This window comes from Alsobacter sp. P4_H11 (assembly GCF_056400925.1).
Map to the genome: position 1 here is coordinate 562,049 of NZ_JBFUKI010000001.1, position 55,772 is coordinate 617,820.

Below are 55,772 nucleotides of genomic sequence, written 5' to 3' on the forward strand. Positions count from 1 at the left end.
TGGAGTCGGATCGAGGTCTTCCGGTCGCCGGAGGATGCCGAATCGGCCTGGCGCGCGCTTGAAGCGAACGGCGTCGCGACGCCTTACCAACGCTTCGACTGGCTTTCGCCCTGGTACGCGTTCGTGGCTGCCGGCAAGGGCCAGACGCCCGCGATCGTGCTCGTCTCGGATGGGGCCGGCGCTCCGCTGGCGCTCTTCCCGCTCGTCGTGCTGCGCGCCGGGCCCGCTCGGCTGGCGCGGTTCGCGGGCGGCAAGCACTGCAACGCGAATATGGGGCTGTTCGACGCCCGCTTCCTGGCCGGGCTCGGCCCCGAGGACGCCAGCGCGCTGCTCTTTGCAATTCGCGAGTCCCTGCCGCGCGTGGACCTGCTCGACCTGCGCTCGCAGCCGCTCTCGTGGGACGGCTTCGCCAACCCTTTCGCGCTGCTGTCCGGCGCCCGCCCGGGCGAGGATGCGCACGCCCTCGCCTTCCAGCCGGGCGAAACGGCCGACATGCTGGTCCGCCGCCTCGTCAGCAAGGATAGCCGCAAGAAGCTGGCCAAGAAGCTGCGCTGGCTGGAGGCGATAGGCCCCGTGTCACTGCGCAGGGCGCAAAACGCGGCCGAAGTCGACGACGTGCTGGAGGCGTTCTTTCGGCAGCGCGCCGCGCGCTTCAAGGCGCAGCACATCGCCAACCCGTTCGCCTGCGAGACCGTGCAGCAGTTCCTCCGCAGCGCCGCCCTGGCAGGCCTGGACCACGGCCGTCCCGCGCTGGAGCTCTGGGCGCTCCGGTGCGGCGACCGGATCGCGGCCGCGTTCGGCGGAGTGAGCGACGGCCGCCGGCTGAGCGGAGCCTTCATCTCGTTCGAGAACGACGAGGCGCTCATGCGCTCCAGCCCGGGCGAAGTGCTCACGATGGAGCTCGCCAAGGCGGCGCTCGCGAACGGGCTGTCGAGCTTCGACCTCGGCATGGGCGAGGACGGCTACAAGCGGCACGTTTGCCCCACGCGGGAGAAGCGCGTCGACGTCTCCCTGCCGATCACCCCGATGGGTCACGCCATGGCGCTGGGCCTGCGCGGCGCTGACCGGGTCCGGGAAATCGTGAAGCGTGACGTCCGGCTGTTGAAGACGGTCCGGCGGGTCGCGCTGCGGTTCGGCGCGCCTACCTGACCCTTAGGGCGCCGCCATCAGGCCGCCGCCACGTCCTGCGCCCTGTCGGCGGACAGCCGGACCACGCGCAAGCCCCAGGCCGACAGGCTCGCCGCCGCATCCGCGACATCTTCGGCTGACGCGTGGGGGCCCACGGCCAGCACGGCCATGTCGGCGCATTGCGCCAGCACACGGAGGATCGCGCGCTCTTCGGCAGGCGGGGTCGCCACTATCACGGCGTCGTAGGTCTGCGAAAGCGCGCCCAGCGCGAGCTCCACCCCCGCCGCCTGGCTGGTGATCGCCTCCGCGCTCAGGGCGCCGGACGACACCAGATGAAGCCGCGACGCGGGATCGCGGTGGATGACCTGGATGAATGAGGCGTGCCCGCTGATCAGCTCGGCGAAGCCGGCGGTCGATTCGCGGCCGGATGTGTCGGCGTCGATCAGCGCGAGACGACGCGCGCTGGCGAGGCGGCGGCCGAGCGTCAGAGCAAGGTCGCGCGCCGGCGCTCCGCCGATCGGCGTCACCAGGCAGCGCCGCACCGTGCCGGACCCGATCGCGACATCGAAGGCGCTCGCCGCATCCGCAAGGCTGACCGAGCCGTCAGGCGTCTCGCGCCGCGGCTCGGCCGGCATGCGCTGCGCCGCGTCGGCGGCGAGCCGCGCCAAGGCGTGCTCGGCCGGCGCAATGTCGTCAGGCTCGGCCGGGCGAAGCCGCGGCCGCCAGCTCGCCTCCGGCTCGGCCGCCAAGGCCGGCGAAGCGGACGCGACCGGGGCCGCCCCCGCGCCCAGCGGAAAGGCCGGCGCATAGGCCGCCGGAACCGGCCCGAAGGCGCGGCCGGACAGGAGCTCCGCGCAGATCACCCAGATGGTCATCACCAGGAGCGTCGCCAAAGTCGCGATAATGATCATCGGGCCCTTCTTGGGGAAGGACGGCGCCACGGGCGGATCGGCGCGCTGCACGATGCGGGCGTCGGGCGGGGACGCATCCTTCACGTCGCGGGCGGTGGCCTCGCGGTAGCGCGTCATCATGGCCTCGAGCTGCTCGCGCTGCGACCGCGCCTCCCGCTCCAGCGCCCGCAACTCCACGTCCTTCTCGCCGGCGGCGATGCTTTGTTGTTTGGTGGCGTCGAGCGCGCCCGCGAGCGCGTCCACGCGCGCCTGCGCGACCCGCGCGTCGTTCTCGAGCGTGCGCACGGCCTTGAGCGCGGCCGCGGAGATCTGCGCGTCGATGTCCGCGAGCTGCGCCTGCAGCTCCTTCATGCGCGGGTGCCCGGGCCCGAGCGAGCGCGACTCGAGCGCGATCTGCGCCTTCGCGGTCGTGCGGTCGGTCACGAGCTTGCGCACGAGATCGTTGTTCGCCACATCCGACACGTCCAGCGTGCGGCCGCCAGCGAGGGCTTCGCGCAGCAGCTTGGCCTTGGCCTGCGAATCGGCCTGGGCGCCGCGCACCTGGTTCAGCTGCGTGTTCAGCTCGGCCAGTTGCTGCTGCTGCAGGGTGGCGTTGTTGGTGGCGACCAGGAGCCCGGCGCTCGATCGGAACGCCTCGACCTTCGCCTCGGCGTCGGCGAGCTTCTGGCGCAGCGGCTCGATCGCGCCGTTGAGCCAGGAGCTGGCGTTTCGCGCCACCCTGAGCTTGGCCTCTTCCTGCAGCTCCAGGTAGATTTCCGCGATCGCGTTGGCGCCGCGCGCCGCAAGGTCCGGGTCGGACGACGTGAACTCGATCGCCATCACGCGGGTCTGCCCCACCGGAAAGGCCGTGACCCGCTCGACGAAGCGGTCAATCAGCTGCTCGTTCTCGCTGGCGCGGGCGAGGCCGAGATAGACGAGGCCGCTCTTCAGCGCGCCCGCCACCGACGCGCTGGTGTCGAACTCCGGGTTCCCCTTCAGCTGCAATCGGTCCACGGCGCGCTTGGCGAGGTCGCGGGACGTCACAAGAAGAACCTGGCTGGCCACCTCGCGCTCGTCGATCTGCAGGTCGCGCTCCGCGCTCTGGCCCGGGCGCGTGTAGTAATTGTCGCCCGGCTGGAGAAGGATGCGGGCGTCCGCCGTGTAGCGCGGCGTGGCGGTGTTCACCCATAACGCCGTGAGCCCGAACACGATGAGGGTGGCGAGCAGGATAAGCGGGCTTCGGCGCCGCAAGGCGCGCCCAAGCTGTCCCGCATCGAGGTCGCCGCCAATGGCGGGGACGGGACCAGCATCAGCCATCACTCAACCCCAGAACAGATTACACAGTGCCGTAACTATGAAGATCCGGGCTTTCGATAACGTTAAGCATGAGCACCATCACGGTCAGGGTTTATTAACCACGTTGACGCACATGATCGCGCATCCGACCGCCTCTCAGGCGAGTCCCGCAGCGAGCCCCCTTGATGTCGCGTCGCAAGTTCCTGATCCTTCTCGGAGCAGCCGCCGTTTCGGCCTGCGCGCCGCCCCTGTATACTCCGCCGGGCTTCATGGAAGGACTCGACGCTCCCTATACGCTGGCCAGCGGCGACCGCCTGCGCATCATCGTGTTCGGGCAGGACAATCTGTCCAACAGCTACGCTGTGGATGGATCCGGCCGCGTCTCCCTGCCGCTGATCGGCCCGACGCCGGCCGGCGGCATGACGACCACGCAGCTCGAGCGCGCGATCGAGGCCAGGCTGCGCAACGGCTACCTGCGCGAGCCGCGCGTTTCCGTCGAGGTCGAGCAGTACCGCCCCTTCTTCGTGCTCGGCGAAGTCACCACGGCCGGTCAATTCCCCTACGTCAACGCCATGACGGTGCAGACCGCCATCGCGATCGCGGGCGGGTTCTCGCCCCGCGCGCTGCGCACCCAGGCCGACATCACGCGCCAGATCGGCGGCCGGCCGGTCAGCGCCACCGTTCCGATCACTTTCCCGGTCCGCCCCGGCGACACCATCGTCGTGCGCGAACGCTGGTTCTGAACCATGGCCCAGAATGGGCGCCTTCGGATCTTGCACGTGTTCCGGGCTCCCATGGGGGGCCTTTTTCGGCATGTGCTCGATCTGGCGGGCGCCCAGGCCGCCGCCGGCCACGCGGTCGGCCTGATCTGTGACGTGGGCGGCGGCGCGAGGGCCGAGGCCGCCATCGAGCGGATCCGCCCCAGCCTGAGCCTCGGCGCCTTTCGCATCCCCATGCCGCGCGAGCCCGGCCCCGCGGACGCTCTGGCGCTGCTGCGCATCGCAAGAGTTTTCGCCGCCGCCAAAGCCGACATCGTGCATGGCCACGGCGCCAAGGGCGGCTTCTATGGGCGGCTCGCGCCGGTCGGGCTGCGCCGGGTCGGGCGCATCTACACCCCCCATGGCGGCAGCGCGCATTACGGCGCCAATACGCTGGCGGGCAAGCTTTACACCCGCGTCGAACGCCTGCTGATGCGCCGCACCTCGGTGTTCACCTTCGAGAGCGACTACGTGGCCAGACGGTTCGAAGCCATGCTGGGCGACGCGCCGCACCATGCCGTGGTGGTCCGCAACGGGCTGGAGGCGCACGAATTCGTGCCGGTCACGGATGGGCCCGAGGCGGCGGATGTTCTCTATCTCGGCGAGTTGCGCACCCTGAAGGGCGTGGACACGCTGCTCGACGCGTTGACGCTCTTGCGCGCCCGGCTGCCGTGGGAGCCCTCCGCCGTTCTGGTCGGGGCCGGTCCGGACGAGGCGGAGTTCCGGGCCCTGGCGCAACGGCTCGGCCTGCGCGAGGTGTCGTTCAAGGCCCCCATGCCGGCGCGCGACGCTTTCCGGCTCGGACGCGTCATGGTCGTGCCCTCACGCGCCGAATCGCTTCCCTATGTGGTGATCGAGGCTGCCGCGGCCGCGCGCCCGCTGATCGCCACCGCGGTGGGCGGCATCCCGGAGATCATGGGGCCATTCGCGACGAGGCTTGTCCAGCCGGATGACCCGCCCGCGCTGGCCGACGCCATCGCGGCTCTCCTGTCCAAATCCGAGGCGCAGCGCCAGGACGAAGCCGAAGACCTCGCCCGGCATGTCGCCACCGCGTTTTCCATCGACGCCATGGCGGGCGGAATCGAAGCGGCTTATCGCAAGGCTCTGGCGAGGATTTAACGCTTCCGTCAGCCATCGTGCATAGGGTTCGGCAAGGATTGAGGCTTGGAGAGCGGCCGAGCGGCCGCGATCGCGCGATGGCAAAAATCGGACTGGACGACCTGTTGCGGAACGACGCTGGCTCGGTGGCCGCGATACGCCCCGAACCAAAGCCGTCGCTGAGCGCGCTGGCGGAGGAGATTGCTTCCCGCCCGCGGGCCCGCACCTACTCGGCCAACGTCATCTCGAGCGTGGTCGCGGCGGCCGAGCTCATGTTCCTGGTCGTGAGCGGCGTGCTGTTGCGCGCCGCCTACCTGCAGTCGGGCTTGCTGCCCGACGTCCCTTATGCGGCCCTGATCGTCGGCTCCGCGCTGACCACCGTGGTGGCCCTGCAATCGCTTCAGTTCTACGAGCTCGGCGCCCTGCGGGGCCCCTTCCCGGCCCTGGTGCGCATCGCCGCCGTGTGGAGCGCGGTCGGGCTTGCGGCCCTCGCGATCGCATTCATCTTCAAGCTCGGCGACGAAATCTCGCGCGGCTGGTTCGTCTCCTGGTACGGCATCGGCCTGGTGGGGCTGCTTTGCCTGCGCCTGATCGTCCGCACGACGGTGCGCGGCATGCTCCGCCAGGGCCTCCTCGACAGGCGAACCGCCATCGTGGGCGGCGGCCCCGCCGCCGAGAGCCTCCTGCGTGCGCTCGACGCCCAGCCCGAATCGGAGGTTCGCGTCATCGGCGTGTTTGATGACCGCGACGAGCAGCGTTCGCCTGAAAGCGTCGGCGGCTACCCGAAGCTGGGCACGACGGACGACCTCGTCGACTTCGTGCGGCGCGCCAACCTCGATTTGGTGATCTTCACCCTCCCGATCACCGCCGAGGACCGCATCCTCTCCATGCTTCGCAAGCTGTGGGTGCTGCCGGTCGACATCCGGCTCTCGGCGCACCAGAGCAAGCTCCGCCTGCGGCCGCGCTCCTATTCGTATATCGGCTCCGTGCCGGTTCTGGCCGTCACGGACCGGCCGATCGCCGACTGGGACGTGGTGTTCAAGTGGCTCTTCGACCGCGTGGTCGGAGCCTGCCTGCTGGTGCTGCTCACGCCGCTGATGCTCGCCACGGCGCTGGCCGTGAAGCTCGACTCGAAGGGCCCGGTGTTTTTCCGCCAGCGTCGCTACGGCTTCAACAACGAGCTGATCGAGGTCTTCAAGTTCCGCTCGATGTATGCCGACCAGGCGGACCTCACCGCCTCCAAGCTCGCCACGCGCAACGATCCGCGCGTGACCCGCGTCGGCCGCATCATCCGCAAGACCTCGCTCGACGAGCTGCCGCAGCTCTTCAACGTGGTGTTCAAGGGCAACCTCTCGCTCGTCGGCCCCCGCCCTCACGCGGTGAACGCCAGCGCCGAGAACCGGCGCTATGACGACATCATCGACGGCTATTTCGCCCGCCACCGCGTGAAGCCGGGCATCACCGGCTGGGCCCAAATCAAGGGCTGGCGCGGCGAGACGGACACGCTGGAGAAGATCCAGAAGCGCGTCGAGCACGACCTCTACTACATCGAGAACTGGTCCGTGTTCTTCGACCTCTACATTCTGGCCGCGACCCCCATCGCGCTCGCCACAAAGACCGAGAACGCATATTGACCTTCGCGGCCGCCCACTCCGGGGCAGCCCCCGCGCCCGTAGCCTATGCGGCCCGGCGCGGCCCGCCCGTGGCGGCAGTCCAGAACGGCATCCTGTGGCTTCTCGTTCTGTGCGGCGCGATCGTCTTCATCGAGCCCTCCCCGTTCGAGGTCGTCTTCACGCTCGCCGGGCTGGTGATGCTGCTGACCGGTTTCAAGCTGCCGCGCGAATCCGTTCCGCTGATCGTCTTGCTGACGCTGTTCAACCTCGGCGGCGCGATCTCGCTCACCAAGGTCACCGGTGACCAGAAGGCGGTGATCTTCACGGCCGTGTCGGTCTACATGCTGGCCGTGACGCTGTTTTTCGTCGTCATCATGATGGATCGCACCCACCAGCGCGTGGCGCTGATCCAGCGGGCGCAGATCCTCGCCGCCGTGATCGCCGCGGTCGCCGGAACGCTGGGCTATTTCAACGTCGCCGGCCTTTCCAGCCTGTTGACGGCCTTCAGTGGCACGCGTGCATCCGGCATGTTCAAGGACCCGAACGTGTTCGGGCCGTTCATCGCGGTCGGGGCCACGTTTCTGTTTCACGGGGTGGTGACGGGCCGCACGCGCCATGTGACGCTCTCGGTGCTGACGCTGGTCTTCCTGAGTTTCGCGGTTTTGATCTCGTTCTCTCGCGGCGCCTGGGGTGTGCTCGGCCTGAGCCTCGCAATGGTGGTGGGGCTGAACCTTCTCACCTCGCGCAGCTGGGCGCAGCGGCGACGCATCGCCTGGGTTACCAGCCTGTTTCTGCTTTGCGGGTTGATCGCCGGAGCGGCCGTGCTGACCAACCGCTCGATGGCCAACATGCTCCAGGAACGGGCCGTCCTGCTGCAGAGCTACGATTCGGGCGAGACCGGCCGCTTCGGCAACCAGAAGCGCTCCATTCCGCTGCTGCTCGACCTGCCCAACGGGTTCGGTCCGCTGCAATTCGACAAGCGCTTCGGCGAGAACCCGCACAACGTCTTCGTGTTCGCGTTCAGCTCTTATGGCTGGCTCGGCGGGATCAGCTATCTGGCGTTCGTGATCATCACTTGCGTGATCGGCTGGCGCATGGCGTTCCAGCGCACCCCTTTCCAGCATGACGCGATTGCGCTCTGGTGCTGCCTGTTTCCGCAGATCGTGCAGGGCTTCCAGATCGACACCGACCACTGGCGGCATTTCTGGATGCTGAGCGGAATGGTGTGGGGCCTGGCCATCATGGCGAGCCGCTGGAAGTCCGCCCATGCGTCGGCCCCGGCAGGTGCGCCGGCGCTGCCTTACGCCAGCCTGTCGAACAGCCGGGCGTAGCCGCGGGCCGCGTCGTCCCAGTCGAACTCGGCGGCGCGCGCGGCGCCACCGGCGACCAGACGCGCCCGCAGATCCGCATCGCCGACGAGGTCCAGAAGGCCGCGGCCGATCGATTCGGCCGAGGTGGGGTCAACCAGCAGCGCGGCGCCGCCCGCAACCTCTCCGGTGGAGCTCGCATCGCTGGTAAGCACCGCGGTCCCGCAGCGCATGGCCTCGATGATGGGCAGGCCAAACCCCTCGTACAGCGAGGGAAACAGGAAGCACTCGGCGCCGCTCATCAGCGCCGGCATGTCCGCGTCCGGCACGAAGCCCAGCCGACGCACGCGCGGCATGGCGGCCAGTTCCTGCAAGCGCCCGAACACATGCGCGCGGCCGGCGAGGCCGAACACCACCAGCTCCATGTCGGCCGGCAAGGACGGGAGGACCTGGCTCCAGGCCTCCAGGGTGCGGGCGAGGTTCTTGCGCGGGTCCGAGGTCGCCTGCAGCAGCACGTAGCGGCCCTCGATGCCGAAGCGGCTGCGCACCGCCTCCACCTCCGCGTCCGGGCGCCTGCCGAAATGGGCGGACACGCCGTTATAGATCACCGACACCTTGTCGGCCGGCAGGCCGAACAGCGCGATGATGCGGCGCCGGGAGAACTCCGACACCGTGACCACATGGGCGGCGCGGCGCACCAAAAGCGGGATCAGCGTCTGGTAGACCCGGACAAAGGACGGCGCAAAGAATTCGGGGATGTCGAAGAACGCCACGTCGTGCAGCGTGACGACCTGCTTGCCGTAAGCGACCGGGCCCGTGGCCGAGGGCGACCAGAGGAGCCGCCCGCCGGCCCGGAACGGCAGCACGAACTGCTCCCAGGCATGCCCGCGTGCGCCGCGCAGAGCGTGGCCGGGCTCCACGCGCTCGACCTCGGGCAGGCGCTGCATCAGTTCCAGCGTCATGCGCTGCTGGCCGCCGGTTTCAAAGGCGGCCGCGCGCATGTTGACCACGACCTTGCCGTGTCGGCCGGCCGCCATCGCGGCGGGCGTCGACGACGACGCGCTCACCGTGGGGTCCGGGGCCGAAAAGAACGCAGGTGCAGGCATGATGGTCCGCTGGCGAATGTCAGCGACCCTACAACCGCGATCCTTGACGTTCGATTACGGTCAGGGACTCCCATCAGGGTGCGCCGCCACGCCGGGTCGACGTTGCGGCGCAAGCTTCGCCGTCAGAGCCCGTTCATCAGGCTGCGGTACTCGTCTTCGGTGAAGGCTTTGAGCGTTCTGGTCCGCACGGCGCCGGTCCCGGCCAGCTTGAGGCCGAACCGCGCGAAGGAGGCGTCGTCGGGCGCGTCGACGATGCACACCATGTCGACATCGCCCATGGTCATGAACGCCTGCTCGATCGAGACGCCGTAGGCGTGGCCCATGTCGCGGGCGCGATCGAGGCGCTTCGGGGAATCCTTGGCGGCCTGCACTCCCTGGTCGGTCCAGTTGATCAGAGCGATGTATTTCATGGGATCCTCCCTGCCGCGTGCGCCACCCAGCGAGAAGGATTGTACACCCGCCCCAAAGCCGTCTTCGGCGCAGAAGCTCTATGCCGCGCGGCCTAAGCTTGGCGTGGGACGGCTTGGCGGGAATCGCCGGCGAGGCCCGGCTGAAAAAACAAAAAGCCCGCCCAAGTCTCTGACAAGGGCAGGCTTTTGATGGTCGGAGTGGCGGGATTCGAACCCACGACCCCTTGTCCCCCAGACAAGTGCGCTAACCGGGCTGCGCTACACTCCGACGTGGCGCGCTTATACGCAGCCAAGGCGGCGGGCGCAACCGCTTCCGGCGTCGCCGGGTGGGGTTTTCCGCGGCCGCGCCGCCGCGGCGACCTCCCGACAAGCGAATGGCCGGCGCGAGGCCGGCCATTCCTGGCGTTTCGTGATGGAGCGCCTCAGTCTTCGGGGCCGCCCTCGGGCGCGTCGGGGCTTTCGCCCTCCCCTTCGCCGCCGTCAGGCAGCGGGCCGGCTTCGCCGTTCGCCGTGGGAGCTTCGTCGCCCTCGTCCGAGATCCGCTCCACCGAGACGACCTTCTCGTCCTTGGCGGTGTCGAACACGATCACGCCCTGCGTGCCGCGGCCGGCGATGCGGATGCCCTCCACGGGGCAGCGAATGAGCTGGCCGCCATCCGTGACCAGCATGATCTGGTCCGAGTGATCGACCGGGAAGGACGCCACCAGCGGCCCGTTGCGGTCGTTCACCACCATGGCGACGATGCCCTTGCCGCCGCGGCCCGTGACGCGGACCTCGTAGGCCGAGGTGCGCTTGCCGTAGCCGTTCTGCGAGAGGGTGAGAATCACCTGCTCGCGCGCCGAGAGCGCCGCGTAGCGCTCCTGCGAGATGGCGGCGGCGGGCGCGTCGGCAGTCTCCTCGTCGTCGGCTGCGACTTCGTCGGAGGCCGCCTCGCCCTGGATGGCGCGGCGCATCTTGAGATAGGCGGCGCGCTCCTCGGCCGAAGCCTCGACGTGGTTGAGGATCGCCAGCGAGATGACGGTGTCGTCCTTGCCCAACGAGATGCCGCGCACGCCGGTGGAGTCGCGGCCCTTGAACACGCGCACGTCGTCGACGCAGAAGCGGATGCACTGGCCGCGCGCCGTGGTGAGCAGCACGTCGTCCTCGGCCGAGCAGATCTGGACGTCGACGATGTGGTCGCCCTCGTCCAGCTTCATCGCGATCTTGCCGTTGCGGTTCACGTTCACGAAGTCCGAGAGCTTGTTGCGCCGGACGCCGCCGGAGGCGGTCGCGAACATCACGTCGAGCGTGTCCCAGGCGGCCTCGTCCTCGGGCAGCGGCATGATGGTGGTGATGCGCTCCTGCCCCTGCAGCGGCAGCATGTTCACCAGCGCCTTGCCGCGCGCCTGCGGGGCGGTGAGCGGCAGGCGCCAGACCTTCTCCTTGTAGACCTGGCCGCGCGACGAGAAGAACAGCACCGGCGTGTGCGTGGAAGCCACGAACAGGCGCGAGACGAAATCCTCCTCGCGCGTCTGCATGCCCGAGCGGCCCTTGCCGCCGCGCCGCTGCGCCCGGTAGGTCGAGAGCGGCACGCGCTTGATGTAGCCGGCGTGCGACACGGTGACGACCATGTCCTCGCGCTGGATGAGGTCCTCGTCGTCGAGGTCCGCGTCCCACTCGATCAGGATGGTCTTGCGCGGCGTCGCGAAGGCCGCCTTCACCTCGGCGAGCTCCGTGGTGACGATCCCCATGATGCGCTCGCGCGAGCGCAGGATGTCGAGATAGTCGGATATCTCCGCCGCGAGCTTGTTCAGCTCGTCCGCGATCTCGTCCCGGCCCAACGCCGTGAGGCGCTGGAGGCGCAGGTCGAGGATGGCGCGGGCCTGCGCCTCGGAGAGGCGGTAGGTGTCATTCTCAGACACGCGGTGGCGCGGGTCGTCGATCAGCGCGATCAGCGGCGCGACGTCCTTGGCCGGCCAGTCGCGCGACATCAGCGCCTCGCGGGCCGTGTTGGCGTCCGGCGAGTTGCGGATCGTGTAGATGACCTCGTCGATGTTCGCGACCGCGATCGCGAGGCCGACGAGCACGTGGGCGCGGTCGCGCGCCTTGCCGAGCAGGAAGCGCGTGCGCCGGCTCACCACCTCCTCGCGGAAGTCCACGAAGGCGGCGATCAGGTCGCGCAGCGTCAGCGTCTCGGGGCGGCCGCCGTTCAGCGCCACCATGTTGCAGCCGAAGCTCGTCTGCAGCGCCGTGTAGCGGAACAGCTGGTTCAGAATCACGTCGGCCACGGCGTCGCGCTTGATCTCGATGACGATGCGCATGCCGTCGCGATCGGACTCGTCGCGCAGGTCCGAGATGCCCTCGACGCGCTTCTCGCGCACGAGATCGGCGATCTTCTCGATCAGCACCGCCTTGTTGATCTGATACGGGATCTCGTTGACGATGATCGCCTCGCGATCCTTGCGGATCGTCTCGGTCTTCGTCTTGGCCCGCATGATCACGGAGCCGCGGCCGGTCAGGTAGGCGCTGCGGATGCCGCCCCGGCCCAGGATGGAGCCGCCGGTCGGGAAGTCAGGGCCCTGGATGTACTCCATGAGCCCTTCGACCGTTATCTCCGGGTCGTTGATGAACGCGATGCAGCCGTCGATCACCTCGCCGAGATTGTGCGGCGGCACATTCGTCGCCATGCCAACCGCGATGCCGCCGGCGCCGTTCACCAGCAGGTTCGGATAGCGGGCGGGCAGCACCATGGGCTCCCGCTCGGAGCCGTCATAGTTGGGCTGGAAGTCGACCGTGTCCTTGTCGAGGTCGTCAAGCAGGCTCATGGCCGGGCGCGCCAGGCGCACCTCGGTGTATCGCATGGCCGCCGCCGGGTCGCCGTCGACCGAGCCGAAATTGCCCTGGCCGTCGACCAGCGGCAGGCGCATGGAGAATTCCTGCGCCATGCGCACCAGCGCGTCGTAGATCGATTGGTCGCCGTGCGGGTGGTATTTACCGATCACGTCGCCGACCACGCGCGCCGACTTGCGATACGGCTTGTCCGGCGTGTAGCCGTTCTCGGCCATCGAATAGAGAATGCGCCGATGCACCGGCTTCAAGCCGTCACGGGCGTCCGGCAGCGCGCGCGACACGATCACGCTCATCGCGTAATCGAGGTAGCTGCGCTTCATTTCGTCCGTGATGGAAACCGGGCGGATATCCTGCCCCTCGCCGCCACCAGCGGGAGCGTTTTTGTCTTCGTCGGCCAATGTGCTGTCCGGTCAATGATCTGATTGGTTTTTAATAAACGATTCCGCTCTCCGGGGCCACCCATGGGGGTCGAATCACGGGGACAAAAAAGACAATCGAAACAGATACTTATCAGAATTTTGCAATTGAGGCCGCGGTGTGGCGGCCGAAGTCGCGCAGCGGAGGCGAAACGGCGGGTCCGAGCGGCCCGAAACGGGCTCTCGGCGGCGTTGCGGCTTTGTTGTTCCGCGAACCACGATTGGTCGTCTAAGCTCCCGGGATGCTGTTCGAATTCCTGACCTCCGCGCTCGTCACCCTGCTCGTCACCGTGGACCCGCCGGGCCTCGCGCCGCTGTTCCTGGGCGTCACGCGCGGCATGAGCGATCCGGAACGCCGCCAGGTGGGGCTGCGGGCGTCCATCATCGCGGCCGCCATCATGGGCGCGTCCGGGCTTGCGGGCGCGCAGCTCCTGAACGCGCTCGGCATCACCCTGCAGGCGTTCCGCATCGCGGGCGGGCTGCTGCTGTTCTGGATCGCCTTTGAGATGGTGTTCGGCGGCCGACAGGAGCGCAAGGGCGACGCTGCCGAGAAGGCGATCACGCTCGACCACATCCGCAACGTCGCGGCCTTTCCGCTCGCCATCCCGCTGATGGCGGGGCCCGGCGCCATCACGGCCACGATCCTGCTGGCGGGCCGCGCCGGCGGCGACCCGTTGCGGCTCGGCGTGCTGCTCGCCGTCATCGTCGGCGTCTGCGCCAGCTGCCTCGTGGTGTTCTACACCGCCAGCCAGGTGTCCCGCTGGCTCGGAGTCACGGGCAACGTCGTGCTCACCCGCCTCCTGGGCGTCATCCTGGCTGCGCTGGCCGTGCAGTTCGTCGCCGACGGCGTGAAGGCGATCTCGGCGGCCTGAGGCCGCGGCGGCGTGAAGCCGCGGTGGGCCTTTCGGTGGCCTCCGGGCCGCCTACGCCAGCCGCGTCAGCAGGCGTTCCATCAATTGCGCCCGGGGCACGACCGAGGACACCAGCGCGTGCTCGTGCAGCGTATGCGCGCCGTCGCCGTCGATGCCGAGGCCGTCCAGCGTGGGCACGCCGAGCGCAGCCGTGAAGTTGCCGTCGCTGCCGCCCCCGGTCTGCGGCACGTCCTGCAGGTCGATTCCGATCTCGGCCGCCAGCGCCCTCGCCTTCTGGTACAGGCTGTCGACTTCGGCGGTCTTTTTGTAGGGCGGCCGGTTCATGTCTCCCACGACGGTGATCCGGCAATCAGGATCATGCGGCGCGAGCCCCAGTATCCGCGCCTTGAACTCCTCGCCATCCGCCGGCTCGACCACCCGCAGGTCGACAGAGAACCGCGCGTGCTGGGGAATCACGTTGGCGGCGGTGCCGCCGGCCATCATCCCCACCGTGGTGGTGACGCCGCGGGCGTAATCCGTCATGGCCTCGATTGCGAGAATCTGGCGCGCCGCCTCCCGGATGGCGCTGCGGCCATCGGGATGGCGCGAGCCGGAATGGGCGGGCCGGCCTTCCACATGAACGTCGAACCGCCCTACGCCCTTGCGAGCGGTAACGATCTTGCCGTTGTCGCGGGCCGGCTCTGTCACCAGCACGGCGGAAGCCTTCCGTCCGAGCTCCTCGATCAGGCCGCGCGTGGTGGGCGAGCCGATCTCCTCGTCTGGCGTGAACAGAAAGGTGAGTGGCTGGGCCGCCCCGGCCGAAGCCGCGCGCTTGAAGGCCTCGAGCGCCAGATAGGCGCCGCCCTTCATGTCGTAGATGCCGGGGCCGAAGAGCTTGTCGCCCTCGCGGCGGATCGGTAGGTCCTTGGCGAGCGTGCCGAGCGGGTGGACGGTGTCGACATGCGACATCACCAGGATGCCGGCGCGATCTGTCTGCGGGCCAGCCCGCAACACGATGCTGTCGCCGAGACCCTCCTTGCCGGGAATGCGCTCGATCGCGATCGGCAGCCCCTCGACGTCCTGCGCGACGGTGTCGATCATCCGGTTGACGCCGGCCGCGTCGCTGGTGGGACTCTCGATCGCGACCCAGCGCGAGATACCGGCGAGCATGGCGTCGAGGTCGAAAGAGCTCATCAGGGAGGCCTCCAGGGCGTTTTGGCGCGTCTTCTCTGAGCCCTGTTTAAAACATCTCTCGCCGGGATGGCCAGCCATGGGCGTTCAGCCGGCCTCTGCGGGCTCGACCAGCCGGCGATAAAGCCGCCATGTCGTGTGGCCGAGAACCGGCAGAACCACGAAGAGCCCGAGAAACATCGGCGCCGACGCGACGATCAGGAGCCCGACCACCATCGCGGCCCAGGCCAGCATCGGGCCCGGGCTCCGGGTGACGGATCGGACGCTGGTGATCATCGCGGTGATGAAGTCGACGTCCCGGTCCAGCAGCAGCGGGAACGACACCACCGTCAGCGAAAACAGGACAAGCGACAGCACGGCCCCATCGGCGTGCCCGATGGCGAGGAACAGCCACCCTTCGGGCGTCGTCAGCAGCACATGGAGAAAGTCCGTCATCGCGAAGGACTGAAAGCCGAAGAACAGCGCGATGAGCAGCCGGATCTGATACATCCACAGCAGGAATACGAAGAGCGTCACGAAGGCCATCCACCCCAGTTCGCGCCGGCTCTGCGCGAACACGACGCCGAGCACCCCGCCCCAGCCTAGCGGCAGGCCTGCCTCGCGGCGGCGCGACACCTCATAAAGCCCGACGGCCACGAAGGGCCCGATCAGCGCGAAGCCGGCCGCGAGCGGATAGACGAGGTAGCCCATCCCCCAGGACGTGGCCGCCAGTACGAGCACGACGCCGCCCACCGCATAGATCCCGCCGAAGAAGAGCCCGTACAGCGGCGCGGCCTGGAAATCGCGAATGCCGTCGGCCAATGCCTCGCCGATGTCGGAGAAGCGAATGGTCCGCACCTTGGGTTCGGCGCGCGGAGCCTGGGAGGGCTCGCACTCGGCCGCATCCAGGCCAGTCGCCTCAGCAGCATCCGTCATGACGTCCCCCTCCCGGGCCTATGCGTGCAGGCCTCGCTTTGCATCCGGCGTGCGTCGGGGGAACGCGCGCGCCGTTTCGGCAGCATGTCGGCTAGGCCTGATGGGATCAAGCCGGACGGCGCTCTTCTTTAGCAGAGAGGAGCCGGCATCCCGGAAGCGACGCGAGCCAGTCCCGGGCTGACATGACGGCCAACGGTTCCCCCAGCCTCGGAGTCTGGTGACTTGTTCGCTCGACGCCCCTCATCCTGAGGAGCGTCACCCCTTGGCGATGGGTCTCAAAGGAAAAGGGAGTCGAGGAAGCCGAAACCGTTGCGCAAGCTGGGAGCCCTCGTCCTCCGAGACGCAGGCCGAAAACGGCCTGCGCCTCAGGATGAGGGTATCGAGGGTGGCTGGATGATCCTCGGCCCGGTTCTCAGAGATGGGGCGCGTCGCCCCACCCCTTAGAACGGGATGTCGTCGTCAAGGTCCGCCGAGCGTCCGCCGCCGGCCGGGGCCGGCCGCCGCTCCATCGGCGAGGAACGTCCGAAGTCGCCGCCGCGGCTGCCGCCGCCATAGCCGCCCGAGGAGGAGCCGCCATAGCCGCCGTCTTCTTCGCCCGCGCCCGCGCCGCCGCCCTGGCCGCGGCCATCGAGCAGGGTGAGTTCGCCGCGGAAGCGCTGCAGCACCACTTCGGTCGTGCTGCGTTCAGCCCCGGTCTTGTCCGTGAACTTGCGGTTCTGGAGCTGGCCTTCGAGGTAAACCTTGGAGCCCTTCTTCAGGTATTGTTCGGCGATCTTGGCGAGGTTCTCGTTGAAGATCACCACATTGTGCCACTCGGTGCGCTCCTTGCGCTCGCCGCTGGCCTTGTCGCGCCAGGTCTCCGAGGTGGCGACGCTGAAATTGACGACCGGCTCTCCCGAGCCAAGCCGACGCACTTCCGGGTCACGGCCCAGATTGCCGACCAGGATCACTTTATTGACGCTGCCCGCCATGAGGGCCTCCTGCGCTAGAATGGGCGTACGAGCTTCCGCGCCCGCCGATTGGGCGCGACCTTAAACCATCCGGCCCGGCCGGTCCCGCCTTGGCCCGGTTATCCACATCCGAGCCTCGAGAACTTGGCGCATTCGGCCGCACGCATCGTTTGTTCTTGTTGTGTTCCTAGCAGGTCTGCGTTAACGGTTCAAGGGCGGCGCGGCTGACGCGTTGTTGGAGATTGGTCCCTCGGGGTTTCTCCGGACCCTGTCGTTCGAGCGTGAGCCGCCCTACATGTGGCGTTCAGTCCTTCAGCGATCGCGGTTGGCGTCGGGCCACGGCCCGGGCGGCGCGCATCGATTTTCGTGTGCAGGGTAATCGGCATGGCCGCGATCGACGACTTCTTCAACTCTGCCAAGGAGCGCCAGGGCGGCCCGCGCAAGGCGGACTCGCGCGTGATCGCGATCCGGGGCGCCCGCGAGCACAATCTGAAGAACGTCGACCTGACGATCCCGCGCGACCGGCTGGTGGTGTTCACGGGCCTGTCCGGCTCCGGCAAGTCGTCGCTCGCCTTCGACACGATCTACGCCGAGGGCCAGCGCCGCTATGTCGAGAGCCTCTCGGCCTATGCGCGCCAGTTCCTTGAGATGATGCAAAAGCCCGACGTCGACCAGATCGACGGGCTCTCGCCGGCGATCTCGATCGAGCAGAAGACGACCTCCAAGAATCCGCGCTCAACGGTCGGCACCGTCACGGAGATCTACGACTACATGCGCCTGCTCTGGGCTCGGGTGGGCGTGCCGATCTCGCCCGCGACCGGCCTGCCGATCGAGAGCCAGACCGTGTCGCAGATGGTCGACCGCGTCCTGGCGTTGCCTGAGAAGACCCGCCTTTATCTGCTCGCGCCCGTGGTGCGCGGCCGCAAGGGCGAATACCGCAAGGAATTGGCCGAGTACCTGAAGCGCGGCTTCCAGCGCGTGAAGATCGACGGCGAGTTTCACGAGATCGGCGAGGCGCCGGCGCTCGACAAGAAGTTCAAGCACGACATCGACGTGGTGGTGGACCGCCTCGTGGTGCGCCCCGACATCGCGTCGCGCCTGGCCGAGAGCTTCGAGACCGCGCTAGAGCTGGCCGACGGCATCGCCGTGATGGAGTTCGCGGACGAGAAGGACGACAAGGGCGAGGCGCGCCGCATCATCTTCTCGTCCAAGTTCGCCTGCCCGGTTTCGGGCTTCACGATCCCGGAGATCGAGCCGCGGCTGTTCTCGTTCAACAATCCGTTCGGGGCCTGCCCGACCTGCGACGGCATCGGCCACGAGATGGCGGTCGATCCCATGCTGATCGTGCCCGACGAGACGCTGACGCTGCGCGGCGGCGCCATTGCGCCCTGGGCCAAGTCGACCTCGCCCTATTACGGCCAGACGCTGGCCTCCATGGCCGATCACTACGGCTTCAAGCTCGCCACGAAGTGGCGGGACCTGCCCGAGAAGGCCAAGAACGCGATCCTTTATGGCACCGGCTCCGAGAGCGTGCGCTTCGCCTATGACGACGGCCTGCGCGCCTATGAGGTGCGCAAGCCCTTCGAGGGCGTCGTCCGCAACATGGAGCGCCGCTACAAGGAGACCGAGAGCGACTGGGCCCGGGACGAGATCTCGCGCTACATGTCCGAGACGCCCTGCGCGGCCTGCAATGGCTACCGGCTGAAGCCCGAGGCCCTGGCCGTGAAGCTTTCCGGCCAGCACATCGCGCAGGTGTCGCAGCTCTCCGTGCGCGACGCGCATGCGTGGTTCGGGGCGCTGCCCGAGACCCTGAACGAGAAGCAGACCGAGATCGCCGGCCGCATCCTGAAGGAGATCCGCGAGCGGCTCACCTTTCTGCTCGACGTCGGCCTTGAATACCTGACGCTCGCGCGCGCCTCCGGCACGCTGTCCGGCGGCGAGAGCCAGCGCATTCGGCTGGCGTCGCAGATCGGCTCGGGGCTGACCGGCGTGCTCTACGTGCTGGACGAGCCCTCCATCGGCCTGCACCAGCGAGACAACGAGCGTCTGCTGCAGACGCTGAAGCGCCTGCGCGACCTCGGCAACAGCGTAATCGTGGTGGAGCACGACGAGGACGCCATCCTGCAGGCCGACTACGTGGTCGATGTCGGGCCCGGCGCGGGCATCCATGGCGGCCGCATCGTCAGCCAGGGCACGCCCGCCGACGTGCTGGCGGACAAGAACTCGCTCACCGGCAAGTACCTGAAGGGCGAGATGGCCGTGCCGGTGCCGCCCAAGCGCCGCAAGCCCCAGAAGGGCCGCATGCTCAAGATCACGGGCGCGCGCGGCAACAATTTGAAGGACGTCACCGCCGAGATCCCGCTCGGCACCTTCACCTGCGTGACGGGCGTGTCCGGCGGCGGCAAGTCCACCCTCGTCATCGACACGCTCTACAAGGCCGTGGCCCGGCGCCTCAACGGCGCGCTGGAGCATCCCGCGCCGTTCGACACCATCGAGGGGCTGGAGCACCTCGACAAGGTGATCGACATCGACCAATCGCCCATCGGGCGCACGCCGCGGTCGAACCCGGCGACCTATACGGGCGCGTTCACTCCGATCCGCGAGTGGTTCGCGGCGCTGCCGGAGGCCAAGGCGCGCGGCTACATGCCGGGCCGCTTCTCGTTCAACGTCAAGGGCGGCCGCTGCGAGGCCTGCCAGGGCGACGGCGTCATCAAGATCGAGATGCACTTCCTGCCGGACGTCTACGTCACCTGCGACGTCTGCAAGGGCAAGCGCTACGACCGCGAGACGCTGGAGGTTAAGTACCGCGAGAAGTCCATCGCCGACGTGCTCGACATGACCGTCGAGGAGGCCGGCGAGCTGTTCAAGGCGGTGCCCTCGATTCGCGAGAAGATGGAGACGCTCACCCGCGTCGGGCTCGACTACGTCAAGGTCGGCCAGCAGGCCACCACGCTGTCCGGCGGCGAAGCCCAGCGCGTCAAGCTCTCCAAGGAGCTGTCGCGCCGCTCCACGGGCCGCACGCTCTACATCCTGGACGAGCCCACGACCGGGCTGCATTTCCACGACGTCGCCAAGCTGCTCGAGGTGCTGCACGAGCTCGTCGACCAGGGCAACAGCGTGGTGGTGATCGAGCACAATCTCGAGGTCATCAAGACTGCCGACTGGGTGATTGACCTCGGTCCCGAAGGCGGCGACGGAGGCGGCGTGATCGTCGCGCAGGGCCGGCCCGAGGACGTCGTAAAGGTCGCGGCCAGCCACACCGGACGCTTCCTGAAGGAAGTACTGGCCCGCAGGCCGTTGAAGGCCGCCAAGCAGGCGGCCGAGTAGGCGCTTTTGGGCAGCGAGCCTTCAGGCTCGCCCCCCGGACCGCGAGCCTCCCGGACCGCGAGCCTTTAGGCTCGCCCGGATCTCCATTCCTTGGGCTCGCCTTCCGCCGCACCCAAGCGAGCCTGAAGGCTCGCGGTCCGTAGCGCCGCCCCCGGGGCCCGCGGGCGTGCAACACTTTCTTCATCATGCCCGGATCTTCGCGGCCATGCGTCAGCCGGCCGGGGCTGGCGATGCAGGCGTTAGGGCAAGCCTTTATTCACCGTGTTGCACCGCACCGCGCAACTGTGCCTGCACGTCGAAGGCGAGATTCGCCCCAACAGCGCAATATTTCACCAACAAGCGCCCAAATACCCGGCTTGAGCGCCACTTTTATGCCATGCGCCAGTCGCGCATCTCTTAACGATTCCTCTCATTGCCATGCGTTGACAGAGGGTCGGGCATGTTGCAGCCCCCATGGCGGAGCATGGCGGCCGGACGTATATGCGGTGCAGCAAATCGCTGACGCGACGAGCCGCCGGGACCGCTACTTTCTCCTGACAGCTCCGCGCCTTACCGCACTGCACAGGAACAAAGCCATGCTGACCGTCAACACCATTTCCAAGCGTCTCCGCAACTGGGCTCGCTATCGCAACACCGTCCGCGAGCTGTCGCAGCTGACCGATCGCGACCTGAGCGATCTCGGCATTTCGCGCGGCGACATCCGCTTCATCGCCAAGAAGCACGCCGTCAAGGCGTAACGCTCTGCGCAGGATCGGCGACCAGTACTGCGTTTCGCCGAAGAACCTGCCAACACCGTCTCGGAGCCTGGCCGATCCCCTCCCCGGCCTCCCTCCTGAGCGCAGCGCCCGCCCCTCCCGGCGGGCGTTTTGCGTTTCAGGCCCCCGCGCCCATTGCGCCGCCGGGACGCGGCCCCTAGGTTCCGCCGCATGAGCAAGCTCTCCCCCATTCACATCGTCGGCGGCGGCCTCGCCGGTTCTGAAGCCGCCTGGCAAATCGCCAGCGCGGGCGTGCCCGTTGTGCTGCACGAGATGCGGCCCGTGCGCGGCACCGACGCTCACAAGACCGACAGCCTGGCCGAGCTCGTGTGCTCCAACTCGTTCCGGTCGGACGACGCCCGCACCAACGCGGTCGGCCTGCTCCATGCCGAGATGCGCCGGCTCGACTCGGTGATCATGCGCTGCGGCGACGCCAACCAGGTGCCGGCCGGCGGCGCGCTCGCGGTCGACCGCGACGGCTTTGCGGCCGCCGTCACCGCAGCGCTCGAGGCGCATCCGCTGATCACCATCGAGCGCGCCGAAGTCGCCGGCCTGCCGCCGGCCGACTGGGATTCGGTGATCATCGCCACCGGCCCCCTCACCTCGCCGGCCCTGGCCGAAGCCATCCTGCAGCTTACGGGAGAGAGCGCGCTGGCCTTCTTCGACGCGATCGCCCCCATCGTGCACCGCGACAGCATCGACATGGACGTGGCGTGGTTCCAGTCGCGCTACGACAAGGCTGGCCCGGGCGGCACCGGCGCCGACTACATCAATTGCCCGATGACGCGCGACCAGTACGCGGCCTTCGTGGAAGGGCTGGTCTCGGGCGAAAAGACCTCGTTCAAGGAGTGGGAGAGCAACACCCCCTACTTCGACGGGTGCCTGCCGATCGAGGTGATGGCCGAGCGCGGCGCCGAGACGCTCCGGCATGGGCCGATGAAGCCGTTCGGCCTCACCAATCCGCACAAGGAAGGCGCGGACGCAAAGGCCTATGCGGTGGTGCAGCTGCGCCAGGACAACGCGCTGGGCACGCTCTACAACATGGTGGGCTTCCAGACGAAGCTGAAGCATGCGGCCCAAGTCGCGCTGTTTCGCACGATCCCGGGGCTCGAAATTGCCGAGTTCGCCCGCCTCGGCGGCCTGCATCGCAACACCTACCTGAACTCGCCGCAGGTGCTCGACAGGACGCTGCGCCTCAAGGCCATGCCGCGCCTGCGCTTCGCCGGGCAGATCACGGGCTGCGAGGGCTATGTGGAAAGCGCCGCCATGGGCCTGCTCGCCGGCCGGCTCGCCGCCGCCGAGCGCCTCGGCGCCGAGCTCGCGCCGCCTCCGCCCGAAACCGCGATGGGGGCCCTGCTGAACCACATCACGGGCGGCCACATCGCGACCATCGACGAGGGGCCGCGCTCGTTCCAGCCGATGAACGTCAATTTCGGCCTCTTCCCGCCGCTGGCCGAAGCGCCCAAGAGCGAGGACGGCAAGCGGCTCCGCGGTCCGGCCAAGTCCGTGGCGCGCAAGATGGCGATCACCGACCGGGCGCGGGGCGTGATGGAGATTTGGGCCAGCGCGCAGGAGCAGGGTCGAGTCGCGGCCGAATAGGTCGGCGGCGGCGTCCCGCTCAGCGGGCCTGGCGCGATGCGCGCCAGAGCGTCCAGATGCGGCGCAACGGAGAAATCTCCGCCGGCGTCCTGAACGGATCGGCGGCGGCGCGCTCCAGCTCGGCCAGATACGGTTCCACGAGCGTGACCGGCAGCATGGCGAGGCGCACGGCCGGACTCGCCCCGGGCGACGCCGCGCGCGCGGCCTCCAGATGCCGGCGCGCCAGCGCGCGCAGGTCGGCCAGCACAGCGCGCAGCGGCTCGCCGACCTGCCGGGCGAGCAGCGCCTCGCGCGAGAGGCCGTGCCGGTTCATGACGTCCACGGGCAGGAACACCTGGCCCCGTCCTGTCGCCCAGGGCAACGCGCGCAGGATGCCGGTCAGCGCATAGGCGACGCCGCCATGCCCGACGGCGTCGGCGCCGCCGGGGTCGCGCCCCTCGGCCAGGATGATGCTGGCGAGCCGGATCAGGGCGGAGGAAGTCTCGCCGCAATAGCCTTCCAGGTCGGCCACGGACGGCATGGGGTCGTCGTAAAGGTCGAAGGTGCGGGCCTCGATCAGGTCCAGCAAGGCCTTGCGGGGCAGCGCATAGCGGGTGATCGCGGCCCCGAGCGCCTGTGCGACGGGGTGGCCGCTGCTCGCCAGGCTGTCGCCCTCGATCAGGTCGCGCCAGAACTGCAGCCGCATCTCGCCCGGCAGGGGCTCCGACACGACATCGCGGACGCGGCTCACTTCGGCGCTGAAGGCGTAGAGCGCCAGCAACGCCGGCCGGTGCGCGTCGGACGCGAACAGGGTGGCGAGGTAACGGTCGCGGTCCGCCCTGCGCACCAGCTCGGCGACGGCGTCGCCCGGGGCGCCGTCGCGGTTTGCGGGCGCCGGCTCCTCCGCCATCTCAGGCGACCGCGATCAGCGCGGCGCCGACGCTGCGGTTCTCAGCCAACATGATGTTGTAGGTGCGCGCGGCCGCGCCGGTCTGCATCACGTCGATGCGGATGCGCGCTTCCTTGAACCGCCAGCGGACGCGCTCCGGCAGCGCCGCGATCTCGGCGCCGCAGCCGATCAGAAGCACTTCGGGCGGCTGCGCCTCGGCGAACACGGCCTCGAACGCGCTGGTGGTGAACTGCGCCGGCGCGGTCACCTCCCAGGCCCGGACGCCCGAGGGCAAGGCCAGGATTGAGCCGCGATGCGACATTTCGGCGAAGCGAAACCCGCCATTGCCATAGGCGTCGATCAGGTGGCGCCCGGGGACGAACCCCTCGTAGCGGGCGCCGCCGCTCATTGCGCCGGGCGCTCGGCCGGGCCGCGCACGCGCGGCTTGGCGGCCGCGGTCTTGGCGGCCGGCGCGGCGTCGTGGCCGGCCGCGATGGCCGACTCGGCGCCCACCTTCAGGCCGAGATAGATCAGCACCGGCGCGGCGATGAAGATCGACGAGTAGGTGCCGATCACCACGCCGAAGATCATCGCCCACGAGAAGCTGGCGATCACCTGGCCGCCGAACAGCACCAGCGCGAGCAGCGCCAGCGTGGTGGTCACCGACGTCATGATCGTGCGCGACAGGGTGGTGTTGATGGCGAGGTCGAGCAGCTGCTCCACCGGCATCTTCTTGTAGCGCCGCAGCAATTCACGGATGCGGTCGAACACCACCACGGTGTCGTTCAGCGAGTAGCCGACGATGGTCAGGATCGCGGCGATCGACGTCATGTTGAATTCGAGCTGCGTGATCGCGAAGAACCCGATCGTCAGCACGAGGTCGTGCAGCGTCGCGATCACGGCGCCGACCGCGAATTCCCACTCGAAGCGGAACCAAAGGTAGATCAGCACGCCCACGATGGAGAGGACAACGCCGAGCGTGCCGGACTGCACCAGCTCGCCCGAGACGCGCGGACCCACCACCTCGACGCGGCGGAAATCATAGTCTTTCTCGAAGGTCGTGCGGACGCGCTCCTGCGCGGCCTGCTGTGCCTTTTCGCGATCCTGCTGGGTCGCGCCGGGCTGGAGGCCGAAGCGGATCGAAACGTCGCCCTTTTCACCAAATTCCTGGACCTCGACCTCGCCCACCGAGAGACCGTGCGCGGCCTCGCGGACCTGGGCGATGTCCGACTTGCCGTTCTTGGCCTGCATCTCGATGAGCGTGCCGCCCGTGAAGTCGATGCCGAAATTCATGTTGACGAAAAAGAAGCAGAGCACGGCCACGACCGACAGGAGCGCCGAGAACGGGAAACTGACCCGCCGGAAGCTCATGAACGGGAACTTGGTGTCGTCCGGGATGATGCGCAGAAGTTTCATGGCTGTTTTCCTGCGTCAGAACGGCAGCTTGGTCGGCTTGGCCGAGCGGTACCACAGGGCGATCATCATGCGCGTCATCGTGACGGCCGTGACCACGGTTGTGACGATGCCGAGGATGAGCGTCACCGCAAAGCCCTTCACGGGGCCGGAGCCCAGGAAAAACAGGATCGCGGCGGCGATGAACATGGTGACGTTGGAGTCGATGATGGTCGCGAAGGCGCGCTGGAAGCCCGCCTCAAGCGCCGAGATCATCGAGCGCCCGGCGCGCGCCTCCTCGCGGATGCGCTCATAGATCAGCACGTTGGAGTCCACCGCGGTCCCGATCGTCAGCACGATGCCGGCGATGCCGGGCAACGTCAGCGTGGAGCCCACCAGCGCCATCAGGGCGAAGATCAGGATCACGTGCACGGCGAGCGCGATATTCGCGAAGAGGCCGAACAGCCCGTAGCTGACGAACATGAAGCCGACGACCAGCACCGTGGCCACGTAGGAGGCCTTCTTGCCGGCGTCGATGGAGTCCTGCCCGAGGCCCGGGCCGACGGTACGCTCCTCCACGATGGTGAGCGGCGCCGGCAGAGCGCCCGCGCGCAGCAGGATGGCGAGGTTGTTGGCGGCCTCGACGGTGAAGCGGCCGGAGATCTGCCCCTGCCCGCCCGTGATCGGCTGCAGGATGCGCGGCGCCGAAATCACCTTCTTGTCGAGCACGATCGCGAAGGGCCGGCCGACATTCTCGGTCGTCACCTGCCCGAAGCGCTGCGCGCCGCGGATGTTGAACTTGAAGTTGACGATCGGCTCGCCGGTGCGCTGGTCGAAGCCCGGCTGGGCGTCGATCAGATCTTCACCTTGCACGAGCACGCGCTTCTCGACCGGCATGGAGGCGCCGCCGTCTTCCTGAGACGGCAACTGCTCGACATCGCCGGGAGGGGCGCCCGGATCGGCCACGAGCCGGAATTCGAGCTGCGCGGTGGTGCCCAGGATCTCCTTCAGGCGGCGCGGGTCCTGCAGGCCGGGGACCTGCACGAGAATGCGGTCGACGCCCTGGCGCTGGATGTTCGGCTCCGTGGTGCCGAGCGCGTCGACGCGGCGGCGCAGAACCTCGATGGCCTGGTCGATGGCCTTGCGAACGCGCTCGTTCACGCCCGCGTCAGTCACCGCGAGGGTGATCAGGCCATCGGGCTGTTCGGTGATCGCGACCGCGTTCTGCGAGCCGGTCTGGCCGAAAAGGCTGCCGACCGGCGCCGCCAGTTCACGAAGACGCGGCAGCAGGCGCGTGCGCTCGGCCTGGTCGGCCACCCGGACGGTGACGCCGCGCGGCTGGACGCCAATGCCGCCGGCCAGGGCGATCTTCTCTTCGCGCAGGAGGCGGCGGACGTCGTCGCGCAGGGTGTTCACCTGCCCGCGCAGCACCGACTGGGTGTCGACCTCGAGCAGCACGTGCGAGCCGCCCTGCAGGTCGAGCCCGAGCACGATGGCCTGGTGCGGGATGATCCAGCGCGGCAGGAAGCCAGGGATGGATTGCTCGATGCTCTTGCGGGTGTCCGGCGACAAAAGGCTCGGCAGGGCGAAAAGGATGCCCAGCACGGCGATGAGGAGGACCCCGAAGGTCTTCATTCGTGAGAAGCGGAGCATATCCGGTCGTTGTTCCTGCGCGGCTCATCGGCGCCATGGACCCGGAGCTAAGCACTCCAGGCCGATAGCGCCACCATGTCAGTCAAAATCGGCGCCGCGGAGGCGCCGGGGCGCGTCGAATCAGGCGGCCTTGACGGGCTCGCCCTTGGCGCGGACCTCGGCGATCATCGACTTCACGGCGCGCACGCGCACGCCGTCCGCGATCTCGATTTCCATCTCGGGCTCGTCGCCGGCCTTGGTGACACGGCCGATCAGCCCGCCGTTGAGCACCACGGTGTCGCCACGGCGCACGTTCTTCAGGAGATCCTGATGCTCCTTGGCGCGGCGCTGCTGCGGCCGGATGATCAGGAAGTACATGATCACGAAAATCAGCAGAAACGGAACGAGCTGGACGATCATGTCCATGCCGCCCGCCGAAGCTCCGGCGGTCTGGGCGAATGCTGGCGTGATCACGGGGAGAACCTCCGCATGGGGAAAAGGCCCCACGTCCCGCGGTCGCGGGGGGAGCCGGAAAAAGTGGGCGGACTATAGCCACGGGCTTGGAGAAAGCAATAACGCCGCAAGCGGCGGCGCATCGCAGACATGGGGACCGCAGGCCTTGGACCGCGAGCCTCCAGGCTCGCTGCTTCCGGCGCCATCGCATGCGAGCCTGGAGGCTCGCGGTCCAAGGTCGCGGTCCAGGCTTTTGGGCGAGGCGTGACAGCCCAACCCGACTTCGCTAAGCACATCGCGCCGTCTGAACCCTGAAGAAAGCCGCCATGTCCGCCCTCACGCCTTCCGACGCACTCCTGGCCCGCATCGCGGACGCGCTGGAGCGCATGGCGCCGCCCCGGGCCGAGACGCCGGATTTCGCCGCCGCAGACGCCTTCGTGTGGTGGCCCTCCCCGGCAGGTCTAATGCCGGTGCCGAAGGTGAACCGGGTCGACATCGTGCTCCTGAAGGGAATCGATCGCGCCCGCGACACGTTGCTCGAGAACACGTCGCGCTTCGCCCGCGGCCTACCGGCCAACAACGCCCTGCTGTGGGGCGCGCGCGGCATGGGCAAGTCGTCGCTGGTGAAGGCCGCCCACGCGCAGGTCAACGCCACCCGCCCGGCCGGGCAGTCGGCGCTGAAGCTGATCGAGATCCACCGCGAGGACATCGACAGCCTGCCGCTCTTGATGGAGATGGTGCGCGGCGCCGCATTTCGCTTCGTGGTGTTCTGCGACGACCTCTCGTTCGATGGCGACGACACGTCCTACAAGTCGCTGAAGGCCGTGCTGGAAGGCGGCATCGAGGGGCGGCCGGACAACGTAGTGTTCTACGCCACGTCCAACCGCCGCCACCTGCTGCCGCGCGACATGATGGACAATGAGCGCTCCACCGCCGTGAACCCCGGCGAAGCGATCGAGGAGAAGATCTCGCTGTCGGATCGCTTCGGGCTCTGGCTGGGCTTCCACAAATGCAGCCAGGACGAATTCCTCGCCATGGTGGACGGCTACGCGGACCATTTTGGCCTCGCGGTGGCGGATCGCGACGCCATGCACCACGATGCGCTGGAATGGTCCATCACCCGCGCGTCGCGCTCGGGCCGCACCGCCTGGCAGTTCATCCAGGACCTGGCCGGGCGGCTCGAGCAGCAGCTCTGAGGCGACCCTCCCAATCAGGCGCCGGCGCGCACCACCTGCACGAGGCGGTTGTCGGCGAAAAGGTAGAGCGCCTTTCCGGTCGGCTCCATGTAGAGGATCGTGGTCTCGCGCTTGGCGCGCGGGCTGGAGCCCGTCTGGACGCTGAGCGGCTCGCCCTTGAGCGCCACGAGCTCGCATTCGGTGACGCCGATGAGGCCCTGACCCTCGCGGCCCCGGAACTTGGACGGATCGATCGACAGGTCAGCCGTGCAGCGGCCGTCCTCGCCCACCACGGCCTCCGTGGTGGCGACGCGAGCGAGCGCGCTCTTGTCGTTCATGAAGCCGCCGACCTCCACCGCACAGCCCGAGAGCACGATGGCGAGGGCCGTCGCGACAACCGGGGCCGCGAGCGCTCGTCCAGCGGGCCAGCCGGCCCGCGCCGCATCCATCATGCCTTTTTCTCCCAGCGACCTTCGTCGCTCTGTTGCCAATAGCTGGTCTGGTGATCCTGCCCGCGCAGGTTCTTCCAGGCGACCCGCGCCGCCGCGACCGCCTCGTCGTCTCGCCCGTCGAAGATCAGGACGAGGCGCTGATAAGCCGCCGCATCCGGCGGAATTGCGGCGCCGTCCACCAGAAAGCGCACCTGGGCGCCGTTCGGGTTGGCTTCGCCGGTGGTGAGGACGATCGGCTCGGCCGCCGCGGAGGGCTCGCTTTCCAGCCCGTGCGGCAGGAAGCTCTCCTCCGAATAGGTCCACAGGAGATCGTCCAGGGCCGCCGCCCGCTCGGGCCCGGAGGTCTGCACGGCCGCGCGCCAGCCGCGCGCGAGGCTGCGCTCCAGCAGCCCGGGCAGCACGGCGTCCAGGTTCTGGCGCTGGAGGTGGTAGAAGAGGATCTCCGCCATCGGGGTCCTGCGTGGTTGGGCTTTCCGGTCTACACGGTTGCGGCCCCTCCCGGCGAGTCGGTTGCCGTCGGGCGCGCCGGCGCTAGGCTGCGGGACCATCGAGCCGGGGAAGCGGATGACCAACGCGCGCGTGCAGGAACTCGAACAGGCAGGCTGGGCCATTGAGCCCGGCGACGGCTATCGCAACCATATCGGGCCGCTGTGGTCGCGCATTGACGGCGATCAGAAGCGCTTCGGCATGCTCACGGATGCGCGGCACGCCAACCGCTTCGGCGTCGTGCATGGCGGTTTGCTGCTGTCGCTGGCCGACGAATCGCTCGGCATCACGTCGCTGATCGCCAATGGCGGGCGCCGGCAGGTCACCATCCAGCTGACCAGCCAGTTCATCTCGTCGGCGCAGGTCGGCGAGTTCGTCGAATCGCATACCGAGGTGCTGCGGCTGACGCGCACGATGGTCTTCGTGCGCGGCCTCCTGCAGGTCGACGACCGCATCATCCTGAGCGCCGAGGGCGTCTGGAAGATGCTGGACGAGCGCTAGCCCTCGTAGTGATCCGACACCAGCCGGTCCAGCAGCCGCACGCCCCAGCCGGACGCCCAGCCCCGGTTGATCTCGGTCTGCGGCGAGCCCATGGCGGTGCCGGCGACGTCCAGATGCGCCCAGGGCGTATCGTTCACGAAGCGCTTCAGGAACTGCGCGGCCGTGATGGAGCCGGCATGGCGGCCACCCGAGTTCTTCACGTCCGCGAACTTGCTGTCGATGATCTTGTCGTAGGCCGCCGAGAGCGGGAGCCGCCACACGCCCTCGCCGGTCGCCTTGGAGGCGGCGGCGAGGCGCTCGGCGAGCTCGTCGTTGTTGGAGAACATCCCGGCGTTCTCCTGCCCGAGCGCCACCAGCACCGCGCCCGTCAGGGTCGCGAGGTCGACCATGAAGGCCGGCTTGAAGCGGTCCTGCACGTACCAGAGCACGTCGGCGAGCACGAGCCGGCCCTCGGCGTCCGTGTTGATGATCTCGATGGTCTGGCCCGACAGCGAGGTCACGATGTCGCCCGGCCGCTGCGCCGCGCCGTCAGGCATGTTCTCGACGAGGCCGATCGCCCCGATCACGTTCACCTTGGCCTTGCGCGACGCGAGCGCGTGCATGAGGCCGACCACGCAGGCCGCGCCCGCCATGTCGCCCTTCATGTCCTCCATGCCGCCCGCCGGCTTGATCGAGATGCCGCCAGTGTCGAAGCACACGCCCTTGCCCACGAAGGCGATCGGCTTGTCCTTGGCGTCCTTGCCCTTGCCGCCCTTGGCGCCGTTCCAGCGCATGATGACGACGCGGCTCTCCTTGGCGGAGCCCTGCCCCACAGCCAGCAACGCCCGCATGCCGATCTTGTCGAGCTTCTTCTCGTCGAGGATTTCCACCTCGACGCCCAGCTTCTCCAGGTGAGCGGCGCGGCGCGCGAACTCCTCGGGGTCGAGCACGTTCGGCGGCTCGTTCACGAGATTGCGGGCGATCACGACACCCTCGGCGACGGCCTGGCGCGAGCGGTGGGCCTTGGCGGCGGCCTTGGGATCCGCAACCGCGATCACGGCGTCGACCTCGCGCGCGCCTTCGTCCTTGTCCTGCTTCTTGGTCTTGTACTTCTCGAACGCATAGGCGCGCATCGCCATGCCGAGCGCGATGTCGGCGGCCGCGTCCGCATCGTGGCGCAGTCCCTCCGGCGCGTCATGAAACAGCACGGTGACGGTCTTGGCGTGGCCGATGCGGCCAAGGATCGAGCCGCCGAGCGTCACGAAATCAGCCGTGGCGCGGTCGGACGAGGCGCCCACGCCCACAACCACCAGGCGGGCCGCCTGCAGGCCGGCCGGAACCAGCACCGAAAAGCCGCTCCCGGTCTTGCCCTTGAAGTTCTCGGCGGCGGCGGCCCGCGTCACCGCGTCGGCCGCAACGTCGCCGATCAGGTCGCGCACCGCGGCGGGAAGCGCCAGGTCGTCGCCGACGAGAACCACGATGGCTCCCGATGCGGGCAGGCTCGCGTCGGCGAAGGAGACTTTCAGGCGCTCGGACATGCAGCGGCTCCGGGAAGAAGATGGATCAGAGATCGTTCAGCGTCTTAGCGGCTTGCGCCGCGCCGCGCCAGCGATCGCCTGAGCCGGCCGCCCTCCCCATGCGGAGTAGCAGGCGGCGTGCGGCGCACCATGGCGCCGACTATGGTGGCTTCTCGCCAACGATCCGCGCCCCGATGCCGCGGCAGATTGGCCACGCTCGCCTTGAGGGCGCCCGGATCGTGATGCACCTGCGGCCTCCAACGCCCCGCTCCGCTTGCCCGAACAGGGCGGAGGCTTTACCGCTGTCGCACAATCATTGCCGAACCCCCGCATGAGCCTGCTCGATCGCTACATCTTCCGGATCGCCTACGTCGCCTTTCTGGCGACGGTGCTGAGCTTGACCGGCGTGATCTGGATCACGCAGGCGCTGCGCGAGGTCGATCTGGTGACCGGCAAGGGGCAGACGATCCTGACCTTCCTTACCGTCACCAGCCTTTCGCTGCCGGCGCTCGTGGCGATCATCGCGCCGGTCGCGCTCTTCATCGCGGTGGTCTACGCGCTCAACAAGCTGAACGGAGATTCGGAGCTCATCGTCATGAGCGCGGCGGGCGCCCCGCCGGGGCGCATCATGCGGCCGCTGCTGATCCTGACCCTGATCGTCACCCTCCTGGTCGGCGTCATGACGACCTGGGCGATGCCGGCGAGCTTTCGGGCTCTTCGGGACCTGATCACCAGCGTCCGGGCCGACTTCGTCACCAACATCGTCAAGGAAGGGCAGTTCACCACGCTCGACCTCGGCATCACGTTCCACTACCGCGAGCGCGCCGGCGACGCCCTGCTGGGCATCTTCATGCAGGATCGGCGCGACAAGACGAAGCCTGCCGTCTACATCGCCGAGCGCGGCCAGACGCTGGACATCAACGGCTCGCCCTATCTCGTGCTCGAACAGGGCAGCGTGCAGCGCGAGCAGCCGGGCTCCGCGGACCCCGCGATCGTGGTGTTCCAGCGCTACGCGATCGATCTGAGCCAGTTCGGCGCGGACGGCGAAACGCCGACCTACAAGCCGCGCGAGCGCAGCACCTGGGCGCTGCTCAATCCCAACGTCACCGAGGCCTACTACCAGATGCCCGGCACCGCCGGCCGTTTCCGCACCGAATTGCACGACCGCTTCTCGGGGCCGCTCTACTGCCTGGCCATGATGGCGATCGCCTTCGCGGCGCTCGGCACCCCGCGCACCACGCGCCAGGGTCGCGGCGCGGCGATCGGCGCCGCCATCGTCACCGTGGGCCTGCTGCGCATCGCCGGCTTCGCGGCCTCGAGCCTGATCGCGCGCTCGCCGTGGGCGGCGCCCCTCGCCTACGTGATCCCGGCGCTGGGCTTCCTGGGCGGGCTTGCGGCGACGTTCGGGCCGGAGCTGCGGCTTGGGCGGCGCGGCCGCGGCTTCGGCCGGCCGGCCGCTACCGCTGCGGCCGCGGGCTGACGCACATGATGATCGGCGCCACGCTCGGACGGTATCTCGCCGGACGGTTCATCCGGACGATCACGGGCGTCTTCGTGACCGTGTTCGTGCTGATCTACACCCTGGACTTCGTCGAGCTCGTCCGTCGCACCGGCGATGTCGTGGACCTCTCCACGGCCCTGCTGGCCGAGCTGGCGTTGTTTCGCACGCCCGCGGTGGCCGAGCAGATCCTTCCCTTCGCGGTGTTGTTCGGCTCCATGGCGGCGCTGCTGAACCTGTCGCGCAAGCTCGAACTGGTGGTGATGCGCGCCGCCGGAGTTTCGGTGTGGCAGTTCATGGCCCCCGCGCTCGGAGTCGCGGTGGCGATCGGCGTCTTCGCCGCGACGGTCTACAACCCCGTGTCGGCGAAGCTGAAGGAGCGCGCGATCCAGGTCGAGACCTCCAAGCTCGGCCGCTCCAAGGCAACGGCCGAAAAGGAGCTCTGGATTCGCCAGCGCAGCCTCGACGGGCAGGCGATCATCCGCGCCGACAGGTCCATGGACGCCGGCACGCGGCTGAGTCGCGTCACCGTGTTCGAGTTCGCCAAGGACGGTTCGTTCGAGAGCCGAGTGGAGGCCCGTGAGGCGCTTCTGCGCGATGGCTACTGGGAGTTGGTTGAGGCCCGCCTGACGGGTGTGGGCGTGGAGCCACAGAGCTTCGCTTCCTACAATCTGTCGACCAGTCTGACGCCCGATCAGGTCCGCAATTCCTTCACTTCCGCGGAGACAATTCCGTTCTGGGAGCTGCCGAATCTGGTGAAAAGGACCGAGGCGGCAGGCTTGGACGCGACGCGATATCGTTTGCAATTCCAATCGCTTCTAGCGCGTCCTTTACTCTTCATCGCAATGGCGCTGATCGCAGCATCCGTTTCATTAAGATTTTTCAGGTTTGGTGGTGTGGCGAAGATGGTTCTCGGTGGCGTGACGGCAGGCTTCGTGCTCTATGTCGTCACCCACTTGGTCGAGGATCTCGGCGCCGCTGGTCTGCTTTCGACGACGGTTGCGGCTTGGTCGCCAGCTGTGGTCGGGAGTTTGCTCGGAACGCTCGCTCTGTTGTACCAAGAGGACGGGTGATGACGGGCCGTGCGTTTTTCGGCCGCCTTGGTTCGAGCATGTTGAAACGTAATACGATTGCGGCTCTGGCCGTCGGCATTGCGAGCGTCGGGCCGGTCTCCTGGACCGATGCGCCCGTGGCGCAGACGTTGACCGACATGCTCGCCAAGAAGACCCAGAAGGCGAACGACAAGAAGGACCGCCTGGCGGTCGAGTCGCGCGAGCTCGTCTACGACAAGGACAAGAACACCGTTTCGGCCATCGGCAACGCGCAGCTCTACTACCAGGGCCGCGTGCTAGAAGCCGACAAGGTCACGTATGACCGCGCCAACAACCGCGTCTACGCGGAAGGCAACGCGAAGATGACCGAGGCCACCGGCCAGATCGTTTACGGCAGCAAGTTCGAGCTGACGGGCGACTTCAAGGACGGCTTCATCGATTCGCTGCGCGTCGACACCATCGACAAGACGCATTTCGTGGCCCCGCGCGGCGAACGCACGGGCGGCGAAACCACCGTCTTCGAGCACGGCACCTACACGGCCTGCGACGCCTGCAAGGACGACCCGAGCAAGCCGCCGCTTTGGCAGGTGCGGGCCAAGCGCATCATCCACAAGAACGAAGAGCGGACCGTCTATTACGAGGACGCGACCCTCGAGTTCTATGGCGTGCCGATCGCCTACGTGCCGTTCTTCTCGGCGCCCGACAACACCGTGAAGCGCAAGACCGGCTTCCTGGCTCCCCATTACGTGGCGTCATCGGCCATCGGCTACGGCGTCGCGACGCCGTTCTTCTGGGCGCTCGCGCCCAACTATGATCTCACGATCACGCCGACCTTCCTCACCCGCCAGGGCGTGCTCGGCGATGTGGAATGGCGTCACCGTCTCATCAACGGCAGCTACAACGTCCGGGCGACCGGCATTTTCCAGCAGGACCCCCACGCCTTCCTGCAGCCCCCCTACGGGGCGGGCGACCGCGACTTCCGCGGCGCGATCGATTCGCGCGGCAAGTTCCTGCTCAACGACAAGTGGGTGTGGGGCTGGGACGTGGCTGCGTCCTCGGACAAGTGGTTCTACCAGAACTACAAATATCGCGGCTACGCCAACGCCAACGCGATCTCGGCGTTCAGCACGCTGGGCTTCCGCGAAACCACGTCGACGCTCTACCTGACTGGCCAGGGCCAGCGCAGCTGGTTCGACGCGCGCGCGTTCTATTTCCGCGGCTTGTCCTATGCCGACTGGCAGAAGGTGCAGCCGGTCGTTCATCCGGTGATCGACTATGACCGCCGCTTCACGCCCAGCGTGCTTGGCGGCGAGCTGACCGTGAACGCGAACTTCACCAGCCTGACGCGGTCGCAGACCGACTACCAGAGCCTGGTTCAGGAGAACGGCGTCACGCCCGGGCGTTACCTGTTCCCGATCGGCTACACGGCCAACGGCACGCCGATCAGCCTCTATGACAGCTGCGCGCCCGGCCAGTTCAACCCGGCCAAGTGCTTTGTGCGCGGCCCGGCCGGCACCTATACGCGCCTGACCGCGGACGTGTCCTGGCGCCGGACTTTCATCGATCCGCTCGGCGAGAGCTGGACGCCGTTCCTGTCGGCCCGCGGCGACGTTCTGTTCAAGTCGCCCGAGACCAGCGGCTACTTCAACAGCTCGCTGCCCAACTTCCTGGACACCAGCGACGACGCCGTGTTCCGCGGCATGCCGGCTGTCGGCCTGACCTACCGCTATCCGTTCGTGGCCGACACGAGCTGGGGCACGCATGTGATCGAGCCGATCGGCCAGATCATCGCCCGGCCGAACGAGACGCAGGTCGGCAAGATCGTCAACGAGGACTCGCAGAGCCTCGTGTTCGACGACACCAACCTGTTCGAGACCACGAAGTTCTCGGGCTACGACCGCACCGAAGGCGGCACCCGCGCCAATGTCGGCGCGCAGTACACCTTCACGATGAACAATGGCGGCTATGTCAGCGCGCTGTTCGGGCAGTCCTATCAGGTTGCAGGCCGCAACTCGTACAACAACCCGGACCTGACCCGGACCGGCTGGGATTCCGGGCTCGATTCGCAGCGCTCCGACTTCGTCTCTCGCCTGCAGATCGCGCCGACCTCCAACATCGCCGTGACGGCCCGCTCGCGCTTCAACGAGAGCGACTTCGCGCTGAAGCGCGTCGAGGTGCAGGCGCAGGCCACCTTCGGCAGCCTCGCGACCAGCATCATCTACGCCCGCTACGCCGCGCAGCCGAGCCTCGGCCTCTTCACCAAGCGCGAGGGCATCTCGACCTCGGCGCGCTACGACATCACGCCCAACTGGTACGTGCAGGGCAGCGTGTTGATCGATCTCAGCCGCCACGCGGCCGAGCGCTTCTACCAGGTCCAGGGCTACCAGACCTCGAACCCGGTCGGCATCGGCGCGATATCGCTCGGCGCGGGCTACCACGACGAGTGCACGACCTTCGGCATCGTCTACCAGAACTCGAGCAAGCAGACCGCCGCCGACGGCACCAAGGAGCGCGTCCAGACCGTGCTGCTGCGCCTCGAGCTGCGCACGCTGGGCTCGGCGAGCTACTCCTACAACCAGACCACGGTCACGACGGACGGCATCACGCAGTGAGGCCCGCCGAGGCCCCGATCGGGGGACGGCGATGGCGCCGGCACACCAGCAACCGCTGATCCTCACGCAGGGCGATCCGGCCGGCATCGGTCCGGAACTCGCCCTGAAGGCCTGGCTGGCTCGCGACGCGCATGGGCTGCCGCCCTTTGCGATCGCGACGGATCCCCGTTTCCTCGCCCGCATCGCCGCCCGGCTAGGCGTGAACGCGCCGCTCGTCGTCGTGGAGCCCGAGGAGGCCGTGGCGGCCTTCTCGACGGCCCTGCCGGTTCTGGCCGGCTGCGCCCCCGTCGACGCCGAGCCCGGCGCGGCCTCGCCGGACACCGCTGCGGGAACCATCTCGTCGATCGACAGGGCCGTGGAACTCGTCCATGCGGGACGCGCCGCGGCCGTCGTCACCAACCCGATCGCCAAATCCGTGCTTTACGAGGCGGGGTTCCGCCACCCCGGCCACACCGAATACCTCGCCGCCCTGGCGGCCCGCTTCTGGGGCGGGCCCGAGCCCCGGCCCGTGATGATGCTCTGGTCGGAGACGCTGGCCGTGGTGCCGGTGACCATCCACATCCCGATCAGCGCCGTTCCGGCTGCGCTCACCACGGAGCTGATCGTCGACACGGCGCTGATCACGGCGCGCGACCTGCGCGAGCGCTTTGGCGTGCGCAATCCTCGCCTGGCGCTCTCGGGCCTGAACCCGCACGCCGGCGAGAACGGCGCGCTCGGCCTCGAAGACGACGCCGTGGTGCGCCCGGCCGTGGAGGCGCTCCGGGCCGAGGGGCTAGACGTCCGCGGGCCGCTGCCGGCCGACACGATGTTCCACGCCCGCGCGCGGGCCGCCTATGACGTGGCGATCTGCATGTATCACGACCAGGCGCTGATCCCGATCAAGGCCCTGGCCTTCGACGATGGCGTCAACGTAACGGTGGGGCTTCCTTTTGTGCGCACGTCGCCCGACCACGGCACCGCCTTCGACATCGCCGGAACCGGCGTGGCGCGCCCCGACAGCCTGATCGCGGCGCTGCGGCTGGCCGGCCGGCTCACCGCATGAGCGCCGTCGACGACCTCCCGCCCCTGCGCGACGTCATCCGCGTGCACGAGCTCGCGGCCAAGAAGTCGCTGGGCCAGAATTTCCTGCTCGACCTCAATCTCACCAGCAAGATCGCGCGCTCCTCGGGGCCGCTGGAGGGCGTCACCGTCATCGAGGTGGGTCCCGGCCCAGGCGGGCTGACCCGGGCCCTGCTGGCCGGCGGAGCCGCGCGCGTAATCGCGGTGGAGCGGGACGAACGTTGCCTGCCCGCGCTGGCCGAAATCCAGGCCCGCTACCCGGGCCGCCTCGTCGTCATCGCGGGCGACGCCCTGGAGGCCGATTGGCCCGCCTTGGCGGCCGAGCATCGCGCCTCCCCGGCCTCGCCGGTCCGGATCGTCGCCAACTTGCCCTACAATATCGGCACGGTGCTGCTGACGAACTGGATCGAGGCGGAGCCCTGGCCGCCGTTCTTCGAGAGCCTGACGCTGATGTTCCAGCGCGAGGTGGCGGAGCGCATCGTCGCCACCACGGACAACCGGGTCGACTATGGCCGCCTCGGCGTCCTCTGCGGCTGGCGCACCGAAGCCGAGATCCTGTTCGACGTTCCGCCCAGCGCCTTCACGCCGCCGCCAAAGGTGACGTCGTCTGTCGTCCGGTTCGTCCCGCGCACCGTTCTCCTGCCGTGCCGGACGCAGGACCTTGCGGCCGTGACCGCGGCCGCGTTTGGCCAGCGCCGCAAGATGCTGCGGCAAAGCCTCAAGACGCTGGTGCGCGACCCTGCCCCCCTGCTCGACGCCGCCGGGCTCGACCCCACCGCGCGGGCCGAAACCGTCCCGGTCGAGGGCTTCGTCGCCCTGGCGCGACTCTGGCGCGAGATGCGCGATTGCGATTGAGCGTGCGGCGCCCGCCCTCAGGCGGCGCGCTCCCTGGGCCAGAGCGCGCCCGCGATCCAACGCCGCACGGGCGCGTCATAGAAGCGGGTCGCCAGATAGGCCGCTCCCACCACCAGCGCGGTGGCCAGCACGAAGCTCGAAGGGCTCGCGACCCACGGCTCGGCGCCCTGCCTGGCGGCGGCGGCCTTGAACGCGACCAGCACGGGAAAATGGAGAAAGTAGATCCCGTAGACGTAGTGGCTGCACGCCACGCAAACGGCATCGAGCCGACCGCTCGCGCGGCTGACGCTCGCCAGGAGCACGAGAGCGGGGGCCGCGACCAGCAGCAACGGCAGACCGACGAAGCGGACCCTGATGAACAGGATGGCGAGATAGGCCGCATATAGCGCCAGCGGATGAAGACGCGGAATGCGCCACGCCCACCCCCGGCTACCTAGGTAGAGCAGCGCGCCGAGTCCGAAACCGAAGCACACACGGGCAAAGCCGCCCGCATAGTAGGTAGTGCGCCAGCCCATATTCAGGTCCCGGAACACCAGATAAGCGCCCACGTGGATTATCGCCACGCCCCCAACCGCAAGCGCCAGCCCTTTGACGCTTAAGCGGGGCCACGCCAGGCAGAGTAGCGCAAAGACGCAGAACTCCAGAAGCAGCGCCCAGCTCGGCCAATTGAACGGGTACACCGCGCCCTCGGCCCCCACCGAGAAAACCGGCAGGCCGATCACGCCAACGAGCGCCGATGGAACCATGCTCGCGTCGGACCAGCCCACGCGGAGTTCGGGCCACGCAAGAACGGCGGCGACGCCGGCCAGCAGTCCGAGGATGTAGAGCGGGTAGATTTCCAGCAGGCGGTGGCCAATGAGGCTCATCTTGGTTGCGCGGCTTTGCCCGAGCAGGTGAGCGGCCAGGAAGCCCTCGATCATGAAGAAGATGTCGATCGTGATCTGCTGCTGCGGGATCAGGTTCTCATAGGCGTGATCCGACCAGTGGTTCGCCATGATCGTGAGAGCGATCAGGACGCGCAGGCCCTGCAGCGCCGGGAAATGCGCGGTCTCGGCGTCCAACACGGCCGAGCCCCGCCGCTCCGCAGGGGCGACACTCAATCTTGCGCTTGCGTCACTGGTCGCCATTCAGCTCTCCGAACCGGCCCGGGGGGAGCCACGGAGGCGGGCCCGCCGTGGCGTAACGAGCCCAAATGTCCGGTGGGAGGGGTTTAAGGCAACTCAACCAAAAGGCGCGGATACGCGTGACCGCAAGTGAACGCGCGAGCAAAATCCCTCAAAGGTCGTTCAAAAGCCCCTGCACGAAATCCGGCAAACCGGTCTGCCTGTCCCTGCGCAAGCGTTCGGCGACCAGGATTGCGCGCAGGCGCCCGAAGGTGCGTTCGAGATCGTCGTTGACCAGCACGTAGTCGTAATCGCGCCAGCGATCGATCTCGGTCTTGGCGGCGCTGAGCCGGCGGGCGATCACTTCCGCGCTGTCTTCGGCGCGGCGCTCCAGGCGGTTCTTCAACTCCGGGATGGACGGCGGCAGGATGAAGATGCTGACGACGTCCGAGGCCGCTTTCTCGCGCACCTGCATGGCGCCTTGGTAGTCGATGTCGAACAGGATGTCCTGGCCGCCGGCCAACGCCTTGTCGATCTCGCGCCGGGGCGAGCCATAGAAGTTGCCGTGGACCTCCGCCCATTCCAGCAGATCGCCCCGGTCGCGCATCTCCGTGAACTCGTCGATGCCGATGAAGCGGTAATGGACGCCGTGGACCTCGCTGGAGCGCTTCGGCCGCGTGGTCACCGACACGGAGAGCGTCAGGCTCGGCTCCTGCTCGCGCAGCAGGCGCGTCAGGGTCGTCTTGCCCGCGCCCGAGGGCGACGACAGCACCAGCAGCAGGCCACGGCGGTTGACGGTGTCGTTGGCGAGTTGCGCCGTCATGGTCTCACTCGACATTCTGAACCTGCTCGCGAAACTGCTCGACCTCGGTCTTGAGGTCCAGGCCGATCACCGTCAACGTCACGTCATTCGCCTTGGCGCAGAGGGTGTTGGCCTCCCGCGAGAACTCCTGCGCCAGGAAGTCCAGCCGGCGACCGACGGGCCCGCCCTTGCCGATCAGCTCGCGCGCCGCGCCCACATGGGCGCGCAGGCGGTCGATCTCCTCGCGGATGTCGGCCTTGGCTGCGAGCAGCACCGCCTCCTGGTGGAGGCGGTTCGGATCCAGCCCCTTCGAGGCGTCGATCAGGGCGGCGATCTGCTCCGAGAGCCGGGCCTTCACGGCTTCGGGCTTGCGCGCCGGGCATGCGTCGGCCGCGTCCGCGAGGGCCGCCATGGCGTCGATCCGGGCGGCGAGCAGGTCGGCCAGCGCCCGCCCCTCCTCCCGGCGCGTTTCCACCAGAGAGGCGAGAGCCCGGTCGAGGGCGGCCAGCATGTCCGCGCCGCTGGCGACCGCCGCGTCCGGATCCTCCTCGGGCTCCACCACGTCGACGACGCCGCGCACGGACAGGAGCGAGCCCACCGAGGGCGCGCGCAGGCCGAAGCGCCCGTCATAGGGGGCGAGCGCCTCCACGAGCGAATCGAGCAGCGCGGTGTTCACGCGGGCGATCGGCGGGGCGGATTCGCGCGAAGCGGCGAGCGACGCGAAGCAAGTCCCGCGCTGGATGGCCTTGCCAATGCGCGAGCGTGCCTCCTCGGCGAGGGCTTCGAAACCCGGCGGCGTCTTGAGCCGCACGTCGAGACCCTTGGCGTTGACCGTCTTGAGCTCCCAGACGAACTGCCAGGGGCCGGTCTGGCCGACTTCTCGGGCGAAGCCCGTCATGCTTGCGAGCGCCATGCGTCATCCGGCTGCAATAACTGCGTTGGCGCTGTTTACGGCGCAGGACCGGCTGCGGCAAGCGCCCGCCCGGCGGCGACGCCCATTGAGGCGTAGCATGCGCCGCGCCAGGACCTCAGGGGCGCAGCGTCGGAACCTGCTTCGGCGAATTCAGGTCGAAGGTCTTGTTGGCCAGCGGATCCTTAGGGGTGCCCGCAACGGCGTCGAGATTGCCGCGCGGCCCGGCTGGAGCAAGCGCGCTGGCGCTGGGAGGCAGGCCGGGCGCGGTCGGGGCGGCCCCGGGCTTTGTCGGCGGCTTCGCACCCGGCTTGAGCGGCCCAACTGCGCCGGCGGCGGCCGGAGCTCCATTCGGCGCACCGTCAGGCGCCGCCGGACCGTCCTTGGCTGCCGCCGGCGCGGCGTCCACGGCGGCTTCCTTGCGGTCGGCCTCCAGCTGGCGCCAGCGGCCAACATTGCGGTTGTGCTGGTCGAGCGTCTCCGCGAACACATGGCCGCCCGTTCCGTCGGCGACGAAATAGAGCTCCTTGGTCCGTGACGGATTGGCGACCGCCTCGAGAGCGGCGCGACCCGGATTGGCGATCGGACCGGGCGGAAGGCCCTGGATCACATAGGTGTTGTAAGGGGTCGGCTGCTCGATCTCGCTGCGCAGGATGCCGCGGCCGAGCGTGCCTTTGCCCTGCACCAGCCCGTAAACGATGGTGGGGTCGGACTGCAGCTTCATGTTCCTGCCGAGCCGGTTCAGGAAAACGGCCGCCACGCGCGTCCGCTCGTCGGCACGGCCGGTTTCCTTCTCGACGATGGACGCCAGCGTCAGAAGGTCGTTCGGCGTCTTGAGCGCGACCTCGTTGGAGCGGCGGCTCCAGACCTCGCGCAGTACGCGCGCCTGGTCCTGCTGCATCCGGTCGATCAGCTGCTGGCGCGTCATCCCGCGCGCGATCTTGTAGGTGTCGGGCAGAAGCGTGCCCTCTTTGGGCAGGCCGGAGATCTCGCCTGTCAGGATGTCGTTCTCGTTCAGCCGGTCGACGATCTGCTGGGAGGTCAGCCCCTCCGGGATCGTCACCGAATGGAGAACGGACTTGCCCTCCACGAGCGTGTCCATGACGTCGCCCAGGCTGGCGTGCTGGCGAAACACATACTCGCCGGCCTTCAGCTGCGACGCCTTGCGCATCAGGTGCAGGCCCGCCAGGAACAGGCTCGGGTGGTCGATCACGCCTTCCTTGGCCAACTGGTCTGCGACGTCGCCCGAACTGCCCTTCACGACCACGATCTTGTCGGCCGCCAGCGGCCCGGGCGCGTAGAACTCGGTCCGCCCCATGAACAAGGCGCCGCCCGCTATCAGGGCGACCACCATGATGAGCGACAGGAAGCCGCTGAGGACGTTGACCAGCGGCCTGCGGCGCCGCTCGGCCACGGGAGGCGGCGGCGGCGGCGTCACGGGCTGGATCGCTTCCGTTGGGCTTTTGGGCACGAAGGGCTTCTTGAATTCACCGTCCGGCTCATTGGCTCTGAACAGGTCGTCAGTCGGTTCGGCCATGGATCCGTTCAAGGCTGGAGGAACGCGGTTGTTCACAGATGCGCGAAACCCGCGCGGGAGCACGGACCTTAGCGCCGAATGTGGCGAAAGGGCGGGTCCGGCGCAAGCGGACGTGAGCGCGGGTTGTGAAACGTCCCCGACGAACGTTCAGGCGGCGTAGCGCCTGAACACCACGGACGCGTTGGTGCCGCCAAATCCGAAGGAATTGGACAGCGCAATGTCGACTTTCCGCGGCCGCGCCGTATGGGCCACGAGGTCGATCGACGTTTCGACCGACGGATTGTCGAGGTTCAGCGTGGGCGGCGCCACCTGATCGCGAATCGCCAGGATCGAGAAGATCGATTCGACCGCGCCCGCGGCGCCCAGCAGGTGGCCGATGGCCGACTTGGTGGATGACATCACGAGCTCGCTCGCAGCGTTGCCCACGAGCCGCTCAACGGCCTTGAGCTCGATCTCGTCGCCCAGCGGCGTCGAGGTGCCGTGCGCGTTGATGTAGTCGACGTCCGCCGGCGAGATGCCGGCGCGCTTCAAAGCCGCCGACATGCAGCGGAACGCGCCGTCTCCGTCCTCGGACGGGGACGTGATGTGATAGGCGTCGCCCGACAGGCCATAGCCGATGATCTCGGCGTAGATCCGCGCGCCGCGGGCCTTGGCGTGTTCGAACTCCTCGAGCACCACGATGCCGGCGCCCTCGCCCATCACGAAGCCGTCGCGGGCCTTGTCATAGGGGCGCGACGCGCGGGTTGGCTCGTCATTGAAATTGGTGGAAAGCGCCCGGCAGGCGACGAAGCCCGCCATGGACAGGCGGTTGATCGGCGACTCGGCGCCGCCCGCGACCATCACCTCGGCGTCGCCGAACGCGATCAGCCGCGCCGCGTCGCCAATGGCGTGCGCGCCGGTCGAGCAGGCGGTCACCACCGCGTGGTTCGGCCCCTTGAGGCCATGCTCGATCGACACATAGCCGGAAACCAGGTTGATCAGGCGCCCGGGAATGAAGAAGGGAGAAATCCGGCGCGGGCCCTTCTCGGCCAGCGTGATCGAGGCGTCGTATATGCCGCCGATGCCGCCGATGCCGGAGCCGATCAGCACGCCCGTGGTGGTCTGCTCCTCGTAGGTCGTGGGCTTCCACCCCGAATCCTCGAGAGCCTGCCGCGCAGCGGCGACGCCGAAGACGATGAAGTCATCGACGCGCCGCTGATCGCGGGGATCCATCCACTGGTCGGCATTGAAGGTGGCGTCGGAGCCATCGCCCCGTGGCACCTGGCAGGCGATCTTGGACGCGAGGTCGCCGACCTCGAAGTTCTCGATGCGGCGTGCGCCGCTCCGGCCTTCGAGGATCCGCTTCCAGGTGGGTTCAACGCCGCAGCCGAGCGGCGTCACCATCCCGAGTCCCGTGACGACGACGCGCCGCATGCTGACCAGTCCGTTTCTTACAAACCGCTAGCGATCAGGCCGCGGCCTTCTTCTCCAGGAACGACACGGCGTCGCCGACCGTGCGGATCGTCTCGGCGGCGTCATCCGGGATCTCGACCGAGAACTCTTCCTCGAAGGCCATCACCAGCTCGACCGTGTCGAGCGAGTCGGCGCCGAGGTCGTCGATGAAGTTGGCGCTCTCGATCACCTTCTCCGGCTCGACGCCCAGGTGTTCGATCACGATCTTTTTCACGCGGGCGGCGATGTCGCTCATGTGTTCAACCTCGTTCATGCAGGTCGCGCGGCCTTTGCCGTCTCGACCGGAATTGGACTGCCGTTCCGCGATTACGGTCCGGATTGTCGTGGGGTCGCCGGAATACGCCGACCGGCGAAAGTCAGCTGCCCCGGGTGGTCCCTCAAACGCCGCAGCGGTCGGCGCCGTCAAGCCCCCCAATGGACCTGAGGGGTGAGTAACATACTTTATTTTCATTGGCGAGAGGGCCGAAACCCTCAGAAGGCACGTGAAAATACGAGGCGATTTATCTCAAATCATTGCCATTCCGCCGTTGACGTGCAGCGTCTGACCGGTGACGTACGACGCCTCCTGGCTTGCCAGATAAACAACCGCCGAGCCGATCTCGGCGGCCGTGCCGAGGCGGCCCATCGGGACGGTCGTGAGGATCGATTCTTTCTGCTTGTCGTTGAGCACGTCCGTCATCGCGGTCTCGATGAACCCCGGCGCGACGCAGTTCACCGTGATGTTGCGGCTCGCCACTTCGGCGGCGAGCGACTTCGACATGCCCACGAGGCCGGCCTTGGACGCAGCGTAGTTGCCCTGTCCCGCATTGCCGGTCGTGCCGACCACGGACGTCACCGAGACGATGCGGCCCCAGCGCTTGCGCATCATGCCCTTCACGGCGGCGCGCATCAGCCGGAACGACGCTTCGAGGTTGACCCGGATCACCGCGTCCCACTCGTCGTCCTTCATGCGCATGAACAGGTTGTCGCGCGTCACGCCGGCGTTGTTCACCAGGATGTCGAGCTGGCCCATGGCCTTCTCGGCGGCAGGCACGAGCGCCTCCACGGAGTCCTTGTCCGAGAGATTGGCGGTGAGCACGTGGACGCGCTCGCCGAGTTCGCCCGCGAGGCCCTCGAGGGCTTCGCGCCGCGTGCCCGAAATCGCGACCGTCGCGCCCTGCGCGTGCAGCGCTCGGGCCACGGCGCCGCCGATGCCGCCCGAAGCCCCGGTCACGAGGGCGGTCTTGCCGGAAAGGTCGAACATGGTGATCTCCGTCGTGATGGGCGGTTCAGGCGCGCGGGCGGGCCTTGAAGGCGGCGATGTCGTCAGGCGTTCCGATGGGAAGGCCTTCGGCTCCCTCGGCGATGCGCTTCACCAGCCCGCTCAAGACCTTGCCGGCGCCGATTTCGTAGAAGGTCGTGACGCCGTGCGCGTTCATGAAGGCCACGCATTCGCGCCAGCGCACCGTCCCGGTCACCTGCGCGACCAGCGAGGCGCGGATCGCCTCGGGCTGCAGGATCGCCTCGGCATGCACGTTGGCGACGACGGGCACGACCGGCTGGCGGATGTCCACGGTCGCGAGCGCCTCCTGCATGGCGTCGGCGGCGGGCTGCATCAGCGCGCAGTGGAAGGGCGCGGACACCGGCAGCATCACGGCGCGGCGCGCGCCCTTCGCCTTGGCGATCTCGCAGGCGCGCTCCACGGCTGCCTTCGAGCCGGACACCACCACCTGGCCGCCGCCATTGTCGTTTGCGGCCTGGCAGACTTCGCCCTGGGCGGCTTCGGCCGCGGCGGCGGTCGCGGCCGCGAAATCGAGCCCGAGCAGCGCCGCCATCGCGCCCTGCCCGGCCGGCACGGCCTTCTGCATGGCGTCGCCGCGGATGCGCAGCAGCCGCGCGGTGTCGGCGATCGTGAAGGCGCCGGCGGCGCAAAGCGCCGAGTATTCGCCCAGCGAGTGGCCGGCCACATAGGCGGCGTCGCGGGCGAGGTCGAGCCCGGCTTCCGCCTCCAGCACGCGCATCACCGCCATGCTGACGGCCATCAGGGCCGGCTGGGCGTTTGCCGTGAGGGTGAGGTCGGCCTCCGGGCCCTCCCACATCACGGCCGAGAGCTTCTGCCCCAGCGCGGCGTCGACCTCGTCGAACACCGCGCGGGCCTGCGGAAACGCCTCGGCGAGCGCCTTGCCCATCCCGACGGCCTGGCTGCCCTGCCCCGGAAAGGTGAATGCCACGGTCATGGTGCGTCTCCTCGGGCGTCCTGTTTTCTGGGCGCCGAAAGGCACGCGCCGGCGCGGGCTGTCAAGGGCGAGCGCGGCGGGGCGCAGTGAACGCTTCGGCAGCCGAACCCATTATCGGCCGGGCCCTTGGGAAAGAGAACGCGATGCAGACCGAGAAGCAGAAGATGCTCGCAGGCGAGCTCTACGACGCCGCCGACGCCGAGTTGCAGCAGGACATGGCCGCCTGCCAGAGCTGGCTGGCGCGCTACAACGGCCTGCTCGGCGCTGCGGCCGACATCCGCGCAAAAGCGTTGCGCGAGCGCCTCGCGACGGTGGGCGACGGCGCCGTGATCCGCCCTCCCTTCCATTGCGACTACGGCTTCAACATCGCGATCGGGGCCGGCGCCTTCATGAACTTCAACTGCGTGATCCTGGACGTGGTCGCGGTCCGGATCGGCGACCGTACGCAGATCGGCCCCGGCGTCCAGATCCTGACGGCGGATCATCCGCGTGACGCCGCCACACGCGCGACCGGCCTCGAGTTCGGCCGCCCGATCACCATCGGCGCCGATGTCTGGATCGGCGGCGGCGCGCTGATTCTGCCCGGTGTGACTATCGGCGACGGGGCCGTGATCGGCGCGGGCGCAGTGGTTACCCGGGACGTCCCGGCAGGCGCACGGGCGGTGGGAAACCCTGCGCGGGTGCTCGGCTAAATCATTCGCCCAGAACCCCCAACGCCCCTCATCCTGAGGAGCAGGCCCACTTGGGCCTGCGTCTCGACGGACGAGGGGATCCATCTGGCCGCAAGGCCATACGCTCTGGAGTCCCTCGTCCTTCGAGACACATCGCCAAGAAGCGATGTTCCTCAGGATGAGGGATCGTTGTGGTCCCCCTCACCCATCAGCCCGGTGGCATACGGCCTCCACTCGGTTGCCATCCGGATCGAGGAGGAACGCCGCGTAGTAGTGCGCGTGGTACTGCGGCCGGAGGCCCGGCGGTCCGTCGTCGGCTCCCCCTGCCCCGGTTCCGGCCTTCCAGAACGCGTCCACGGCGGCGCGATCGGGCGCCTTGAAGCACCAATGGCGGCCCTGCGCGAAACCCGGCGGCGGTCCGGGCTTGATCGCCAGATAGGATAGGTCGGGCTGCTCGCTGTCGCAGCGCTGGCCGTAGCCTATCCAGTTGTCGGTCGAGCCGACCTTTTCGACGCCGAGCGCCTCCATCACGGCGTCATAGAACCGCTCGGCTTGCCGGAGATCCGAGACCGTGATGGAAACGTGATCGAGCATGGCGCCCATCCAGGCTGTTGCGGGGCGGCCAGCATAACCAATGTTTCCGGCCGCCGCCCCTTGCGTCCGCGGGTTGCTGCCTGTACACAGCCGCCTTCGCAGTTTCCGGCCGGGGGCTGAACGGAAGGGCGTGCGTTCGCGCACCCAGGGCTCGCCCCGACTTCCCGTGTCTCCGCCTTCGGTATTCCCACTCGGGCCTTTCGTGGCCCGAAGGGCTTCGCGCCGGAAGCGTTCGAGTATGGAAAGGCCAAGAGCTTATGCCTCTTTACGAGCATGTGTACCTGGCGCGTCAGGATGTGACGGCGCAGCAGGTCGAGACCATGACGGAACAGTTCAAGTCCGTCGTCGAGGGTCTCGGCGGAACGATCGACAAGGTCGAGTACTGGGGCGTCAAGTCCCTCGCCTATCGGATCAAGAAGAACCGCAAGGCTCATTTCTCGCTCCTGAACATCAGCGCCCCGCCGGCGGCCATCGCCGAGATGGAGCGCCAGATGGGCATCAACGAGGACATCCTGCGCTTCATGACCATCCGGGTCGAGGAGCACGAGGAAGGCCCGTCCGCGATGATGCAGAAGCGCGACCGCGACGATCGTGACGATCGTGGCGACCGTGGCTTCGGTGGTCGTGGCGGCGGCTTCGGCGGCCGTGGCGGAGATCGCGGCGGCTTCGGTGGCGCTGGCGGCCGTCCTGGCGGCGCTCCCCGTTCCGACCGTCCCCGTCGTGAAGACGCCCCTGCTGAGGAGACCGTCTGATGTCCGCCGCTGGCGCCCGTCGTCCCTTCTTCCGCCGTCGCAAGACTTGCCCGTTCTCCGGCCCCAACGCGCCGAAGATCGACTACAAGGACACGCGTCTGCTGTCGCGCTACATCTCCGAGCGCGGCAAGATCGTCCCGTCCCGCATCACGGCCGTGTCGGCCAAGAAGCAGCGCGAGCTCGCCCAGGCGATCAAGCGCGCCCGCTTCCTGGGCCTGCTGCCTTACGTGATCGCGTGATCCTGCTTCGCCGCGGCCTCCGGGCCGCGGCTTGAGGCTCCTGACGCCGACCCCCGGGCCGGCGTCCCTTTTCGAAGTCGCCCGATGCCGGATGAGCCGTCGTCGGGGTGGTTGGGGAGCCGCCTCCCCTAACCCGTCGCCATGACGCGGGACAGCTCGACAGAATGAATGCGATTTTCGGCATTGGCGCCGGCGCAGGCTTGGCCTCCGCCCTTTTGTTCGCGGTGATCACCACCGGGAACCCGCTCGCCGTTCTCCTGTATTTCGTCGCCCCCCTACCGGTGATCCTCGCCGCTCTCGGCTGGAACCACCGCGCCGGCCTCGTCGCCGCCGCGTGCGGTTTCGCGTTCGTGGCGCTGCTCTTCTCCGTGAAGGCAGGGCTCGCCTTTGCGCTCAGCGTCGCCGCGCCGGCCTGGTGGTTCGCCTATCTGTGCCTGCTGGCGCGCGATGAAAACGGCGCCTTGGAGTGGTACCCGATCGGCCGCCTCCTGATGTGGATGGCCGTCCTGTCCGCCGTTCTCACCACGGCCGTTTCCGTCTCGATCGGCCGCGGCGACTACGCCGCCTTCCTGCGCGCCTTTGAGCAAATCCTGGACGTGCTGCGCCGCCTCGGCACGGACGTGGACGGCGTGCCCGGCGAAAGCGGCCGGTCGAGCGCCGATCTGGCGCAGCTCATGGCCGTGATCGCGCCGCCGGTCAGCGCCGCCATCGGAGTCGCGAGCTCGGCTTTTCTGGTCTGGGCCGCCGCCCGGGTCACGCGCGCCTCAGGACGCCTGCCGCGGCCCTGGCCCTACCTGCCGGCCGCGACCTTGCCGCGCGTCGCGCTGCTCGTGTTCGGCGCGTCCTGCGCGCTTGGCGTGGCGTTGCAAGGCTTCGCCGGGCTCGGCGCTCGCTCGCTCGCGGCGTCGCTGCTGATGGCCTACTGCCTGCAGGGCCTCGCCGTCATCCACGTGCTCACGCAGGGCCTCGCCGGCCGTGTCGGCGTGCTTAGCGGCGTCTATGCGGCCTTTATCATGCTGCCGGGCTGGCCGGCGCTGATCTACGCGCTTCTGGGCGTCGCTGACGCTTTTCTCGGCTTGCGCGCCAAGCGGCTCGCCAAGAATCCACCGCCTCCGCCGGCCCCGCCGGCGTCGATCTGACATCACCAATCAAAGGAGCAACCACCATGGAAATCATTCTTCTCGAGCGCGTCGCCAAGCTTGGCCAGATGGGCGAAGTCGTCCGCGTCAAGGACGGCTACGCCCGCAACTTCCTGCTGCCCCGCGGCAAGGCGCTGCGCGCCACCGCCGGCAACCGCGAGAAGTTCGAGACGCAGCGCGCACAGCTCGAAGCCCGCAACCTCGAGCTTCGCTCCGAGGCCGCCGGCGTCGGCGAGAAGCTCGACGGCCAGAGCTTCACGATCATCCGTTCGGCGGGTGAGATGGGCCAGCTCTACGGTTCGGTCGCGGCGCGCGACCTCGCCGACATCCTGACTGCGGGCGGCTTCACGGTCAGCAAGCAGCAGATCGAGCTCAACACCCCAATCAAGGCCATCGGCCTGCACAAGGTGCCCGTGCACCTGCACCCGGAAGTCGAGATCACGGTGACGATCAACGTCGCCCGCAGCCCCGAGGAAGCCGAGCGCCAGTCGCGCGGCGAGAGCGTGCTGCAGGGCCGCGAAGAGACCAACATGGACGATCTCGGCCTCGAGATCGGCGCTGCGCTGGCCGAGTCCGGCGAAGACATGTGATCTCCGGCTCGCAGCCGTAAGATGGAGCCCGGCTGGAAACAGCCGGGCTTTTTCGTGAGCCTCAGCGCGCCTCTATTCGGTCGAGTTCGGCTCCCAGCTTTTCAGCCGTGGCGTCCAGGTCGTAGCGCGCCTGCATGTTCATGAACCACTGAGGGTCCACGCCAAAGTAGCGGCCGAGCCGGAGAGCGATCGCGGCGCTGATGCCCTGGCGCTCGCGGCAGATCTCGTTGATCCGGCTGCGCGGCACGTGAATGGCCTTCGCCAGCGCATACACGCTCAGACCCATGGGTTCGAGGAATTCCTCCCGGAGCAGCGCTCCTGGATGAGGAACGGGTAGCGTTCGCGCCATCGCCAATCTCCTCTCAATGGTAGTCAACCAACTCGACGTCGTACGCATTTCCGTCTCGCCAGACGAAGCACAGGCGAAACTGGTCGTTGACGCTGACCGCCCATTGACCCAGGCGATCGCCGGTCAGGGGATGAAGTCGATTGCCGGGTGGGACCCTGAGATCCTCGACCCGCGTCACCGTGTCGATCAGCATGAGCTTGTTCAACGCCCTTCGCGCCAGCTCGTGCGGAACCCCTTTCGGAATGTTCCCACGAAACAGGGCTTCGGTGCGTCGATCCCGAAACGAGATGATCATCCAAACCGTACAAAAAATATATACGTCCCGGAGCAACCGGGCAATCCGCCATCATACCCGCGTGTCCGACTGCAGCAATCTCGCCACAGCCAAGGCCGGCGCGCTTCGTCCGCAACAATCTTCGCCGGCCCTGTGGATCGCCGGACTAAGTACCCCCGCGCACTCCCGCGGCTGCGGCAACCATGCGATGTCATCCGGGCGGCGGGCGGTGGTAAGCTCCCGCCATCTCGGAACAGCGAATCACATGGCGTCAGCGAACCAGCTCGCGGTTCGGCCCTTGGCCGAGCCCACTCCCCAATACCGGACGGCTCCGCACAACATCGAGGCCGAGCAGGCCCTACTTGGCGCGATCCTGGTCAACAACGAGGCCTATTTCCGCGTCTCGGACTTCCTGGAGCCCATCCACTTCTCCGAGGAGGTTCACCGGCGCGTTTATGAGGTGACTCAGTCGCTGATCCGCACCGGCAAGGTGGCGACGCCGATCACGCTGAAGACTTTCGTGGGCGACCAGGACCTTGGCGGCCTCACGGTCAGCCAGTACCTCGCGCGCCTCGCCGCCGAGGCCACCACGGTGATCAACGCCGAGGATTACGGCCGCACCATCTACGACCTCGCGATGCGGCGGAACCTGATCGTCATCGGCGAGGACATGGTCAACCTCGCCTATGACGCTGCCGTGGACGAATCGCCGCGCAAGCAGATCGAGGAGGCCGAGCGGCGCCTCTACGAGCTGGCCGAATCGGGCCAGACGGAAGGCGGCTTCCAGAATTTCTCCAACTCGCTGCGCAGCGCCATCGACATGGCGGCGGAAGCCTTCAAGCGCGACCGCAAGCTCTCGGGCATCTCCACCGGCATCAGCGACCTCGACCGCATGATGGGCGGCCTGCAGCCGTCCGACCTGATCATCCTCGCCGGCCGTCCCGGCATGGGCAAGACGTCGCTCGCCACCAACATCGCGTTCAACGTCGCCAAGGACTACCGCGGCGAGCGCCAGCCAGACGGGCACATGAAGCGCATCGAAGGCGGCATTGTCGGCTTCTTCTCACTCGAAATGTCGGCCGACCAGCTCGCCACCCGCCTCATCGCCGAGGAATCCGGCGTCGCCTCCTACAAGATCCGCCGCGGCGAAATCTCCGAGCAGGACTTCGCCCGCGTCGCCAACGCGGCCCGCGAGATGGAGCGCTGCCCCTTCTACATCGACGACACCGGCGGCATCTCGATCGCGCAGCTCACCGCGAGAGCACGCCGCCTCAAGCGCCAGAAGGGCCTCGACCTTCTGGTGGTCGACTACCTCCAGCTGCTCTCGGCATCCGCCAAGAAGGGCGAGAACCGCGTGCAGGAACTCACCGAGATCACCACCGGCCTCAAGGCGCTCGCCAAGGAGCTCGTGGTTCCGATCATCGCGCTCTCGCAGCTCTCGCGTCAGGTCGAGAACCGCGACGACAAGCGGCCACAGCTCTCCGATCTACGCGAATCGGGTTCCATCGAGCAGGACGCCGACGTGGTGATCTTCGTGTATCGTGAGGAGTACTACCTCAAGAACAAGGAGCCCAAGATGGGCACCGAGGAACACTTCAAGTGGCAGGCCGAGATGGAGCAGATCCACGGCCGCGCCGAAGTGATCATCGGCAAGCAGCGCCACGGCCCCACCGGCACCGTGCCTGTCCACTTCGAGGCCGAGATCACGCGCTTCTCCAACCTCGCCGCCGAAGACCACCTGCCCGAGCGCATGGAATGAGCAGAGACCCGGCTGCATCCGGCCCGCCGCTGCGCGAGGCCGGCGGCGTGCTCACCGTCGACCTCGGGGCGCTCAAGGCCAACTGGCGCATGCTCGCCGGCATGGCGCCGGGCGCCGAATGCGCCGCTGTCGTCAAGGCGGACGCCTACGGCACCGGCATCGAGGCGTCCGTCCCCGCCTTGGCGCGCGCCGGGTGCCGCACCTTCTTCGTCGCCCACCTTGCCGAAGCGAAACGCGCACGGGCTGCGGCGCCCTACGCCGACATCTACGTGCTCAACGGGCTGCTGCCCGGAACCGCCCCCGCTTATGCGGCCGACCGCCTGCGGCCGGTGCTGGGCTCCGCCGAAGAGATCGCCGAATGGGCGGCCTTCACGCGCGCCGAATCGCTGGATCTCGCAGCCGCGCTCCACGTCGACACGGGCATGAACCGCCTCGGCCTTACGGTCGCGCAGGCGCTGGAGATGGGCGAAGCCGGGCTGGAAGGCTGTCCGATCAGCTTTCTGATGACCCACTTCGTTAGCGCCGAGGAGCCCGCGAACCCGATCAACGCCCGCCAGATCGAGGACTTCGCCACGCTGCGAGCCGCCTTCCCAGCCCTGCCCGGCAGCCTCGCGAATTCGTCCGGCGTGTTCCTGGGCCCACAGGCCCACCACGACCTGATGCGCCCTGGCTATGCGCTCTACGGGGGCAACCCGCAGCCCGGCCGCCCCAACCCCATGCGCCCCGTGGTCGGCCTCGAAGGCCGCATCGTGCAACTGCGCTTCGTCGAGCACGGCGACACGGTGGGCTACAACGCCCAGTGGACCGCCCGGGGCCGCCGGCGCATCGCCGTGATCTCGGTGGGCTACGCCGACGGCTATCCGCGCGCTGCATCGTCCTCCGACGCGCATCCGGGCGCCGACGCCATGGTGGCCGGCGTCCGCTGCCCCTTCGCCGGCCGGGTCTCGATGGACCTCATTGCGATCGACGTCACCGAGGCGCCCGGCGACCTCGGGCGCGGCGATGCCGTGTCGCTCCTTGGCGCCGAGATCACGGTCGACGACGTCGCGGCCCGCGCCGGCGCGAGCGGCTACGAGATCCTCACCTCCCTGGGCCGCCGCCACGCCCGGCGCTACGTGGACTGAACGTCTCGATGGCCAAGAGATCCCTCACCTATGCGTGCCAGAGCTGCGGCGCGGTCTATGGCCGCTGGCAGGGTCGCTGCGACGCCTGCGGCGGATGGAACACCATCGCGGAGGAAGCCGGCGCGGCTCCCCTCCCGGGCGGTTCCTCCGCCCCGAAGGGCCTTCGCGGCAAGGGCCGCGTCTTTGCGCTGGAGGGCCTGACCGGTAGCGAGCCCGAGGCGCCGCGCATCGCGTCCGGCATCGCCGAGCTCGACCGCGTCACGGGCGGTGGCTTCGTGAAAGGCTCCGTGATCCTGCTGGGCGGCGACCCCGGCATCGGCAAGTCCACGCTGCTGATGCAGGCCTGCGCGGCGCTCAGCAACAAGGGCCACCGCGTCGTCTACATCTCGGGCGAAGAGGCCGTCGGCCAGGTGCGCCTGCGGGCGGAGCGGCTCGGCCTCAGCAAGGCGCCGGTGGAGCTCGCCTCCGAGACCAGCGTCGAGGACATCATCACGACGCTGTCGCAGGGTCCTGCCCCCAAGCTCGTGATCATCGATTCGATCCAGACCATGTGGACCGAGGCCGTGGAGGCCGCGCCCGGCACGGTCACGCAGGTGCGCGGCTCGGCCCAGCTCCTGATCCGCTACGCCAAGACGAGCGGCGCGGCGCTGATCCTGGTTGGCCACGTCACCAAGGACGGGCAGATCGCCGGCCCCCGCGTGGTGGAGCACATGGTGGACGCCGTAGCCTCCTTCGAGGGCGACGGCGCGCACCATTTCCGCATCCTCCGGGCGGTGAAGAACCGCTTCGGCCCCACTGACGAGATCGGCGTCTTTGAAATGACGGGGCTCGGCCTGTCGGAGGTCGGCAACCCGTCCGCGCTGTTTCTGGCCGGGCGCGACACCGCCTCGCCGGGCACGGCCGTGTTCGCCGGCATGGAGGGCACCCGCCCGCTCCTCGTGGAGTTCCAGGCCCTCGTGGCCCCCACCTCGCTCGGCACGCCGCGGCGCGCGGTGGTGGGCTGGGACCAGAGCCGCCTTTCCATGGTGATCGCCGTGCTGGAGGCCCATGCGGGCCTGAAGCTCGGCCAGCATGACGTCTACCTGAACGTCGCCGGCGGACTTCGCATCAACGAGCCCGCAGCCGACCTCGCGGCCGCCGCCGCGCTGGTGTCGTCCCTCGCCCAGGCGCCGCTCGCGCCGGACCGCGTCTACATGGGTGAGATCGGGCTCACGGGCGCGTTGCGTCCCGTCAGCCAGTCGGCGTCCCGGCTGAAGGAAGCCGCAAAGCTTGGCTTTTCCTCCGCGATGATGCCGAAGGCCGGCATGGAGAGCGCCGGAAAGCCACCGATTCAGCTGCTGTCGGCGGGCGATGTGGCCGATCTTGTGGCCGGAATAGCCGCAAGCGCGAAAAGGTCGGGGACGCGCAAGGCTCGTGACCCGGAAGACGCGTGACGCTAGAGCCTTGCGCCGCTATAAGACGGTCGAATTGCAACGGATTCCCGCCGAGTTGAAGGTCTCATGAGCCAGATCCCCGTGACACCGCTCGACCTCGTGGTCCTGGGCGTGATCTTCATCTCCGCCCTTCTGGCCGCCGTGCGGGGCTTCACCCGCGAGGTGCTGGCGATCGGCTCCTGGATCGCGGCCGCGGCCGCCGCCTATGCGCTGCACCCGCTGGTGCTTCCCTACGCCAAGGAATACATCAGCAACGCCCAGCTGGCGCTCGCGGCCGCGATCGCATCCGTGTTCCTGATCACGCTGGTGCTGGTCTCGTTCCTGACCGTGAAGATCTCGGACCTGATCCTCGACTCCAAGATCGGCGCGCTGGATCGCACCCTTGGCTTTCTGTTCGGCGCCGCTCGCGGCCTGCTGATCGCCGTGATCGCCTTCGTATTCTTTGACAAGCTGGTCGGCGACAAGCAGCAGCCCGACTGGATCCGCAACGCCAAGATGCGGCCTGTTTTGAAGGATACGGGTGACTATATAGTGGGTCTTCTCCCCGAGGATCCGGAGGGCTATCTCCAGAAGCTCCGGAACAAGAACAAGGACCTCGGCGACCCGAGCGAGCCCCCGGCCGCGCCCGGCGCGCCGACCACGCCTCCGGCTCCCTCTGTTCCGGGCGCAACGCCGCCCGCCCAGAAACGCACGGAGACGGAGCAGGCCCCCTCCTATAAGAAGACGCAGCAACAAGGCCTGCAGCAGTTGATCGAGACGGCGGCCGGATCGGCCCCCGCCCCTGCCAAAACGACGCGCTGAGAACCGGGCGCGAACGCAGCCTCCGGCTGCGAGAACAAGAGTTCACCGGGAGCGAAT

51 protein-coding genes and 1 tRNA gene (1 of these 52 cut by a window edge) are annotated in these 55,772 nt (G+C 68.3%); 25 read left to right on the plus strand and 27 right to left on the minus strand.

Annotated features, from left to right (window positions below; genetic code table 11):
• Positions 1–1,149, plus strand: partial view of a GNAT family N-acetyltransferase gene (locus AC1DSZ_RS02570; RefSeq protein ID WP_476836815.1) — the 3' portion only. It extends 33 nt beyond the left edge of the window; 1,149 of the gene's 1,182 nt are visible here — the last part of the coding sequence; its start codon lies off the left edge, out of view; it ends in the stop codon at positions 1,147–1,149.
• A gap of 17 nt (positions 1,150–1,166) precedes the next feature.
• Here AC1DSZ_RS02570 and AC1DSZ_RS02575 read toward each other — a convergent pair whose 3' ends face one another.
• The gene (locus AC1DSZ_RS02575; protein WP_476836816.1) at positions 1,167–3,335 is read right to left on the minus strand and encodes a GumC family protein; all 2,169 of its coding nucleotides are present in this window, start codon (positions 3,333–3,335) and stop codon (positions 1,167–1,169) included.
• A 164-nt stretch (positions 3,336–3,499) separates the two neighbouring features.
• Between AC1DSZ_RS02575 and AC1DSZ_RS02580 the strand changes: the two genes are divergently transcribed.
• From AC1DSZ_RS02580 to AC1DSZ_RS02595, 4 genes are all read left to right on the plus strand, one after another.
• A complete protein-coding gene (locus AC1DSZ_RS02580) occupies positions 3,500–4,057 on the plus strand; it encodes a polysaccharide biosynthesis/export family protein (RefSeq protein ID WP_476836817.1) in 558 nt (185 codons plus the stop codon).
• Positions 4,058–4,093: 36 nt separating this feature from the next.
• Positions 4,094–5,191, plus strand: coding sequence for a glycosyltransferase family 4 protein (locus AC1DSZ_RS02585; protein WP_476836818.1), 1,098 nt, complete (start codon positions 4,094–4,096; stop codon positions 5,189–5,191).
• A gap of 77 nt (positions 5,192–5,268) precedes the next feature.
• Complete coding sequence (locus AC1DSZ_RS02590) at positions 5,269–6,804, plus strand: undecaprenyl-phosphate glucose phosphotransferase (protein WP_476836819.1); 1,536 nt, start codon at positions 5,269–5,271, stop codon at positions 6,802–6,804.
• The gene (locus tag AC1DSZ_RS02595) at positions 6,801–8,114 is read left to right on the plus strand and encodes an O-antigen ligase family protein (protein WP_476836820.1); all 1,314 of its coding nucleotides are present in this window, start codon (positions 6,801–6,803) and stop codon (positions 8,112–8,114) included. Before AC1DSZ_RS02590 ends, AC1DSZ_RS02595 begins: the two co-directional genes overlap by 4 nt.
• Here the strand turns inward: AC1DSZ_RS02595 and AC1DSZ_RS02600 are convergent.
• From AC1DSZ_RS02600 to gyrA, 4 genes are all read right to left on the minus strand, one after another.
• Positions 8,084–9,196, minus strand: a complete 1,113-nt coding sequence (locus AC1DSZ_RS02600; RefSeq protein ID WP_476836821.1) for a glycosyltransferase family 4 protein — start codon at positions 9,194–9,196, stop codon at positions 8,084–8,086. The two genes, AC1DSZ_RS02595 and AC1DSZ_RS02600, sit on opposite strands and share 31 nt — an antisense overlap.
• A gap of 122 nt (positions 9,197–9,318) precedes the next feature.
• Positions 9,319–9,606 carry a GYD domain-containing protein gene (locus tag AC1DSZ_RS02605; protein WP_476836822.1) on the minus strand — a complete coding sequence of 96 codons (288 nt, stop codon included), beginning with the start codon at positions 9,604–9,606 and terminating at the stop codon, positions 9,319–9,321.
• Between the two features lie 190 nt (positions 9,607–9,796).
• Positions 9,797–9,874 (minus strand) — tRNA-Pro (locus AC1DSZ_RS02610).
• A 154-nt stretch (positions 9,875–10,028) separates the two neighbouring features.
• Positions 10,029–12,833 carry a DNA gyrase subunit A gene (gene gyrA / locus AC1DSZ_RS02615; protein WP_476836823.1) on the minus strand — a complete coding sequence of 935 codons (2,805 nt, stop codon included), beginning with the start codon at positions 12,831–12,833 and terminating at the stop codon, positions 10,029–10,031.
• A 260-nt stretch (positions 12,834–13,093) separates the two neighbouring features.
• Between gyrA and AC1DSZ_RS02620 the strand changes: the two genes are divergently transcribed.
• Complete coding sequence (locus AC1DSZ_RS02620) at positions 13,094–13,723, plus strand: MarC family protein (RefSeq protein WP_476836824.1); 630 nt, start codon at positions 13,094–13,096, stop codon at positions 13,721–13,723.
• A gap of 51 nt (positions 13,724–13,774) precedes the next feature.
• On the opposite strand, the gene AC1DSZ_RS02625 is transcribed toward AC1DSZ_RS02620, so the two are convergent.
• From AC1DSZ_RS02625 to ssb, 3 genes are all read right to left on the minus strand, one after another.
• The gene (locus AC1DSZ_RS02625) at positions 13,775–14,896 is read right to left on the minus strand and encodes a M20 family metallopeptidase (protein ID WP_476836825.1); all 1,122 of its coding nucleotides are present in this window, start codon (positions 14,894–14,896) and stop codon (positions 13,775–13,777) included.
• Positions 14,897–14,980: 84 nt separating this feature from the next.
• A complete protein-coding gene (locus AC1DSZ_RS02630) occupies positions 14,981–15,808 on the minus strand; it encodes a DUF2189 domain-containing protein (RefSeq protein ID WP_476836826.1) in 828 nt (275 codons plus the stop codon).
• A gap of 440 nt (positions 15,809–16,248) precedes the next feature.
• Entirely contained in the window at positions 16,249–16,779 is a 531-nt protein-coding gene (gene ssb / locus AC1DSZ_RS02635) for a single-stranded DNA-binding protein (protein WP_476836827.1), read from the minus strand.
• Positions 16,780–17,142: 363 nt separating this feature from the next.
• On the opposite strand from ssb, the gene uvrA reads away from it, so the two are divergent.
• The 3 genes from uvrA to trmFO all read left to right on the plus strand — a co-directional run bounded on the left by uvrA (position 17,143) and on the right by trmFO (position 22,439).
• Positions 17,143–20,085, plus strand: coding sequence for an excinuclease ABC subunit UvrA (gene uvrA, locus AC1DSZ_RS02640; protein ID WP_476836828.1), 2,943 nt, complete (start codon positions 17,143–17,145; stop codon positions 20,083–20,085).
• 575 nt (positions 20,086–20,660) lie between these two features.
• Complete coding sequence (locus AC1DSZ_RS02645) at positions 20,661–20,822, plus strand: DUF1127 domain-containing protein (protein WP_406858345.1); 162 nt, start codon at positions 20,661–20,663, stop codon at positions 20,820–20,822.
• 189 nt (positions 20,823–21,011) lie between these two features.
• Positions 21,012–22,439, plus strand: coding sequence for a methylenetetrahydrofolate--tRNA-(uracil(54)-C(5))-methyltransferase (FADH(2)-oxidizing) TrmFO (trmFO, locus tag AC1DSZ_RS02650; RefSeq protein ID WP_476836829.1), 1,428 nt, complete (start codon positions 21,012–21,014; stop codon positions 22,437–22,439).
• Positions 22,440–22,458: 19 nt separating this feature from the next.
• Here the strand turns inward: trmFO and AC1DSZ_RS02655 are convergent, their stop codons facing one another.
• The 5 genes from AC1DSZ_RS02655 to yajC all read right to left on the minus strand — a co-directional run bounded on the left by AC1DSZ_RS02655 (position 22,459) and on the right by yajC (position 26,805).
• Positions 22,459–23,328 carry a phytoene/squalene synthase family protein gene (locus tag AC1DSZ_RS02655; protein ID WP_476836830.1) on the minus strand — a complete coding sequence of 290 codons (870 nt, stop codon included), beginning with the start codon at positions 23,326–23,328 and terminating at the stop codon, positions 22,459–22,461.
• Position 23,329: 1 nt separating this feature from the next.
• The gene (locus AC1DSZ_RS02660) at positions 23,330–23,716 is read right to left on the minus strand and encodes an Mth938-like domain-containing protein (protein WP_476836831.1); all 387 of its coding nucleotides are present in this window, start codon (positions 23,714–23,716) and stop codon (positions 23,330–23,332) included.
• A complete protein-coding gene (gene secF / locus AC1DSZ_RS02665) occupies positions 23,713–24,723 on the minus strand; it encodes a protein translocase subunit SecF (RefSeq protein ID WP_476836832.1) in 1,011 nt (336 codons plus the stop codon). The genes AC1DSZ_RS02660 and secF overlap by 4 nt, the downstream gene beginning before the upstream one ends.
• 15 nt (positions 24,724–24,738) lie before the next feature.
• Positions 24,739–26,352 (minus strand): protein translocase subunit SecD, encoded by a 1,614-nt coding sequence (secD, locus tag AC1DSZ_RS02670; RefSeq protein ID WP_476836833.1) that lies wholly within the window; start codon positions 26,350–26,352, stop codon positions 24,739–24,741.
• Positions 26,353–26,472: 120 nt separating this feature from the next.
• Positions 26,473–26,805: a preprotein translocase subunit YajC gene (gene yajC / locus AC1DSZ_RS02675; RefSeq protein ID WP_476836834.1), complete on the minus strand. Its 333-nt coding sequence runs from the start codon at positions 26,803–26,805 to the stop codon at positions 26,473–26,475.
• Positions 26,806–27,110: 305 nt separating this feature from the next.
• Here yajC and AC1DSZ_RS02680 point away from each other — a divergent pair, with 305 nt between their 5' ends.
• Positions 27,111–27,980, plus strand: coding sequence for an ATP-binding protein (locus AC1DSZ_RS02680; protein ID WP_476836835.1), 870 nt, complete (start codon positions 27,111–27,113; stop codon positions 27,978–27,980).
• Between the two features lie 14 nt (positions 27,981–27,994).
• Here the strand turns inward: AC1DSZ_RS02680 and AC1DSZ_RS02685 are convergent, their stop codons facing one another.
• Together AC1DSZ_RS02685 and AC1DSZ_RS02690 are read right to left on the minus strand one after the other, a co-directional pair.
• Entirely contained in the window at positions 27,995–28,411 is a 417-nt protein-coding gene (locus AC1DSZ_RS02685) for a hypothetical protein (RefSeq protein WP_476836836.1), read from the minus strand.
• Entirely contained in the window at positions 28,408–28,860 is a 453-nt protein-coding gene (locus tag AC1DSZ_RS02690) for a DNA polymerase III subunit chi (RefSeq protein ID WP_476836837.1), read from the minus strand. The genes AC1DSZ_RS02685 and AC1DSZ_RS02690 overlap by 4 nt, the downstream gene beginning before the upstream one ends.
• A 115-nt stretch (positions 28,861–28,975) precedes the next feature.
• Here AC1DSZ_RS02690 and AC1DSZ_RS02695 point away from each other — a divergent pair, with 115 nt between their 5' ends.
• A complete protein-coding gene (locus tag AC1DSZ_RS02695; protein WP_476836838.1) occupies positions 28,976–29,398 on the plus strand; it encodes a PaaI family thioesterase in 423 nt (140 codons plus the stop codon).
• On the opposite strand, the gene AC1DSZ_RS02700 is transcribed toward AC1DSZ_RS02695, so the two are convergent.
• The gene (locus AC1DSZ_RS02700) at positions 29,395–30,915 is read right to left on the minus strand and encodes a leucyl aminopeptidase (protein ID WP_476836839.1); all 1,521 of its coding nucleotides are present in this window, start codon (positions 30,913–30,915) and stop codon (positions 29,395–29,397) included. The two genes, AC1DSZ_RS02695 and AC1DSZ_RS02700, sit on opposite strands and share 4 nt — an antisense overlap.
• Before the next feature lie 310 nt (positions 30,916–31,225).
• Here AC1DSZ_RS02700 and lptF point away from each other — a divergent pair, with 310 nt between their 5' ends.
• From lptF to rsmA, 5 genes are read left to right on the plus strand one after another with little or no spacing between them, the layout of a single operon-like run.
• A complete protein-coding gene (gene lptF / locus AC1DSZ_RS02705; RefSeq protein ID WP_476836840.1) occupies positions 31,226–32,374 on the plus strand; it encodes an LPS export ABC transporter permease LptF in 1,149 nt (382 codons plus the stop codon).
• Between the two features lie 5 nt (positions 32,375–32,379).
• Positions 32,380–33,465, plus strand: a complete 1,086-nt coding sequence (lptG, locus tag AC1DSZ_RS02710) for an LPS export ABC transporter permease LptG (RefSeq protein WP_476836841.1) — start codon at positions 32,380–32,382, stop codon at positions 33,463–33,465.
• 38 nt (positions 33,466–33,503) lie between these two features.
• Positions 33,504–36,056 (plus strand): LPS-assembly protein LptD, encoded by a 2,553-nt coding sequence (locus tag AC1DSZ_RS02715; RefSeq protein WP_188518178.1) that lies wholly within the window; start codon positions 33,504–33,506, stop codon positions 36,054–36,056.
• 31 nt (positions 36,057–36,087) lie between these two features.
• Positions 36,088–37,098 carry a 4-hydroxythreonine-4-phosphate dehydrogenase PdxA gene (gene pdxA, locus AC1DSZ_RS02720; RefSeq protein WP_476836842.1) on the plus strand — a complete coding sequence of 337 codons (1,011 nt, stop codon included), beginning with the start codon at positions 36,088–36,090 and terminating at the stop codon, positions 37,096–37,098.
• A complete protein-coding gene (gene rsmA / locus AC1DSZ_RS02725; protein ID WP_476836843.1) occupies positions 37,095–37,970 on the plus strand; it encodes a 16S rRNA (adenine(1518)-N(6)/adenine(1519)-N(6))-dimethyltransferase RsmA in 876 nt (291 codons plus the stop codon). The genes pdxA and rsmA overlap by 4 nt, the downstream gene beginning before the upstream one ends.
• Positions 37,971–37,987: 17 nt before the next feature.
• On the opposite strand, the gene AC1DSZ_RS02730 is transcribed toward rsmA, so the two are convergent.
• The 8 genes from AC1DSZ_RS02730 to fabD form a co-directional block, all read right to left on the minus strand.
• On the minus strand, positions 37,988–39,097 hold the full coding sequence (locus AC1DSZ_RS02730) for an acyltransferase family protein (RefSeq protein WP_476836844.1): 1,110 nt from the start codon (positions 39,095–39,097) through the stop codon (positions 37,988–37,990).
• Positions 39,098–39,245: 148 nt separating this feature from the next.
• Positions 39,246–39,896, minus strand: coding sequence for a guanylate kinase (gmk, locus tag AC1DSZ_RS02735; protein WP_476836845.1), 651 nt, complete (start codon positions 39,894–39,896; stop codon positions 39,246–39,248).
• 4 nt (positions 39,897–39,900) lie between these two features.
• The gene (locus AC1DSZ_RS02740) at positions 39,901–40,788 is read right to left on the minus strand and encodes a YicC/YloC family endoribonuclease (RefSeq protein WP_476836846.1); all 888 of its coding nucleotides are present in this window, start codon (positions 40,786–40,788) and stop codon (positions 39,901–39,903) included.
• A gap of 115 nt (positions 40,789–40,903) precedes the next feature.
• On the minus strand, positions 40,904–42,322 hold the full coding sequence (gene mltG, locus AC1DSZ_RS02745; protein WP_476836847.1) for an endolytic transglycosylase MltG: 1,419 nt from the start codon (positions 42,320–42,322) through the stop codon (positions 40,904–40,906).
• Between the two features lie 147 nt (positions 42,323–42,469).
• A complete protein-coding gene (gene fabF, locus AC1DSZ_RS02750; RefSeq protein WP_476836848.1) occupies positions 42,470–43,735 on the minus strand; it encodes a beta-ketoacyl-ACP synthase II in 1,266 nt (421 codons plus the stop codon).
• Between the two features lie 34 nt (positions 43,736–43,769).
• Complete coding sequence (locus tag AC1DSZ_RS02755; protein WP_188518185.1) at positions 43,770–44,009, minus strand: acyl carrier protein; 240 nt, start codon at positions 44,007–44,009, stop codon at positions 43,770–43,772.
• A gap of 270 nt (positions 44,010–44,279) precedes the next feature.
• The gene (fabG, locus tag AC1DSZ_RS02760) at positions 44,280–45,017 is read right to left on the minus strand and encodes a 3-oxoacyl-[acyl-carrier-protein] reductase (protein ID WP_476836849.1); all 738 of its coding nucleotides are present in this window, start codon (positions 45,015–45,017) and stop codon (positions 44,280–44,282) included.
• A gap of 25 nt (positions 45,018–45,042) precedes the next feature.
• A complete protein-coding gene (fabD, locus tag AC1DSZ_RS02765) occupies positions 45,043–45,990 on the minus strand; it encodes an ACP S-malonyltransferase (protein ID WP_476836850.1) in 948 nt (315 codons plus the stop codon).
• A 143-nt stretch (positions 45,991–46,133) separates the two neighbouring features.
• On the opposite strand from fabD, the gene AC1DSZ_RS02770 reads away from it, so the two are divergent.
• Positions 46,134–46,682 carry a sugar O-acetyltransferase gene (locus AC1DSZ_RS02770; protein ID WP_476836851.1) on the plus strand — a complete coding sequence of 183 codons (549 nt, stop codon included), beginning with the start codon at positions 46,134–46,136 and terminating at the stop codon, positions 46,680–46,682.
• A 180-nt stretch (positions 46,683–46,862) separates the two neighbouring features.
• Here AC1DSZ_RS02770 and AC1DSZ_RS02775 read toward each other — a convergent pair whose 3' ends face one another.
• Positions 46,863–47,255 (minus strand): VOC family protein, encoded by a 393-nt coding sequence (locus AC1DSZ_RS02775; RefSeq protein ID WP_476836852.1) that lies wholly within the window; start codon positions 47,253–47,255, stop codon positions 46,863–46,865.
• 257 nt (positions 47,256–47,512) lie between these two features.
• On the opposite strand from AC1DSZ_RS02775, the gene rpsF reads away from it, so the two are divergent.
• The 4 genes from rpsF (at position 47,513) to rplI (ending at position 49,975) form a co-directional block, all read left to right on the plus strand.
• Positions 47,513–48,007 (plus strand): 30S ribosomal protein S6, encoded by a 495-nt coding sequence (rpsF, locus tag AC1DSZ_RS02780; protein ID WP_476836853.1) that lies wholly within the window; start codon positions 47,513–47,515, stop codon positions 48,005–48,007.
• Complete coding sequence (rpsR, locus tag AC1DSZ_RS02785) at positions 48,007–48,246, plus strand: 30S ribosomal protein S18 (RefSeq protein WP_188518191.1); 240 nt, start codon at positions 48,007–48,009, stop codon at positions 48,244–48,246. Before rpsF ends, rpsR begins: the two co-directional genes overlap by 1 nt.
• Before the next feature lie 164 nt (positions 48,247–48,410).
• Positions 48,411–49,385: a DUF2232 domain-containing protein gene (locus AC1DSZ_RS02790; protein ID WP_476836854.1), complete on the plus strand. Its 975-nt coding sequence runs from the start codon at positions 48,411–48,413 to the stop codon at positions 49,383–49,385.
• 26 nt (positions 49,386–49,411) lie between these two features.
• A complete protein-coding gene (rplI, locus tag AC1DSZ_RS02795) occupies positions 49,412–49,975 on the plus strand; it encodes a 50S ribosomal protein L9 (RefSeq protein ID WP_476836855.1) in 564 nt (187 codons plus the stop codon).
• Between the two features lie 61 nt (positions 49,976–50,036).
• On the opposite strand, the gene AC1DSZ_RS02800 is transcribed toward rplI, so the two are convergent.
• Positions 50,037–50,372, minus strand: coding sequence for a HigA family addiction module antitoxin (locus tag AC1DSZ_RS02800; protein WP_476836856.1), 336 nt, complete (start codon positions 50,370–50,372; stop codon positions 50,037–50,039).
• The gene (locus tag AC1DSZ_RS02805) at positions 50,338–50,619 is read right to left on the minus strand and encodes a type II toxin-antitoxin system RelE/ParE family toxin (RefSeq protein WP_476836857.1); all 282 of its coding nucleotides are present in this window, start codon (positions 50,617–50,619) and stop codon (positions 50,338–50,340) included. Before AC1DSZ_RS02805 ends, AC1DSZ_RS02800 begins: the two co-directional genes overlap by 35 nt.
• Before the next feature lie 244 nt (positions 50,620–50,863).
• Here AC1DSZ_RS02805 and AC1DSZ_RS02810 point away from each other — a divergent pair, with 244 nt between their 5' ends.
• From AC1DSZ_RS02810 to AC1DSZ_RS02825, 4 genes are all read left to right on the plus strand, one after another.
• Complete coding sequence (locus tag AC1DSZ_RS02810; RefSeq protein ID WP_476836858.1) at positions 50,864–52,357, plus strand: replicative DNA helicase; 1,494 nt, start codon at positions 50,864–50,866, stop codon at positions 52,355–52,357.
• Positions 52,354–53,481 (plus strand): alanine racemase, encoded by a 1,128-nt coding sequence (alr, locus tag AC1DSZ_RS02815; RefSeq protein WP_476836859.1) that lies wholly within the window; start codon positions 52,354–52,356, stop codon positions 53,479–53,481. The genes AC1DSZ_RS02810 and alr overlap by 4 nt, the downstream gene beginning before the upstream one ends.
• Positions 53,482–53,489: 8 nt before the next feature.
• The gene (gene radA / locus AC1DSZ_RS02820) at positions 53,490–54,914 is read left to right on the plus strand and encodes a DNA repair protein RadA (RefSeq protein WP_476836860.1); all 1,425 of its coding nucleotides are present in this window, start codon (positions 53,490–53,492) and stop codon (positions 54,912–54,914) included.
• A gap of 75 nt (positions 54,915–54,989) precedes the next feature.
• Positions 54,990–55,715, plus strand: a complete 726-nt coding sequence (locus tag AC1DSZ_RS02825) for a CvpA family protein (protein WP_476836998.1) — start codon at positions 54,990–54,992, stop codon at positions 55,713–55,715.
• Positions 55,716–55,772 lie beyond the last annotated feature (57 nt).

Excerpts from the sequence above, each read along its gene's own strand:
- rsmA (WP_476836843.1), top strand. The coding sequence starts at position 37,095 with ATGAGCGCCGTCGACGACCTCCCGCCCCTGCGCGACGTCATCCGCGTG.
- AC1DSZ_RS02695 (WP_476836838.1), top strand. The coding sequence starts at position 28,976 with ATGACCAACGCGCGCGTGCAGGAACTCGAACAGGCAGGCTGGGCCATT.
- fabD (WP_476836850.1), bottom strand. The coding sequence starts at position 45,990 with ATGACCGTGGCATTCACCTTTCCGGGGCAGGGCAGCCAGGCCGTCGGG.
- fabG (WP_476836849.1), bottom strand. The coding sequence starts at position 45,017 with ATGTTCGACCTTTCCGGCAAGACCGCCCTCGTGACCGGGGCTTCGGGC.
- AC1DSZ_RS02740 (WP_476836846.1), bottom strand. The coding sequence starts at position 40,788 with ATGGCGCTCGCAAGCATGACGGGCTTCGCCCGAGAAGTCGGCCAGACC.
- AC1DSZ_RS02730 (WP_476836844.1), bottom strand. The coding sequence starts at position 39,097 with ATGGCGACCAGTGACGCAAGCGCAAGATTGAGTGTCGCCCCTGCGGAG.
- AC1DSZ_RS02690 (WP_476836837.1), bottom strand. The coding sequence starts at position 28,860 with ATGGCGGAGATCCTCTTCTACCACCTCCAGCGCCAGAACCTGGACGCC.
- AC1DSZ_RS02600 (WP_476836821.1), bottom strand. The coding sequence starts at position 9,196 with ATGCCTGCACCTGCGTTCTTTTCGGCCCCGGACCCCACGGTGAGCGCG.
- trmFO (WP_476836829.1), top strand. The coding sequence starts at position 21,012 with ATGAGCAAGCTCTCCCCCATTCACATCGTCGGCGGCGGCCTCGCCGGT.
- AC1DSZ_RS02700 (WP_476836839.1), bottom strand. The coding sequence starts at position 30,915 with ATGTCCGAGCGCCTGAAAGTCTCCTTCGCCGACGCGAGCCTGCCCGCA.
- AC1DSZ_RS02805 (WP_476836857.1), bottom strand. The coding sequence starts at position 50,619 with ATGATCATCTCGTTTCGGGATCGACGCACCGAAGCCCTGTTTCGTGGG.
- lptF (WP_476836840.1), top strand. The coding sequence starts at position 31,226 with ATGAGCCTGCTCGATCGCTACATCTTCCGGATCGCCTACGTCGCCTTT.
- AC1DSZ_RS02660 (WP_476836831.1), bottom strand. The coding sequence starts at position 23,716 with ATGAGCGGCGGCGCCCGCTACGAGGGGTTCGTCCCCGGGCGCCACCTG.
- AC1DSZ_RS02770 (WP_476836851.1), top strand. The coding sequence starts at position 46,134 with ATGCAGACCGAGAAGCAGAAGATGCTCGCAGGCGAGCTCTACGACGCC.
- ssb (WP_476836827.1), bottom strand. The coding sequence starts at position 16,779 with ATGGCGGGCAGCGTCAATAAAGTGATCCTGGTCGGCAATCTGGGCCGT.
- uvrA (WP_476836828.1), top strand. The coding sequence starts at position 17,143 with ATGGCCGCGATCGACGACTTCTTCAACTCTGCCAAGGAGCGCCAGGGC.
- mltG (WP_476836847.1), bottom strand. The coding sequence starts at position 42,322 with ATGGCCGAACCGACTGACGACCTGTTCAGAGCCAATGAGCCGGACGGT.
- AC1DSZ_RS02685 (WP_476836836.1), bottom strand. The coding sequence starts at position 28,411 with ATGATGGATGCGGCGCGGGCCGGCTGGCCCGCTGGACGAGCGCTCGCG.
- radA (WP_476836860.1), top strand. The coding sequence starts at position 53,490 with ATGGCCAAGAGATCCCTCACCTATGCGTGCCAGAGCTGCGGCGCGGTC.
- secD (WP_476836833.1), bottom strand. The coding sequence starts at position 26,352 with ATGCTCCGCTTCTCACGAATGAAGACCTTCGGGGTCCTCCTCATCGCC.
- AC1DSZ_RS02800 (WP_476836856.1), bottom strand. The coding sequence starts at position 50,372 with ATGCGTACGACGTCGAGTTGGTTGACTACCATTGAGAGGAGATTGGCG.
- AC1DSZ_RS02775 (WP_476836852.1), bottom strand. The coding sequence starts at position 47,255 with ATGCTCGATCACGTTTCCATCACGGTCTCGGATCTCCGGCAAGCCGAG.
- alr (WP_476836859.1), top strand. The coding sequence starts at position 52,354 with ATGAGCAGAGACCCGGCTGCATCCGGCCCGCCGCTGCGCGAGGCCGGC.
- pdxA (WP_476836842.1), top strand. The coding sequence starts at position 36,088 with ATGGCGCCGGCACACCAGCAACCGCTGATCCTCACGCAGGGCGATCCG.
- rplI (WP_476836855.1), top strand. The coding sequence starts at position 49,412 with ATGGAAATCATTCTTCTCGAGCGCGTCGCCAAGCTTGGCCAGATGGGC.
- AC1DSZ_RS02680 (WP_476836835.1), top strand. The coding sequence starts at position 27,111 with ATGTCCGCCCTCACGCCTTCCGACGCACTCCTGGCCCGCATCGCGGAC.
- AC1DSZ_RS02655 (WP_476836830.1), bottom strand. The coding sequence starts at position 23,328 with ATGGCGGAGGAGCCGGCGCCCGCAAACCGCGACGGCGCCCCGGGCGAC.
- AC1DSZ_RS02755 (WP_188518185.1), bottom strand. The coding sequence starts at position 44,009 with ATGAGCGACATCGCCGCCCGCGTGAAAAAGATCGTGATCGAACACCTG.
- AC1DSZ_RS02630 (WP_476836826.1), bottom strand. The coding sequence starts at position 15,808 with ATGACGGATGCTGCTGAGGCGACTGGCCTGGATGCGGCCGAGTGCGAG.
- AC1DSZ_RS02625 (WP_476836825.1), bottom strand. The coding sequence starts at position 14,896 with ATGAGCTCTTTCGACCTCGACGCCATGCTCGCCGGTATCTCGCGCTGG.
- secF (WP_476836832.1), bottom strand. The coding sequence starts at position 24,723 with ATGAAACTTCTGCGCATCATCCCGGACGACACCAAGTTCCCGTTCATG.
- AC1DSZ_RS02590 (WP_476836819.1), top strand. The coding sequence starts at position 5,269 with ATGGCAAAAATCGGACTGGACGACCTGTTGCGGAACGACGCTGGCTCG.
- lptG (WP_476836841.1), top strand. The coding sequence starts at position 32,380 with ATGATGATCGGCGCCACGCTCGGACGGTATCTCGCCGGACGGTTCATC.
- AC1DSZ_RS02620 (WP_476836824.1), top strand. The coding sequence starts at position 13,094 with ATGCTGTTCGAATTCCTGACCTCCGCGCTCGTCACCCTGCTCGTCACC.
- AC1DSZ_RS02575 (WP_476836816.1), bottom strand. The coding sequence starts at position 3,335 with ATGGCTGATGCTGGTCCCGTCCCCGCCATTGGCGGCGACCTCGATGCG.
- gmk (WP_476836845.1), bottom strand. The coding sequence starts at position 39,896 with ATGACGGCGCAACTCGCCAACGACACCGTCAACCGCCGTGGCCTGCTG.
- fabF (WP_476836848.1), bottom strand. The coding sequence starts at position 43,735 with ATGCGGCGCGTCGTCGTCACGGGACTCGGGATGGTGACGCCGCTCGGC.
- rpsR (WP_188518191.1), top strand. The coding sequence starts at position 48,007 with ATGTCCGCCGCTGGCGCCCGTCGTCCCTTCTTCCGCCGTCGCAAGACT.
- AC1DSZ_RS02810 (WP_476836858.1), top strand. The coding sequence starts at position 50,864 with ATGGCGTCAGCGAACCAGCTCGCGGTTCGGCCCTTGGCCGAGCCCACT.
- AC1DSZ_RS02645 (WP_406858345.1), top strand. The coding sequence starts at position 20,661 with ATGCTGACCGTCAACACCATTTCCAAGCGTCTCCGCAACTGGGCTCGC.
- AC1DSZ_RS02790 (WP_476836854.1), top strand. The coding sequence starts at position 48,411 with ATGAATGCGATTTTCGGCATTGGCGCCGGCGCAGGCTTGGCCTCCGCC.
- AC1DSZ_RS02580 (WP_476836817.1), top strand. The coding sequence starts at position 3,500 with ATGTCGCGTCGCAAGTTCCTGATCCTTCTCGGAGCAGCCGCCGTTTCG.
- AC1DSZ_RS02605 (WP_476836822.1), bottom strand. The coding sequence starts at position 9,606 with ATGAAATACATCGCTCTGATCAACTGGACCGACCAGGGAGTGCAGGCC.
- rpsF (WP_476836853.1), top strand. The coding sequence starts at position 47,513 with ATGCCTCTTTACGAGCATGTGTACCTGGCGCGTCAGGATGTGACGGCG.
- AC1DSZ_RS02715 (WP_188518178.1), top strand. The coding sequence starts at position 33,504 with ATGTTGAAACGTAATACGATTGCGGCTCTGGCCGTCGGCATTGCGAGC.